The sequence below is a fragment of the Syntrophorhabdus sp. genome, assembly GCA_012719415.1.
Taxonomy (GTDB): domain Bacteria; phylum Desulfobacterota; class Syntrophorhabdia; order Syntrophorhabdales; family Syntrophorhabdaceae; genus Delta-02.
This window is the reverse complement of the sequence record JAAYAK010000284.1, coordinates 1-44,104: the sequence shown is the minus strand read 5'-3', so window position 1 is coordinate 44,104 and position 44,104 is coordinate 1. Positions and strand designations below refer to the sequence as shown.

Annotated in this window: 55 protein-coding genes and 1 tRNA gene; 8 read left to right on the top strand and 48 right to left on the bottom strand. The window is 55.9% G+C overall.

Annotated elements, in window-relative coordinates:
- From GXX82_16680 to GXX82_16670, 3 genes are all read left to right on the top strand, one after another.
- Positions 1-600 (top strand): lysine 2,3-aminomutase (locus tag GXX82_16680; GenBank protein ID NLT24680.1); only part of this gene is annotated, 600 nt, incomplete at its 5' end.
- A complete protein-coding gene (ablB, locus tag GXX82_16675; protein ID NLT24679.1) occupies positions 593-1,441 on the top strand; it encodes a putative beta-lysine N-acetyltransferase in 849 nt (282 codons plus the stop codon). The genes GXX82_16680 and ablB, both read left to right, overlap by 8 nt.
- Before the next feature lie 157 nt (positions 1,442-1,598).
- Positions 1,599-1,901 carry a rubrerythrin gene (locus GXX82_16670; GenBank protein ID NLT24678.1) on the top strand — a complete coding sequence of 101 codons (303 nt, stop codon included), beginning with the start codon at positions 1,599-1,601 and terminating at the stop codon, positions 1,899-1,901.
- A 129-nt stretch (positions 1,902-2,030) separates the two neighbouring features.
- Here the strand turns inward: GXX82_16670 and GXX82_16665 are convergent, their stop codons facing one another.
- From GXX82_16665 to GXX82_16620, 10 genes are all read right to left on the bottom strand, one after another.
- Positions 2,031-3,185, bottom strand: a complete 1,155-nt coding sequence (locus GXX82_16665) for a tyrosine-type recombinase/integrase (GenBank protein NLT24677.1) — start codon at positions 3,183-3,185, stop codon at positions 2,031-2,033.
- Positions 3,182-3,424: a helix-turn-helix domain-containing protein gene (locus GXX82_16660; protein ID NLT24676.1), complete on the bottom strand. Its 243-nt coding sequence runs from the start codon at positions 3,422-3,424 to the stop codon at positions 3,182-3,184. The genes GXX82_16665 and GXX82_16660 overlap by 4 nt, the downstream gene beginning before the upstream one ends.
- A 91-nt stretch (positions 3,425-3,515) precedes the next feature.
- Positions 3,516-3,698, bottom strand: coding sequence for a hypothetical protein (locus GXX82_16655; protein ID NLT24675.1), 183 nt, complete (start codon positions 3,696-3,698; stop codon positions 3,516-3,518).
- Complete coding sequence (locus GXX82_16650; protein ID NLT24674.1) at positions 3,691-3,870, bottom strand: hypothetical protein; 180 nt, start codon at positions 3,868-3,870, stop codon at positions 3,691-3,693. The genes GXX82_16655 and GXX82_16650 overlap by 8 nt, the downstream gene beginning before the upstream one ends.
- Complete coding sequence (locus tag GXX82_16645) at positions 3,863-4,432, bottom strand: hypothetical protein (GenBank protein ID NLT24673.1); 570 nt, start codon at positions 4,430-4,432, stop codon at positions 3,863-3,865. The genes GXX82_16650 and GXX82_16645 overlap by 8 nt, the downstream gene beginning before the upstream one ends.
- Before the next feature lie 241 nt (positions 4,433-4,673).
- On the bottom strand, positions 4,674-6,407 hold the full coding sequence (locus tag GXX82_16640; GenBank protein NLT24672.1) for a ParB/RepB/Spo0J family partition protein: 1,734 nt from the start codon (positions 6,405-6,407) through the stop codon (positions 4,674-4,676).
- Positions 6,398-6,676 (bottom strand): hypothetical protein, encoded by a 279-nt coding sequence (locus GXX82_16635; protein NLT24671.1) that lies wholly within the window; start codon positions 6,674-6,676, stop codon positions 6,398-6,400. Before GXX82_16635 ends, GXX82_16640 begins: the two co-directional genes overlap by 10 nt.
- Positions 6,673-7,821 (bottom strand): DNA polymerase III subunit beta, encoded by a 1,149-nt coding sequence (gene dnaN / locus GXX82_16630; GenBank protein ID NLT24670.1) that lies wholly within the window; start codon positions 7,819-7,821, stop codon positions 6,673-6,675. The genes GXX82_16635 and dnaN overlap by 4 nt, the downstream gene beginning before the upstream one ends.
- Positions 7,812-8,126 carry a hypothetical protein gene (locus GXX82_16625; GenBank protein ID NLT24669.1) on the bottom strand — a complete coding sequence of 105 codons (315 nt, stop codon included), beginning with the start codon at positions 8,124-8,126 and terminating at the stop codon, positions 7,812-7,814. Before GXX82_16625 ends, dnaN begins: the two co-directional genes overlap by 10 nt.
- Positions 8,123-8,584, bottom strand: coding sequence for a hypothetical protein (locus GXX82_16620; GenBank protein NLT24668.1), 462 nt, complete (start codon positions 8,582-8,584; stop codon positions 8,123-8,125). Before GXX82_16620 ends, GXX82_16625 begins: the two co-directional genes overlap by 4 nt.
- Before the next feature lie 697 nt (positions 8,585-9,281).
- Here GXX82_16620 and GXX82_16615 point away from each other — a divergent pair.
- Positions 9,282-9,500, top strand: coding sequence for a hypothetical protein (locus GXX82_16615; protein NLT24667.1), 219 nt, complete (start codon positions 9,282-9,284; stop codon positions 9,498-9,500).
- A gap of 330 nt (positions 9,501-9,830) precedes the next feature.
- Here the strand turns inward: GXX82_16615 and GXX82_16610 are convergent, their stop codons facing one another.
- A complete protein-coding gene (locus tag GXX82_16610) occupies positions 9,831-10,034 on the bottom strand; it encodes a hypothetical protein (protein NLT24666.1) in 204 nt (67 codons plus the stop codon).
- 134 nt (positions 10,035-10,168) lie between these two features.
- Between GXX82_16610 and GXX82_16605 the strand changes: the two genes are divergently transcribed.
- The 4 genes from GXX82_16605 (at position 10,169) to GXX82_16590 (ending at position 12,876) form a co-directional block, all read left to right on the top strand.
- Complete coding sequence (locus tag GXX82_16605; GenBank protein ID NLT24665.1) at positions 10,169-10,651, top strand: helix-turn-helix domain-containing protein; 483 nt, start codon at positions 10,169-10,171, stop codon at positions 10,649-10,651.
- Positions 10,652-10,864: 213 nt separating this feature from the next.
- On the top strand, positions 10,865-11,515 hold the full coding sequence (locus GXX82_16600; protein ID NLT24664.1) for an NAD-dependent DNA ligase: 651 nt from the start codon (positions 10,865-10,867) through the stop codon (positions 11,513-11,515).
- Positions 11,516-11,537: 22 nt separating this feature from the next.
- Positions 11,538-12,152 (top strand): hypothetical protein, encoded by a 615-nt coding sequence (locus tag GXX82_16595; protein ID NLT24663.1) that lies wholly within the window; start codon positions 11,538-11,540, stop codon positions 12,150-12,152.
- A 49-nt stretch (positions 12,153-12,201) separates the two neighbouring features.
- Positions 12,202-12,876 carry a hypothetical protein gene (locus tag GXX82_16590; protein ID NLT24662.1) on the top strand — a complete coding sequence of 225 codons (675 nt, stop codon included), beginning with the start codon at positions 12,202-12,204 and terminating at the stop codon, positions 12,874-12,876.
- A 52-nt stretch (positions 12,877-12,928) separates the two neighbouring features.
- Here GXX82_16590 and GXX82_16585 read toward each other — a convergent pair whose 3' ends face one another.
- The 37 genes from GXX82_16585 to GXX82_16405 form a co-directional block, all read right to left on the bottom strand.
- Positions 12,929-13,345: a hypothetical protein gene (locus GXX82_16585; protein NLT24661.1), complete on the bottom strand. Its 417-nt coding sequence runs from the start codon at positions 13,343-13,345 to the stop codon at positions 12,929-12,931.
- Positions 13,345-14,613 carry a hypothetical protein gene (locus tag GXX82_16580; protein NLT24660.1) on the bottom strand — a complete coding sequence of 423 codons (1,269 nt, stop codon included), beginning with the start codon at positions 14,611-14,613 and terminating at the stop codon, positions 13,345-13,347. Before GXX82_16580 ends, GXX82_16585 begins: the two co-directional genes overlap by 1 nt.
- A gap of 9 nt (positions 14,614-14,622) precedes the next feature.
- Positions 14,623-15,822, bottom strand: coding sequence for a hypothetical protein (locus GXX82_16575; GenBank protein ID NLT24659.1), 1,200 nt, complete (start codon positions 15,820-15,822; stop codon positions 14,623-14,625).
- Between the two features lie 10 nt (positions 15,823-15,832).
- Positions 15,833-19,501 (bottom strand): hypothetical protein, encoded by a 3,669-nt coding sequence (locus GXX82_16570; GenBank protein ID NLT24658.1) that lies wholly within the window; start codon positions 19,499-19,501, stop codon positions 15,833-15,835.
- Positions 19,483-19,905, bottom strand: a complete 423-nt coding sequence (locus GXX82_16565) for a C40 family peptidase (protein NLT24657.1) — start codon at positions 19,903-19,905, stop codon at positions 19,483-19,485. The genes GXX82_16570 and GXX82_16565 overlap by 19 nt, the downstream gene beginning before the upstream one ends.
- Positions 19,902-20,537 carry a hypothetical protein gene (locus tag GXX82_16560; GenBank protein NLT24656.1) on the bottom strand — a complete coding sequence of 212 codons (636 nt, stop codon included), beginning with the start codon at positions 20,535-20,537 and terminating at the stop codon, positions 19,902-19,904. The genes GXX82_16565 and GXX82_16560 overlap by 4 nt, the downstream gene beginning before the upstream one ends.
- The gene (locus tag GXX82_16555) at positions 20,537-20,881 is read right to left on the bottom strand and encodes a hypothetical protein (GenBank protein ID NLT24655.1); all 345 of its coding nucleotides are present in this window, start codon (positions 20,879-20,881) and stop codon (positions 20,537-20,539) included. Before GXX82_16555 ends, GXX82_16560 begins: the two co-directional genes overlap by 1 nt.
- A gap of 3 nt (positions 20,882-20,884) precedes the next feature.
- A complete protein-coding gene (locus GXX82_16550; GenBank protein NLT24654.1) occupies positions 20,885-23,677 on the bottom strand; it encodes a hypothetical protein in 2,793 nt (930 codons plus the stop codon).
- 191 nt (positions 23,678-23,868) lie between these two features.
- A complete protein-coding gene (locus GXX82_16545) occupies positions 23,869-24,312 on the bottom strand; it encodes a hypothetical protein (GenBank protein ID NLT24653.1) in 444 nt (147 codons plus the stop codon).
- 15 nt (positions 24,313-24,327) lie between these two features.
- Positions 24,328-25,593 (bottom strand): hypothetical protein, encoded by a 1,266-nt coding sequence (locus tag GXX82_16540; GenBank protein ID NLT24652.1) that lies wholly within the window; start codon positions 25,591-25,593, stop codon positions 24,328-24,330.
- A complete protein-coding gene (locus tag GXX82_16535) occupies positions 25,590-25,781 on the bottom strand; it encodes a hypothetical protein (GenBank protein NLT24651.1) in 192 nt (63 codons plus the stop codon). The genes GXX82_16540 and GXX82_16535 overlap by 4 nt, the downstream gene beginning before the upstream one ends.
- 11 nt (positions 25,782-25,792) lie before the next feature.
- On the bottom strand, positions 25,793-26,236 hold the full coding sequence (locus tag GXX82_16530) for a hypothetical protein (protein NLT24650.1): 444 nt from the start codon (positions 26,234-26,236) through the stop codon (positions 25,793-25,795).
- Positions 26,229-26,519 (bottom strand): hypothetical protein, encoded by a 291-nt coding sequence (locus GXX82_16525; protein NLT24649.1) that lies wholly within the window; start codon positions 26,517-26,519, stop codon positions 26,229-26,231. Before GXX82_16525 ends, GXX82_16530 begins: the two co-directional genes overlap by 8 nt.
- Before the next feature lie 10 nt (positions 26,520-26,529).
- The gene (locus tag GXX82_16520) at positions 26,530-27,102 is read right to left on the bottom strand and encodes a hypothetical protein (GenBank protein NLT24648.1); all 573 of its coding nucleotides are present in this window, start codon (positions 27,100-27,102) and stop codon (positions 26,530-26,532) included.
- Positions 27,099-27,674 (bottom strand): lytic transglycosylase domain-containing protein, encoded by a 576-nt coding sequence (locus GXX82_16515; GenBank protein NLT24647.1) that lies wholly within the window; start codon positions 27,672-27,674, stop codon positions 27,099-27,101. The genes GXX82_16520 and GXX82_16515 overlap by 4 nt, the downstream gene beginning before the upstream one ends.
- Complete coding sequence (locus GXX82_16510) at positions 27,625-28,134, bottom strand: hypothetical protein (GenBank protein ID NLT24646.1); 510 nt, start codon at positions 28,132-28,134, stop codon at positions 27,625-27,627. Before GXX82_16510 ends, GXX82_16515 begins: the two co-directional genes overlap by 50 nt.
- A gap of 10 nt (positions 28,135-28,144) precedes the next feature.
- Positions 28,145-28,369 carry a hypothetical protein gene (locus GXX82_16505; GenBank protein ID NLT24645.1) on the bottom strand — a complete coding sequence of 75 codons (225 nt, stop codon included), beginning with the start codon at positions 28,367-28,369 and terminating at the stop codon, positions 28,145-28,147.
- A gap of 137 nt (positions 28,370-28,506) precedes the next feature.
- Positions 28,507-28,833, bottom strand: coding sequence for a hypothetical protein (locus GXX82_16500; GenBank protein ID NLT24644.1), 327 nt, complete (start codon positions 28,831-28,833; stop codon positions 28,507-28,509).
- 51 nt (positions 28,834-28,884) lie between these two features.
- A complete protein-coding gene (locus GXX82_16495; GenBank protein NLT24643.1) occupies positions 28,885-29,889 on the bottom strand; it encodes a hypothetical protein in 1,005 nt (334 codons plus the stop codon).
- A gap of 43 nt (positions 29,890-29,932) precedes the next feature.
- The gene (locus GXX82_16490; protein NLT24642.1) at positions 29,933-30,922 is read right to left on the bottom strand and encodes a hypothetical protein; all 990 of its coding nucleotides are present in this window, start codon (positions 30,920-30,922) and stop codon (positions 29,933-29,935) included.
- Between the two features lie 42 nt (positions 30,923-30,964).
- The gene (locus tag GXX82_16485; GenBank protein ID NLT24641.1) at positions 30,965-32,371 is read right to left on the bottom strand and encodes a S49 family peptidase; all 1,407 of its coding nucleotides are present in this window, start codon (positions 32,369-32,371) and stop codon (positions 30,965-30,967) included.
- Positions 32,372-32,385: 14 nt separating this feature from the next.
- Complete coding sequence (locus GXX82_16480; protein ID NLT24640.1) at positions 32,386-34,065, bottom strand: phage portal protein; 1,680 nt, start codon at positions 34,063-34,065, stop codon at positions 32,386-32,388.
- Positions 34,065-34,280 (bottom strand): hypothetical protein, encoded by a 216-nt coding sequence (locus GXX82_16475; protein NLT24639.1) that lies wholly within the window; start codon positions 34,278-34,280, stop codon positions 34,065-34,067. The genes GXX82_16480 and GXX82_16475 overlap by 1 nt, the downstream gene beginning before the upstream one ends.
- Before the next feature lie 134 nt (positions 34,281-34,414).
- Entirely contained in the window at positions 34,415-35,239 is an 825-nt protein-coding gene (locus GXX82_16470; GenBank protein NLT24638.1) for a hypothetical protein, read from the bottom strand.
- A 173-nt stretch (positions 35,240-35,412) separates the two neighbouring features.
- Positions 35,413-35,652 carry a DUF2188 domain-containing protein gene (locus GXX82_16465; protein NLT24637.1) on the bottom strand — a complete coding sequence of 80 codons (240 nt, stop codon included), beginning with the start codon at positions 35,650-35,652 and terminating at the stop codon, positions 35,413-35,415.
- A 34-nt stretch (positions 35,653-35,686) separates the two neighbouring features.
- Complete coding sequence (locus GXX82_16460; GenBank protein NLT24636.1) at positions 35,687-36,169, bottom strand: hypothetical protein; 483 nt, start codon at positions 36,167-36,169, stop codon at positions 35,687-35,689.
- Positions 36,153-37,319 carry a HigA family addiction module antidote protein gene (locus GXX82_16455; protein NLT24635.1) on the bottom strand — a complete coding sequence of 389 codons (1,167 nt, stop codon included), beginning with the start codon at positions 37,317-37,319 and terminating at the stop codon, positions 36,153-36,155. The genes GXX82_16460 and GXX82_16455 overlap by 17 nt, the downstream gene beginning before the upstream one ends.
- Before the next feature lie 12 nt (positions 37,320-37,331).
- A complete protein-coding gene (locus GXX82_16450) occupies positions 37,332-37,628 on the bottom strand; it encodes a plasmid maintenance system killer protein (protein NLT24634.1) in 297 nt (98 codons plus the stop codon).
- A 108-nt stretch (positions 37,629-37,736) separates the two neighbouring features.
- Positions 37,737-38,015, bottom strand: coding sequence for a hypothetical protein (locus tag GXX82_16445; GenBank protein ID NLT24633.1), 279 nt, complete (start codon positions 38,013-38,015; stop codon positions 37,737-37,739).
- Positions 38,012-40,054, bottom strand: coding sequence for a hypothetical protein (locus GXX82_16440; GenBank protein ID NLT24632.1), 2,043 nt, complete (start codon positions 40,052-40,054; stop codon positions 38,012-38,014). The genes GXX82_16445 and GXX82_16440 overlap by 4 nt, the downstream gene beginning before the upstream one ends.
- 14 nt (positions 40,055-40,068) lie before the next feature.
- Positions 40,069-40,698 carry a hypothetical protein gene (locus GXX82_16435; protein ID NLT24631.1) on the bottom strand — a complete coding sequence of 210 codons (630 nt, stop codon included), beginning with the start codon at positions 40,696-40,698 and terminating at the stop codon, positions 40,069-40,071.
- A gap of 7 nt (positions 40,699-40,705) precedes the next feature.
- Entirely contained in the window at positions 40,706-41,107 is a 402-nt protein-coding gene (locus GXX82_16430) for an IS1 family transposase (GenBank protein NLT24630.1), read from the bottom strand.
- Positions 41,108-41,193: 86 nt separating this feature from the next.
- A complete protein-coding gene (locus tag GXX82_16425; protein ID NLT24629.1) occupies positions 41,194-41,814 on the bottom strand; it encodes a hypothetical protein in 621 nt (206 codons plus the stop codon).
- Between the two features lie 64 nt (positions 41,815-41,878).
- Positions 41,879-42,634, bottom strand: a complete 756-nt coding sequence (locus GXX82_16420) for an ATP-binding protein (GenBank protein ID NLT24628.1) — start codon at positions 42,632-42,634, stop codon at positions 41,879-41,881.
- Positions 42,570-43,346, bottom strand: a complete 777-nt coding sequence (locus GXX82_16415) for a phage replication protein (GenBank protein ID NLT24627.1) — start codon at positions 43,344-43,346, stop codon at positions 42,570-42,572. The genes GXX82_16420 and GXX82_16415 overlap by 65 nt, the downstream gene beginning before the upstream one ends.
- 224 nt (positions 43,347-43,570) lie before the next feature.
- Positions 43,571-43,852, bottom strand: coding sequence for a hypothetical protein (locus GXX82_16410; protein ID NLT24626.1), 282 nt, complete (start codon positions 43,850-43,852; stop codon positions 43,571-43,573).
- Positions 43,853-43,974: 122 nt separating this feature from the next.
- Positions 43,975-44,051, bottom strand: a tRNA-Lys gene (locus GXX82_16405).
- Between the last annotated feature and the right edge of the window lie 53 nt (positions 44,052-44,104).

Here is a 44,104-nt window from a genome sequence, read left to right as displayed (position 1 = left end):
TTCAACCATCCCCGGGAACTAACGTCCTCCTCCCGAAGGGCCCTGGCCAAGCTCGCCGACGCGGGCATACCCCTTGGCAACCAGTCCGTCCTTCTGGCGGGCATCAACGATTGTCCTCGCATCATGAAGTCGCTGGTCCATAAATTGGTGGCCAACCGGGTCAGGCCGTATTATCTCTACCAGTGTGATCTGTCCGAGGGGTTGAGCCATTTTCGTACACCCGTGGGCAAAGGCATAGAGATCGTGGAAAGCCTCATCGGACATACGAGCGGGTTCTGCGTGCCGACCTACGTGATCGACGCGCCGGCAGGCGGAGGGAAGATCCCCGTCATGCCCCACTATCTCATTTCCTGGTCAACGAACAAGGTGGTGCTGAGAAACTACGAAGGTGTTATCACCACATACAAGGAACCCGATTCATACGAACCCGTCTTCTGCGACCGGAATTGCGCCCAATGCGATCTGCAGCTCGAACTCGACGACAGCGTGGAACATACCAGCATAGGTATCGAGGGGCTTCTCGCCGACTATGACGACACGATCTCCCTGGTTCCCGCAGACAATGAGAGGCACAACAGACGGTCGAACGATGATGCTTGATAGACCCGTTGACACGCTGGAGCATTTTGAGGGCTGCCTCATCCAGCACGGTCCCTCGAACGACAGGGTCTACCTCATGAAGCTCGGACCTTTAGATCCCGAGAAGGTGGCCTTGGGCCTTATCGCGAAGGCAACGGAACAGGGGTATTCCAAGGTGTTCGCCAAGGTGCCCGATTCCGCGCAGGAAGCGTTCCTCCGTCACGGTTTCCAGGTGGAAGCCCGTATCCCCGGCTTTTACAACGGGTCTCAGGATGCGGCCTTTCTCGGGTTCTACCTGTCCTACGAGCGGACCCGTGAGGAAAACCGCTCCGTGCTCGACAGCCTGCTCGATCTTTACCTGAAGGATTCAGCGTCACCCCCGGCAGCGCTTCCCGATGGTTTCCTCCTGCGCGTGTGTTCCCCGGACGATACCCCCAGGATGGCTCAGATCTACTCAACGGTCTTTCCATCCTATCCCTTCCCTATCCACGACCCATCCTACCTTCTTGAAACCATGGAAACGCACGTTCGCTATTTCGGGATCGAAACAGTGGGAACCCTTGTCGCCCTGTCCTCGGCGGAAATGGACAAAGAGTGTGGAAGCGTGGAGATGACCGACTTCGCGACCCTCCCCGAGTGGAGGGGATGCCGCCTGTCCGTGCATCTTCTCCGGGCGATGGAAGAGGCGATGCGCGCCGAACGCATCATAACGGCGTACACCATAGCCAGATCATCCTCCCCGGGGATGAACCTCACCTTCGCCAGATGCGGCTACCGGTACGGTGGAAGAATGATCAACAACACCAACATATCGGGACAGATAGAGAGCATGAACGTCTGGTACAAACACCTGGGGGGCTGACAGCACCCCCCCTCTTCCACTGGCAGTCTTGACACCAGACAGAATGCAAACTAGAATTCGTACAAGTCGCAAAGAGCACACTTACGTTGTGGATATCAGACAGGCAACCAGCGCCGGGTGACGAGCTATACAGAAACAAGATCGAAGGAGGTTTACCATGCCGGAATTCGGATCACCTTTTTCAGGATTGGCAAACAACCGCAAGCTCACGGACCAGGAGCTCATTCGTGCGATCCGGTTCATGATCGCCGCCGAGTACGAGGCGATCCAGTTGTACATGCAGCTTGCCGAGTCGACGGACAACACGCTCGCTATAGAGGTCCTTCGCGACATCGCCGATGAGGAACGCGTCCACGCCGGCGAGTTCCTCCGCCTGCTCCGCGAACTGGCCCCCGATGAAGAGAAGTTCTATGCCGAGGGGGCCGAAGAGGTCGAGGAGGAGATCGGGAAGCTGAAGTAGGCTGAAGCCGGGAACGTCGCTCGGATGAAATAGCTGACTTGCGGAATCACTTCAGAATGTTTTGGTGGGCCGTCAAGGATTCGAACCTTGGACCAATTGATTAAGAGAGAACGGAGGTAAAATAAAAGGTTAATCATCTTCATCACTTACAACCTTCATTTGTTGCGTTTGTTTCGTGTATCCGTACGAGAGTTTCTCGACTTCCCTCTTGATATGCTCCCGTGATAGATGGCCATAGAACTTGATCGTCGTGTTGATGCTCTCGTGGCCCATGAGGATCTGGACGGTGGCCAGGCTCATGCCGGCCTCGAGGCACCGGCTTGCGTAGGTGTGGCGGAGGTCATGGAGGTTCACGTCGTGTATTCCGGCTACCCGGGCATACTCCAGGAACATGTGAGACACCGTTTGCGGGCGCCACCGGGGGAAGAGTCTCCGGCCCCGCTTCGGGATCCTGGCGAAGACCGCCCTGCCCTTCTCGTTCAGATCGATGACCCTGAACTTCCCGGTCTTGGTATTTCTGATGACGATGTGATCGGACCTTACGTCCTCCTTGCGGCTCAGATTGACGAGCTCGGCGCAACGGCAACCCGTGTACAGGTATGCTTCGACCATCATCAGGAACTCCGGATCCGGCGTGAATTTCTTCTCCTTGTTCGGCTGGAGGCTGAGGATCTTCGTTATCTCCCTGTCGCTCAACACCCGCGGCGGCTGCCATTGGACCCGGGATTGCTTCACCTTCGCGTACGGGTTCTTGGTCAGGTACTCGTGATCGACACCGTACTGGAATATGCTCTTGAGGTGGCGGATATACACATTCAGGGAAGTGTGGCTGCAAGCCTCGAGCTGCTTTTCATGAAATGACGCTATGATCAGCGAGAAACGCTTGATGCTATCCACCACGAGAGAACCTACCCTGATCGTGACAGCCGAGTCCGGTACCTGGTATTCGAAATCACACAGCTTGGTGAGGACCAGCTCATCGATCCTGATCGTCTCGTCTCTCTTCCATTGTTTGGCCAGCTTCAGGTAGAGCTTTTTGTATTCATCCAGGGTATAATCGCCCTTCTTCTTCGATATGAAAAGGACGTTCTCCTTCAGGTGGTCCAGGTATTGCTGTTTCTCGATGTTGAAGATCTTAAGGGCGGTGGCTTCGTCCCTGACACCCAGCGAGATCCTCTTCAGGCGGTTATAGTAGATGTAATAATACCCGTTTGGCTCCTTCTTCAGGACCGGATACTCATGTCTCATCGCTACATTTATATCCCTGGGTCTCTTATTTGTCAACGAACCGCCCTCCTCCGGTTGACAAGGTTCAACAGCTTGATCTTGTCTTCCTCGAGCCACGTGTCGATCGACGCCCGGTCTATCAGCCACTTCCCCCCTTTGCGGGTTCCATAGATCACGCCGGCGTTCACGTATTTCATGAGGGTCTTGTCTGAGAGGCTGACATATCGGGCGGCTTCGGCGAGCGAAAGCCACCTGCGCCCTTCTAACACCTGTCCCGATGCCATTCTTACGGTCACTTCCTTCCTCCAATGAACGAGATCATGCTCAGTGCGAAGCTCAGCAACATGATCCCTATGAAAACGCCGACAAAAAAGATCAGATATCCATTCATACCGTCACCGTTATGTTCAGCGCCGCGGCAAAGAACCAATAGAAGCCGCGTTTGACATCACCGTGAGCGAAGAAAGCCGCGGAAGCGAAAAGGGAGAGCGCTATGATCAGATAGGCAAAACAGGCTCCCTGGAAAAAGCTCATGCACCGTGCTCCTCTGCGCTTCCTGCGCTTAAACATGTATCCTCCTCCAGTAGTCTCTCCCGGGAAAGATCTCCCGTTCGGCAATGAGGAGATGCTTGCGTGTTCCGAATGGCTGCGCCGCGAAGAAGTTCAAAACCTTCCCCTTTTTCGAGGAGCGTTTCAGGATCCCCTTCTTGCGGTCGAAAACGGCGTACAGGACCTTAGGCACTTTTGGACCCCAGCACGTTCCTCAAACCGCAGACGTTGCGGTTGAAGGCATCGAGCCAGAGGGAGGCAACCCTCTCTTCGCTGTCAATGCAGACCGCGTCAATCCTCCCTGTGAGAGGCGCAGCGGCGCCGTCGAGCACCGGCATTTTGAGATACTGGTCTACTATGTACAGGATCTGAGCATCAATGTTCCGGAACTCCTTCTTCGCAAGAACCCTGAGGTCCTCCAGAAGCTGATCGCAGCCCGTGAACTTCACGATGACAGCGGTATCGCCCGGCTCGAGAGATGGGGGCGTAGCCTCTCCGTCCAGAACGCCAGCAGGAAAGCCGGCAGGAATCGCGGGCCGCCTTTTCCGTCCTTTGGTCTCGGGTTTTGGGGCTTTCGTTTCAGCCGGGGCCTTTCTCGTTTCAGGAGCGGGATCCTTCGTGGCGTGCTTTGTCCGGGGAGGATATTTCCTCTTCGGTACATACTCGCCGCGCATCTCGGTATAATGCCGGTGGCAGAGGCCATCGACCCAGGACTGTTTCTCACATCCTTCGACGCTGCACTTCTTCTTTCCCATATCAGCCTCCTTTGGCCTAACACTCTCTGCAAGCTGCAGCGGGCTTTGCCCCTCGCTGCAACAGGCTCCGGGCAGGATCTGACCGGTTACTGGCACGTCTCGCTTCGTAATCTCCTGTTCCTTGAACGGCCATCTCGGCTCGACTCCGTCTATAGCTACGTTGCCGCAATATCGGCAATGAATCTCGTTGCCTTCCCTCTGTCCCTCGGGGCGATCGCATTTTGTGCATATCAGAGGCATATCATTTTGTCTTCAGGATCTCCTTGGGCACCTTTCCCGTGAGATCTATGCCGGATTCGAGAATGAGCCTGATCAGGTCCTTCTTTCTGAGGGTGTCGTATTTCTCAGTCTTGAGCCGGAGCTTCGTTGCCGCGAACGTCTTGACCTCCGGGCCCTCGAGGAGCTTCAGGTCCTTACAGATGGCGAGGATCTCCGGGATCGTCTTGCGCTGCAGGTATTCCTTGTGAAGAATCCAGTCCCGAGCGAGATCAAGCCCGAAGTGCCTACCGATAGCATGCTTCATCGGCATATCGAAACCGGCCTGGACGTCTTCGAGGGTCAAATAGAGAGCCGTCTTCCGGATCCAGTGGATGAGATCATCACTGGAAAGTGCCTCCAGGGCAATCCATATCTTCTCCTTGTCTTCATACCAGCTGCCCTTGACGCCGAAGGCCTTTTTGAATTCCTCGGTGCTCTTGGAGCTCGCCGAGAGAAGGCTCCGGGCGATGAGGCGGAGGATATGCTCATCCTCGAACGGCATTCTGGCCGCCTCTACGGGGACCCGTTCCCGGTAAAACCTGTCCTGGAACTCGGGGCCGATGTTATTCACCCTGGTGTTCTTGCCATTGGCCCCGGATCCGGACTCATCTTTTCCGGATAAGACCGCCCGATAGCAGTCCTTGCTGCCCATGCACGCCCTGCCAAGACGGACGTGGCCGCTCAGTTCGAGGATCGACACAAGCTTCGAGCATTCCGTGCACGCGGATAGCTTGTCGGTATGGTGCGAGTAGAAAGGGCTATAGTCCGCGTAATTGATATCCTCAACCAACTCAAAACCATTGGTCTGAAACTCTGCCGCGGCCTCTGTCTCTTTCCAGTGTTCCGTGAGGTAGTTGACCTGCTTTTCCTTGAAGCATTTGGGATTGAGGCACAGGGCCTTTTCGGCGGTGAAGTCGGTCCCGAAGATACCTCCCTGGATGGACGTGTTCATGGTGCAAGTCTCGCAGTTTCCCGTGTCGAAGAGGGCGGTGCTGAGTTCAGGAGAGCGGTCGTCAATCTCCTCTCTTAGGTCGGCCACCGACCAAGGACTGTATTCGTCGGTTGCCTTCTTGTAGCATTCGAGTATATCTTCCTTGCGCGACAGTCTCATGAGCTGCTCGAGATGCCCCAGGGATACCTTGCCGTCACGCCACCCTGTCAAGATTTCCTCGGGCAACGTCAGGATCCGCACCCGCCGGCGGATGTACCGGGGATCGGATCCGATCTTGTTGGCGAGGTCCTCTACATCGCCGCCCTCTGTCGCGTAGGCCTCGAATGCCCGAGCCTCCTCGAGGGGATCGAGGTCCTCCCTCTGAAGGTTCTCGATGACCATGACGTCGAAGGCCTCCCGGTCGGTGAGCTCCCGGATGATCGCGGGGATTGTGACCATCCCTGCAGTGACCGACGCTCTCCACCTTCTCTCACCGGCTACGATCTCGTACTTCCTTCTGTCGCTCTCGGAGTCCACAAGCGGCCGGACGATGATGGGCTGCAGCACACCCTTTTCCTGGATCGACAAGACGAGCTCGGTGAAGGGTACATCATTGAAGGTCTTTCGCGGGTTCCTGGGGTTCGGCAGGATCTCATCCAGTGCAAGGTGTGAGATAACATGGGTCTTGGGGATATCCTCGCTAACCGGCCGGACCTTCTCCGGCTTCTTGGTTGGAGCTTTCTTCCTGGTTCCCGATGTCTTGGTTGCCTTCTTGGCTACGGGCACGACTGACCTCCGGTGTTGTTGGAGGCCCGGCCTCCGGATAGGAGAGCCGGGCCCCTGGGGGAAGTATGGGAAACGCTTGCCGTTGTTAGGGGACGCATCTTGCTGAGGGCCATATTGAAGAGGCCCACGTTGTGGTTTCGTACGAAGAAGCGGGACTTGAATGCATTCCCTTCGGCGTCTGTGAAACTCATCTCGAAAAGCAGCGAATCCTCCCGCTGTTCCAGGGGAAGAACACTCTTGACGAAGATCTCCCTTCCGATCTCACTCATCCTGACCTCCGCCGGCCTTGGCCTGCTGTTCGATCGGGGGTCCAGTCGCCGGTCGTCCGGATCGGCATGACACCGCAGACGTAGTCGACAGAATCCAGGACCACTACCCCGTAGGCCCCGGGGTAGCGTATGACGAGCTGGTCGCTGTCGATATGCTCCACGGCGTCGAGGAGATATTTCAGGTTGAAGGCGAAATCGAACTCGTCGGAGGACTTGAACTCGCAATCGATCGTTTCCTGGGCGTAGCCCTTTTCGGATTCCATCCGGACCGTCAGGCCTCCGGCCGAGGTTCTCGTGAGCTTGACGGGATCGTTCTTCGTGGCAAGCGCCGCCATCCTGGACAGGCATTCCAGGAACGGGATGCGCTTGGCGAAAGCTATATTGTGGGTGCCGGTGGCCGCAAGGATGCTCTCGTAATTCGGGTATGCGTCCTGCAGGGTGCGGAAGATGATGGTCGCCTGCGTCGTCATGAACTGGACTTTTGCCTCGTTGATGATCACTCCAACGGTCGCGTTCTCGTCCAGGATCTCCCTCAGGAGCCTGATGTTCCTCCCGGGTATGACAATCTGGGGAGAATCAGGTAGGTCGGGTACCTCCTTTTTCAGAAGGGCCATCCGGAAGCCGTCCGTCGCACACATCCTGAATTCTCCGCCCTTGGCCTGCATGAGGACGCCGGTAAGGATGAAGCGTTTGTCGTCCGCGGATACGGCATAAAGGACCTTTCCCAAACCGCGCAGGATGTCCTTGGCAGCTATCTGGAAGGCCTCCGTATCGTTCAGGACCTCAATGTCCGGAAACTCTTCAGGATCCATGAGGGCGAGGCCGATCTCCACCCGGCCCTGCTCAATCTTCAGGACATTTTCTCCGTCCCCGACGATCAGCGTGATCTCCTGGTCTCCGATGCTCGCGAGGATGTCCGACAGAGTGCCGGCGGGAACTACGATCTTGAGGCTCTCGTCACCGTTCGCACCAGCGAAACCCGTGATGGCGGACGTCTCGAGATCCGTCGCGGATATCTTGCCATGCTCTCCGTCGAGCTCGATGAGCACGGACCGGGTAACGGCGAGGAGGCTCTTGTGCTTCGTTACAGCTTTGACGATATCAACCTTGCTCTGCAGGTACTGGCGATCTATGGTTATTTCCATAAGGTCTCCTCATTGCGAGGGAGCCCGCGGTCATGGTGATGATCAGAAGGTGCGCGGGCCCCCTCAATAGCGTAGTATTCGTGGAGGCCAAGCTGCCGGCCGGGCCGGGCTGCCCCACTACGGTAATTCGGATTATTGCCTATCTCTGCGAGGATCATCCATACGACCACGAAGATGATGACGGCCACGAGGATCCCGTTAAGGATCTCCTCAAAAAGGTCCCCCTCACTTGTGGTCAAAAGTGATAAATCATTGTCCTCAGAAACGATGACACGAGCTTTTGAGCAAAAATTTTTTGAGGTCATCTTATCGCCTCCTTGACTACCTCCAGGAGTGCACCGATCGCCCTCAAGGCCTCCCGACCCTCCCGGATGATCTTCTTCGCCTCGATGTGCGAGATCCTGCTGTCCATGAGGCCCTCGGACGTGGCCTGGGCGAGGTCGGAGAATTCTTTAATCGTCTTGATGAGCTCATCGTTCACCGCGGTGCCGGCGCCGTGAGCGGGCAAGGGAAAACAAACCAGGTCAAAGCGATGGTTCAAATAGTAGATGGGAGAGAGAGCGTGTGGGCGTGGGATGCCCAGGCGAAGAGCCGTCTCGAGAACTGTGGCTATCCTATCGAGGGGATTGTAAGCGCCTGAGTCCGTGAAATCAACGTGCGGCTCCTGCCACTTCGCTACCAGGCTCACGGAAACACCTAGAGCCTTTGCATGGTCGACGGTCCTTCCTTGAATTGCCTCCTGCATGGCTTCATATGAGTGCATTACACCCTCCCCCTTGATGCATAATTGAAACCCTGCCATTTTGATGTGACTCTATACTCATGAAACTATTTGACATCAGCCCCCGCCCCGTGACAGAATCATCTTGTCGAAGGAAAAGACCGCCACGTGTACGGGCGGGGGAGGTTTTTGTTGACGGCGAAAAGGAGGTGCCGATGCCTATTTCGGTCGCAGTCTCTCTCAAGGGTGCCCGCGGCGCGCAATTAGAGCGTGTTGAGATTGGCATATATGAACACGACGTTGCGATAGGTGAGCAAAGCAGATCATGCTCGGTTAAGCTCACCGTAAAGAGAGAGGAGATTATGGGCCTGTCTTTCAGTGACATCGAGAGCCTCTGTGTGGATCGCACGGAAAGTTTTCTAGAGCTGATTTTAGGCAACCTACGTTCCGGTCGTATGCATCGAGAAAAAGAGCAATGAGTAGTCTTTGGATATACCCTCTGACGCGGCGAGGACACCAGGATAGAGGACCCTTATGAGGTTGCGGAGAGGAGATTTCCATCCTTGCTTTGATGCGTTCAGCCCTGGCCAGTTCGAGGCGGCTCTTAGCGAGGCGGATTTCTCTCACAAGCGGATCCGCTTCCAGCCCGGCCCGTTCATTCAGCACCCGGGCCTTCAATCTGTGGACCGTCTCCCGGGCACGGAAGGACTCGTTTCTGAGGGTTTGGAGGAGGTTATTCATGGCCGATGTCCTTGACGGCGTCGAGATCGAGCTTGTCTGCAAGAAATGCGGCCGCGTGGCGAAGAAATCTGTCAGATGGGTAAAGGGTAACGTGAAGTTCACCTGCGCGTGCGGAACCGTGATCCGTCTCGATACGAACCAGTTCAGACAAATCTTCGCCAAGCTCGATCGGGGTCTTGCTGATGTTCACAGCACGGCAAAGAAGTTTAATGATTAGAAGAATGGGCTTGGCATCGGGAACTATTTTAAGGGTCACGGTTTTAGAAGGGCTCATGAGAGACTCCTTTGGGGATACGCTTGATAAAGAAAGGCAAGGGGATACCTAGAAGGGTTATTTGACACGTCTTTCGACGTGACCCCCTTGCCCTGTGTGCAGGAGATGGAGATATGCCAAGGCAGAATCGTATGAGAATATGTCCCAGCTGCATGTATGGCGTGAACGCAGGGGACGTCAAATACTGCGAGGAGTGCGGCACGGAATTGATCGCCAAGTGTCCAAACCCTTCCTGCAATGAGAAGATCCGGACTGAAACGGCCAGATATTGTTTTAAGTGCGGTCATAGCCTGCGTCCTGGTGTAAACGGTCCTTCAGCCGCGGAGCAACAATGAGATTATTCTCAATGTCACCCTCAACAGAAGCAAGTATGTCCAGGGCAACGTCCTCTTCCAAGCCCACCAGCATGTTGAATATCGTCTCTACGAGTTGCTCTTCGTCTTTTTCGGACAGATCGCGGATGCCGACCTGCTTCATGGAGATGGCCTCCTTCAGGGTGCCTTTCTTTCTTTTTTCGGATTTTCCAGTGGTCCCTTCCATTGGAAACAATCATAATTGGCATACCAATAGTTGTCAAGCAAAAAATATCGGTATGCCTATACGAGCTTAAGATGATTGGCAAACGGATAGAAGAATACCGCTTACATAAAGGCTACAAAGTAGCCGAGTTAGCTCGTATTATTGGTATTGCTCAGGGGTCCCTTTCTGAAATAAAAAACGAACACTCAGAGCCCAGGGCAGATACGCTCGAAAAGATTGTTCGGAATACCGATGTTGACGCCCACTGGCTTCTCACGGGCGAAGGATCGATGATCAGGAGTACCCAGACCATCGAAGAGGGCGATACCCCATTGACTCGATTGCGTTCGGTGAAGCCGGGTACCCAAGCCCTGGTAAGCGACCTCATAGATATCCTCGAATCAGATGACGCTATCATGAAGACCGCCATCACTGAGAACATTAAGGCTTTCAAGATATCCGTCGATCGGAAGGCAAAGCTCGAGAAATCGGACGTCGAGTCAGACTTTAAGACTCGGGAATCACTCGGGGAGAGCAAGCATCGGAGAGACAAACATCGTGTGGGCGGGGAATAACGGTAATAAGGGGCGGGCTGGATGAGACGCTCGAAGACCATCAAGACAGGGATGCTGGAGTGTACAAGCACTGGAAAGGGCTCAAGGACCGCGGAGTGGTTGTCATCTACCTGGAACCGTTGAGATTGTTCTATTTGCATGATTTGCTATATTGGACGTGGCTTAACCGAGAAACAAGCAGTTGATTTAGCTTTCATTTTAAAGGGGGGCGTCGTGAAAAGATACATCATTCGACATAATCCCGAGAATTCAGCGAATACTCCATATTACCACAGGTTCAACATGAAGCGCCTAAGTGATCGAGTCATTGATGAGCTCATCGGTATCTGCAAGGGATGCATAGTGGATAAAAGTCTTACGGATGAGGAAATAAGGTTTCTCGAAGGATGGATAGCAGAAAACAGTGAATTCAAGGAATTGTACCCCGTGAACGTTTTCTACCAACGCATCAGAGAGATATTGCTCGATGGCATCATTGACGACGGCGAACGAAAGCAACTGTTATCTCTTCTGATGGAATTCACGGGAGCTGGTCAAGACAACAAAAGAGTGAAGGCATCGTCTTCGTTGCCCCTGGACCACCCATTGCCCAAAATAGTTATCCCGGCAAACAGCTTTTGCTTCACCGGCGTCTTTGCCTTCGGTACCCGAGAACGCTGCGAAACCGAGACAACTCTTCGACAGGGGCTAATCAGCAAGAACGTTACTCAAGGAACCGATTACCTTGTCGTTGGCACCATGAGCAGCGCTGATTGGATTCATTCTTCTTACGGAAGAAAGATAGAAAAGGCTATGGAACTAAAGCAAAAGAAGAAGAAGCCATGGATCGTATCCGAGGAACACTGGACACAGCACTTAGTTTGAGAATAGAGCAAGGAGAACGTTGATGAAACCCTTATTGTTCATCGCAGCAATCTCAGTTCTTCTCACGGCCTGCGCTACGCCCCCGCCACAGCTTACCCGCCAGGAGTGGTTGGATATGACCCAGCGTACATTCAAGGATACCACAGTTGACAAGGTTCTGGAGACCAGCGAAAAGGTACTCAGACTCGCGGATCCGAGCGACGTTCAAATACATCACCTTCCAAACAAGATGGTTGGCTCCCGCAAATACCTTATCTATGCTGTGTTGGCAGCTTCGTTTGGCAGCTACAACTTTGACGTAACAGCCGTTCAAAAGGACACTGATGTCATCACGCAACTATACGTCGGTTCCTCGGCTCAGAGCATTATCCCAACGGCAACGATGACCCCTGGAGTTCAAGGCGGTTGGGGTGGCGTTGGTGCCACAGCTTCAACCGGTCCCGTCAACGTCGGAGCTCCGTTTTCAGACAAGGAAGTCTATTCGCTTTTCTTCATGCGGATGGAGAGTCTTCTATATAACAAGCCATGGATAACCTGTGAACACGCCAAGAATGCCATCTTTAAGAATGCGCCAGGCCGTGTTTTTGAACCGTTATGCTTGCTAGCCGACGACAATGAGCCTCCTGCAACGCCTTAATGCTGACCATCCACTTCTTCTTGAGGTTCGAAAAGGATAGAATTCCGCCATGAAGCCCTTTAGGAAGTATTATAACAAGTACTGGGTAGGTCTGAACAAGGACACGTTGGTTCAGTCCCTCATTCTCGTAGCCTACTTACTAACCCTTGGCGTGCTGTACTGCAACCTTGGCAAGCTCGACGAACAAATCACGGAAACCCGCCGGCAAGCCGATGCTGCTTTCACCCAACTCCGACTGACTCAGTCGCAGACCTCTGCTGCTCTTGATCAGCTTAAATTGACTCAGCTTCTTAACGATCCCGCTTGCGCAATCAAAGAGTTGAGGGTCGAGAAAGTTCGTGAAAATGTAGTTCAAATTTCGCCCGTGTTAAAGAACTATGGGAAGAGTGTCGAAAAGAATGCTTCTTTCAAATGGAAAATAGAGATCGTGAAGAACTGGAAGGATAAGGCGAAAGCAACACGGCTTCTGGCCACATCGTGGACGGGGACAGATCATCTCAAAATATTGCCAGAGCAGGATGTAACTCCGATCAGAATTCAGTATCACAGGGATCGCTTCAACGACATGGCCAAAGGCTACGAGAGCGCTGTATTAGTCTCCATAACCGTCGGGTATCACGACCTGAAAAATCAGGCGCAGCGCTATACGTGCGTTTACTTGATCACCAGATTGGCAGACCTCAAGCAGGACATTTACGAGACAACCCTCCTTAGTGCTACGTAATGCAAGCTTGCCTTTGACCATTGTTCAACGGGGCAAATTTGAGAATACAGGTCTACCACCGACTCCCCTCATTGAAGAAGGCCTCTTCCTGTTCATCTGTGAACCCGAGCGCTGTCTTTATACTCTGGAAAAGCGTGTTATCTCGATCGACGGTTGTCGCATACTCCCACTGGATCTGCGCTACCTGACCTGCCTGGGCGATTGCAGCCTCGACCTGAGACAGAACACCCATGGCCAGCATCTGTAGACGCGCCTGGCGCATAGTGAGGGACGTGACACGGTTGGCAAGGGCCTCCTGGATGGCCAGGTAATCGGCTTCGAGGGTGGCGTAATTGGCAATAACGTCAGCGGCAGCCGCCAGCTCCCCGGCGGTCGGTTCAACCAGCCACTTGATTTCCGTTCCCCACACCTGAAACTTTGTCGGGTCAATCCTCTCAGCCAAGAGGGTACACACGATACTTGCATTCATCAGTCAGTCCTCCTGAACGATAACATGGTACATCCAATATAAGTGTCATTCCCGTGTACGCTCCTGTTCCCAGATGCTGAATAGACATTACTGCCGCCGTGAATGGTATCCCCATTATTAAGGTACACTTTCTTCTTGTACGTTGACATCGAGTCTGAGTTTCCGACGGCGATGCCGGCATCGTCTATGTTGCAGTGTCGATTTTGCGATTGTATCGTCGCAGATCCGTAGGTGGCTGATCCCGTTTTGATAATCACGTCACCGATGCAATATGCTCCAGCGCTGGAGGATGCGGAATGTCGATATGATATCTCATAGACACCCGCTTGCTTGACGACAGCAGAAACAACCGATTGACCTATATCTGATGCCTGAGTGATCGTGGTGGCAAGGCTGACGGATTTGCCGTAGTCGCTTTTCGGATTCCAGATGACCTGCGGCGCCAGTTCCGCGGACGTCGATGAATCATAGAACGTCCAATTGGGGGTATTCGCGGTGTTGTAATTGGCCCAGGCCTCACCGACACAAACACAGTGATGTGAGGCGCTTCGCGTGTACGTGCTTCCGTCTTCCAGAAGGACATAATCATCATCGCCTGGTGTCGTGGTAGCGGGAACATTATGAAAGCCAGCAAAGCGACTGAGGGCCCACACGATGCCGGTTCCGTCAAAGATGGCGTACTTGTGAACCTTTATCTTATCCGCTCCGCTCATGGCACCCCAGTAGGCCGTAGCGTCGGCAAGGATGAACTGTGATGTGCCTGACAGGTAGGCCCCGGATCTCTTGCGAAACGTGTAGCCGTTGCCGTCCGGGATGGCCACCGTTATGACGTTGTCCGAATCCGGGACGGCTCCTCCCGACTTCGTCAGGAGGTCGAGCTTGTTCACGCTCGCATTCACCACGGGTTTCAAATTCTTGACGAGTTCGGCATTGAGGGTTGAAGGGGCTAGGATCTTGTTGGTAATTGCTCCGGCAAGGACCTCCGAGGCCGTGGCGAAGGCGATTCCTTCCTCGGAGAAAGTCACGGTCCCCGTGCTGGTCTCGATGGTGAGGATTGTCACCCATTCATGCCCCTCTACGCCCGTGTAGGCCTTGAGGATCCACGTAGTCCCCTCATCGAACCACTGAAGCATGCCCACATACGGAGTCGCCGTGGCCTCTTCCCCGAGATTGTTTGAGACGAGGGCCTGCAGAGCAGCATTGACCGCCGCTCGATATGCTACACCGCCCTTGGCAATGACGTTCGTGATGTTGTAGCTATGTTGCATTTGTCCCTCCTAGAGCACCCATTCCACTACTACGACACCTTGCTGACCAATTCTGCCATTGGCATCGGTAGTATTGTAGCTCCCTCCTGCCCCATATGCAGGCCAACTGCCATAGACCGAGTTTCCGCCGATCAATCCTTCATTGTAGTTGCCGATGCCCTTGCCGTACCCGCCAGGGATATTGATGTGCCCGTTGCTCCCGCTGCCCCCGACACCATTATGATATCCGCCACCCCCTGATACGGTTGTAATGGGAGCACTGCCCGAGGAAATGTAGCTGGCTCCGCCGTGCGTCGCATAACCGCCACCTGCGCCAACGACGACGTTAATGTATTGACCTGCCGTGAAGCCCGACAGCCATACTATGGCCGTTGCGCCTGCGCCACCCCCGATGGAATAGTTACCCGTGCCCCAGTATGTGCCTGCGCCGCCGCCCGTAATCGTGAATTTGAACACCGTGCTGGCAGTCGTGCCCGCGGGGAATGTGAATGTCCCGGAACTGCCAAAGATTGCCCTCTGCAACTTCCCGGTATTCGCGGGCGTGATCCACCCGGCGTCGTAGTCCGCCCCGGTCGTCTTTGCCAAGACCTGCCCTGTTGTACCCCCTGTCGGCAGACTACTGGCTGATCCTCCTATGTCGTTGAAGGTCGTCCCGTCATTGGAATACTGCCATTTCGACCCCGCTGCCTGATACCTGAGCCTGGGTTTGTTGCCCGCATCGTTGTTGGCCACTATATCGATGTCCGCCGAGGCGCCATTCCCGATCCTCAGGGCGTTCACGTCTATCCGCGCCTGCACGGTCCACACGGGGGCGCTTTCGGTTCCTGTGTTCAGAACGATCTCCAGGTTCCCTCCGTCCGATCTGATCGCCCACTCCTCGCCCGATGCCCCTGTATCGTTCAGCCTGAGCAGAAGCGCATCTCCCTCGATCTGCTGGGACTCGGTGAAGCTATTCTCGTCGAAGGTCGCAGCCAGGCCCAGATAGATGTCGGACAGGGTACCCATCGTTATCCATGCTGTATTGGCTGGATTTCTACGCTTCAGAAGATTGTTCGTAAGGTCGGGCCAGAACATGTTCGGGAAGGTCGCTGCAGGCTCGTCGGCACCTTCGTTCAGGGTGGCCAGGGCTTTGAGGGCTGCGTTTATCGCCGCCCTGATCGTTGCTCCGGTATTTGCATCCGCGGTGGTGATGTCGTAGTCGTGTTGCATGACGCCTCCCTTAGTATCCTGCGGCCGTCCAGTCGACAAGCCGTTCAACTGGTGACGTGCCGTTCTTTATGACAAGACTGAAACCATCCGTTGTTATGAGACTCGGATCGAGGTACGGATAGTCCCCATTTTGCCATCCCTGTATGGTTACTCCAATTCGGGGTTTGCCCATGAACGGCGTTGTGAATGTCGGCGCGATACCACCGGTGCCGCAGTCCACATCCTGTCCGGACTCGCTCCTGTCCGGCATGTCGGCGTAGGAATGGATCGCCGATATGAGGATCCCGAGCGTGGCGTCCGGAGCTGTCATCACAACCCGGCGCTTTATGTAGCGCGCCGTAAAGTCACCGACAACGAAATCCATCCAGTCTGAGTATGACACTCCGTCGCGGCTCGTGGAGATCTGCGTCTTGATGGTCGCTCCGGCCGTGTCCCCATCGAAGTTCTCGATCGCATCAAAATCGCTAATGTCGTCGAATGACTGTGACCGGTCGAAGCCGGAGAACTCGACCAGCATGCTGCACCTGGCCGTCTGGATGCTCCCGAAGTCGAGTTCCTCGAGTTCGTAGGTCCCTTCTGTCACGTAGCCCGAGTCGAGGGAATCAAAATCCTCGAGAGCGTCCACCTCCTCGATGTCGTCAAGCCCCAGGATAGTGTCGAGATAGAGACAACCGTTGATGATCGTGAGGCCTGTCTTCGTCCCCGAAAAGGTAGGTTCTTCTATGTCTTCCCGGTATGCGTTCCAGTGCAACACCGTGGGCACGTCCGTGACGATGTAGGCGGCGTTCTCACTCTCGTTCTGAGGCTCATTGAGATCCACGGCTTTGACGGCGTACTTTCCGGACAGGGCAGCTGGGAGGGTCACGGAAGTGCCGTAAACCTTCGACATCTCCGTCATCTTGTTCCAGGTGTCGCTGGTATTCTGCGAGAATTTGAGCAGGTAATAGTCGATGTCCGGATCCGCCACCGCATCCCACGACAGTATCAAACCCCCCTGGGCCGGACTGGCGCGGAAGTTCTGAACATCCGAGGGTGCGCGTGTCTTGCCGTAGATGTAGACGCTCTTGACAATTCCGCTCTCTATGCTCTTGTCGGCCGTCACACAGAAATAGTACAGGGCCCCTTCCTTGAGCAGCGGATCGGTCTCGTATGACCGGTTTGTGGTGGATCCCAGTAGCGTCCACGGTCCCGCAGCGGAACTCGCCTGGTATATCCAGTATTGGAGGGCGTAGCCCCTCCAGGTCAAAGAAGCCACGGATTCGAACGTTCCAAGAGGGCTCTTCCGGAATATCTCCGTTACATTGAGGCCCGCCAGCACAGTAAGGCTCGATGCGTTTGAGATCGCCGGCACGGCAACCGAATCATTGTAGACATCCGCCACGTGCTCGACCGCGGTGATTCTCCTCTTCATATCCTGCGCCTTGGCGATCCTCGTGATCCTGAACAGCTTGCTGACTCTGCCTACCTCACCAAAGCTATAGTTTGACAAGGGGGGCGGGGTGTTCTCCCACGAGCTCGTAAGGATAAGCTCGCTCGTCGTCTTGGTGGCGGCGACAGCCTCGACAGTCAGTTCTTCCAGTACGTCTGTTTCGTAATGCTGCACCTGAATCCCGTAGGTGGTGTCCGGTTCCAGCGTGACCTCCCGGTCCAGCGTCACCGTGTTCGCCCGTGCCAACACAACGCGTCCCGAGTAGCCCCATTGAGGTACGTCGTGAGCCACCCGTACAATATCTCCCGGCAGGCAGTGGATCGCATCCACGTCGGCTTCCCACGAAGCCGTGAGCGTGATGTACCTGTTGCAGTTCAGCAGGAATTTGCCATGCTTTATCGCCATGGTCCGATCGGTGCAGCCAACCAGGTCCACCTGTCTCGGTGACACGTCGACCCCGAGATCATCGAAGCCATCCTGCTCGACAACAACTGGTTGCTTCTTGTAGTTCAATTCGGCATCGTAGTAGACCACCTCGATCTGGTTCGCCCGGTCGTCCATGGGCAGCCACTCCTCGCCAAAGGAGTTCCTGTTGATGTTCCCCATGCTGAAGAGGAAACTGTCCGCCGGCAAGACATCACCGTCGTAGATGCAGGTGAATTTCGACCCTATCTGCAGAACGTTGCCGCGGCCTAGCGTACATATCGTGTCGAGGGCCCGCCTCAGGTTCTTCATCGTGTCGAAATAGATGTTGCATGTGTAGCCCTTCTCGTCGCACCAGTCAGCCCACTCCAGGAACTTCTGGTAGATGATTCGGGAGTACGGGACCGCTCCACCGTATTCGTCGTTGTGGACGATATCGTAGGCGGCCCAGGCCGGATTCGTGGCCGGCTTGTTCTCATAGGCCGAGCCGGTCCAGACCGGCACGGTGAGACGGGATCCAAGGCACGTCACGCGGGGAGTGGAATTCGAGAGCTCATCCGTGGCGAGCGCGTTCACGGCCAGCAGGGCCACACCCGGATAGGTGAAATCGTCATAAATGATCTCTTCCAGATATTCCCAGTACGTGTCGTTCCTGTAGCGTGACCCGGTGGGCAGGGCTGATGTCAGGACAACCCGGAGATCGTATTGCCCGGGATCGAGATTATCGATCCTCCTGTATTCTCTTATCGCGCTGTTCTGCGCGGCCGTGACGGTGTAGGTCCCCCATATCGACCAATCGGGATCCTCAGACTTCTTGTACTCGACCTGGTAGGTTACCGACTGGGCCGTCAATCCCCCGTTGTCGTTCGCGTAGTACAAGCCATAGGGCAGGTATATGCCGACACCCAGCCCCTGAGCGGTGTTCCCCATCGTCTGACGTGTCACATGGGACGTTGAAAGCCTGGCGCCAACGGGCGTGTCGAGAATGGTGTCGTTGAAATACGGGATTACTGCCTGGTCGTTTGTCCCCAGGCGGGTCACGAGCTCGACGGAACTGTAGTAGGCGGCCGGGTTATCATTGATCTCGACGTCGCTTATGGAATCGATGCCGGTCTGTCCTCCTTCGCACACTGCATACAGGACATTGAGGTATTGGGAGTTACCGCTGGTCGAAACATATCGCCCGTTGATATGGGGCGTCACCCGGTGGGTCCCGTAAAGGACGCCGAGCATTCCTCCTTCCTGGTCGCCGTTAGGCGACGGATCCCAACCATAGGTGTTCGATTTGCTGTAGTCGGCGGAGGCATAGGACGCATCTACCGAGTCGACAGATGATGACACCGGGAGGATTGCGTTGACGAGAAGACCACCGGCGACCATGACCCCCATTCCTGCCATGGCACCCCAAAATGCTGCAGTGCCTGTTGCCGCGATCATGCCGCCGCCGATAAACGACCCCCCCATGAGGACCGATCCGACACCGGCCGTCACTATGGAAGCCGCCACCACAACTGCGAGCATCGCGACAGTCCGGACGATATCCTTGCCGCCTCCTCCACCCCCGTCCCCACCATGGGGCACGGCTGCGAATACGATCGAATCTCCGGCTGTCGGCAGTATTCTATCGATCTCCTCATCCGTCAGGATCCGTGATGGCATCGTCCTGGTGGTCAGCGACACAACAACGTCAAAACCGCTGTCCAGGGGAGCGGGAAAGAACTCCCGCACGGCGTCACGCATGGACGGAAGACGGTCCACCTCCATCACTATCCTGCTCTCGAGAGGCTTGAAGGGATTCTTGATACAGGTCAGGAGGATCTTTTCCACCGGTAGTATCCTTTGATCTTGTTCTTCCAGACTGGGTCGTACACATGGGAAACGATGGATCCGGCCTTCTTCAGCGTATGGATGAATTTCCCATAGCCCACGTAGATCCCGAAGTGGCAGACCATACCGGGAAAATGTGTATTCGCAGCCAGAGCCACTGCACAGGGAGTCTCAGGCTCCCGCAGCTCTTCCCACCTGCCGACTTCCTTCTCGAACTGTGCCCGGATCTCCTCGGTTGCGAAGCAGGAGATTGTATAATCCGGCAAGGTGATGCCATAGCATTCCTTGTAGATGGCCATGAAGAGACCATAGCAATCGTAGAGAGGCCTCCTGGTCTCGGGATCGATCTCGCCGCGGCCGTGGTTGCGGAAGGGACAGCCTATGAAGTCACGCAGATCCCTCATACGAACACCGGCGAATTACCGACCCCGGGGAATCCTCCGAACCGTGCGGAGTTATTCAGTTCCCGGCAGCGGGCAAGGGTCCTGTTGCAGGATGTGGCGGCACCCGTGTAGCCGCACCTCGTTCCCTTGAATTGCTTATATCTACAGCGGTTCCTGAGGAGCCTGTTAAGCGGAAACCGCTTGTTGAAGGGATTGTTCGCCCCCAGGGTGAACGTGGCCCATTTCGCGTTCGTCTTCGGCTGCTTCAGGTGAAAGACGTATTCCGTTTCCGGTTCCGTGAGATCGAGGTGGGCCGAGTGGACCACCGATATCGTAAGCTCTATCGGGCTGTAGCCGTTGACCTTCGTGTAGTAGTCGTAATCCTGGAGGTATCCCTCCATGGCCCGGGTGATGTTGGACACCTTGATGTCTACACGGGGGACCTCGCCGGTCGATGAATCGGAGATCTCATCGATCTCGAACGGGAAGGGCACATAGGTGTTCCCGTTCCAGACGGTCTCTTCGTTGTCGCTCGTGACCCTGATGTTATCCTCGAGGCCGGGCACGTCGATATCGAGGAGTATGATCCAGGTACCGCCTCCCTCCAGCTTGTTCTTTTCCTGGATCGCCTGGGATGATATGGGCAGCGGCATTACAGTTCCTCCAGGTAGACGTCGATCTTCCTCATGCCGTGAGACACCTCCTCGTATGGGATAGTGTCTTGCGCAAAGACAACGGTATATGTGGTACCGGTGACCTCGCTGGTCCAGGTGAAGGCTTCACCAATATGGCTGTCAAAGAACGTAATGATGCTCTGGTACTCTGCGATCGGGATCCGATCCCATGGCAGGTGGATGCTTCTCTCACGGGCCCTGCTGGCGGCGGACCGAACCTGGACGTAGTTTGCCTCCTTTTCGGTCCTGATCTGTGGCTTGTAATGCTCCCCCTTTGCCCCGTAGGTCCACGGTGTTGCGTATGCCTCATTGAAGCTGTCCATTCTCTATCCCCCCAGACCGCTCTTCAGGCCATAGGCGTTCCGGTTGTACGCATCGAGCCAGAGAGTGACGATCGTCTCCTGAGGGTTGACCTGAGTGGTCTCCTGCCTTGCTTTGACAGGTTGCCCCGTATTGTTGTTGACGATAAGTGAAACCTTCGGCTGTGTCCCCTCGGTTGTCTTCGCCATACGAGTCAGCCATTCGTTTTGCTCCCGTGTTATGTAGCGTTCACCCACGCGGTTGATTACCAGCCGCTCGTCGTCATTGAGGCCGCCCGCATGAAAGGTTGGAATGAATTTTCTGACCTCGCCCCCGCTGTGGTGCACGCCAGGGACGTAGTTGGCGCTGGAGGGAATGCCGACGGAGCCGGTTACAGTGGACGACAGCGTCCCGCTGGAGAAAATGCCCTGCACCAGGGACGTGAGACCTGTGGACACCTGCTGTCCCAGCGCGTTCGCCAGGGCCCGGTGAACAGACTTCAGAAATGAGTTGAGATAGTCCGCCAGTGATTGAAGCTTTCCCTGGAAGGCGTCGAAGAAAAAGTCGGAGAAGGCGGATTCCATCGCCTGGGCCGACTCCCGGGCCATCTCCACGCCCTGCTGGAACACGGATTTCATATCCCAGAGATAGTCTCGCAGGCCCTTGCCGAGACCTTCAGTAAATAATCCGTCCTGCTCTTTCAATGTGATGTTGAGATCGATGAGCTTGGACCGCGTCTCGTCTATTTTATCCGCCCAGAGGATCTTCGCCGTGGGATCGGTCTCGTTCTCCCAGTTCTGCTGATACGCGCTCAGGATGCTCTGGTAAACGGAGATGCGCTGCCGGGTGATATCTAATTTCGATCCGGAACGTTCCTTCTCCATCATGTCGAGCTGGGACAGATAGCGGCGGCTCTCCGCTTCCATCACCGTGTTAATGTAGTCAAGCTCGATCTTCTTCTTTTTCTCCGCCGCCGCGGCGGTTACCTGGACCATCTTTTCGGAGATCTCTTCATGGCTGAAGCCAGCCTTCTTGAGCTTCTCCTCCGATTCCCTCATGAATTTATCTTCGGCTGCCAGACGTCGTTCCAGCTCGGGAGCCGTGCGCTCGGTGACCTGCTGCTCCACGTCCGTCCAGGCTTTCAGTTTCTTCTCGGCGTCGGCGGATCGGGCTGCCTGTTCCATGGTCTTGCGCCACTCTTCAACCTTGGCGGTATCAAAACCCTTGCCATGCTCTTTCGCATACTTCCCGGCCTGAGCGATCAAATCTTCGTATTTGTTTCTGATGTCTTCAAGCTTGCGGGATAGGTCATCGTCCGGAAAGAGGGCCTTCCGTATATCGGTGTCAAGGTCCCTGAGCTTGGAGGCCCAGCTCTCGAGGGCGTTCTCGCCACCCTTGCCGCCGCCTTTTTTTGTGGACGTCTCGCCGGAACCATACGTCGGTTTTCCAAGACCACTAGGGATGTGCTGGGCATTTTCGTATTCCTTTTTGGCGCGCGCTTCAGCCACCTTGTTCCTTGCCGCCTGTTTTGCCGCATCCCTTGCCAAAAGGGAATCGGCCACGCTCTCAGGGAACCGCAATAGCATGGCGCTACCCTCGCTCGTTTTTTTCGCCAGATCTCCCGCGGCCGAACCGATCTCTCTGAGGGCCTGCTTGAGTCCTTGAAAATCCCCCGTAGCTATGGACGTCAAGACATTCGCGGCGCTCTTAAGGACCTGTACAAAGTCCCAGCCCATGCCAATGAGTTTGCCCATTATCTCCGTAACTGGCCGAATAGCCGCCAGGATATCGCCCCAGCCGTTGGCGGCCATGACGATGAGTTCGAGAAAGAGCTTAACGACGGGGCCGAACTCCTTGAGGACGTTCCAGATGTCCACGGCGAGGGTCTTGATGTCGTTGAGGGCCACCAGGACACCGTATTGAAGGTCGTCGGACATCTGCGAGAGGTCCCCCGATTCCTTGAGGGCGGAAAGTGACTTGTCCCACTCTTTGAGGCCGTCGACCACCTCAAAGATGACCGTCGTGAATGCACCGCTTCCTATCTCCCCGAGCTTGAGTCTCAGTTCCTCGGTGTACCTCTCCATGGATTTGAGCTGCTTGCCGGCGGTACCCATTGCCGCCTCGTAGGCACCCTGTATCTTCGTTCCCTGCTCCAGAACGGCATTCATGGCTATCTGTTGCTTTTCAGCCTGGGTGAGCTGGTCTGCGCTCTTGCCGACCGTATCGGCCGCTTTCTTGTATTCCTGTTCGAAATTGACCGTGATTCCAATGGTTCGGAGGACCTCCGGCTGCAAGGTCACAATCGCGTGAATCATCTGCTCGAGAGCCTGAGAGGAGTTGACGTTTCCGATAACTGCCGCGTCTTGGGCAACCCGTGCAAGCTGTCCGGCCTTGGAGAGGTCGAGTTGGGCCTGAACCATCCGTATTATGCTTTGCTGGGACGCCTCCGTTGTGATGCCCATGGCCTTGACCTGGCCGACATAGGCGGCCACCTCGGCTTTCGAAAGCTGGACGTTGCGCCCCATAACGCCGAGGACTGCGGAAAGGGTCTCCACACGGCTCGTCAGCATGATGGCATCTCTGGCGATATCGAAGAGTTTCCAAGCGGCAACAACACCCATTATCTGGGTCTTGATACGACCGAACTGGTTTTCTACGGCATTGAGGTGGCTCTTGCTCCTCGCAAAGGATTCTCCCACGCCGGTGCCTGCCTTGTCCGCCTCGTTTCGCAACGCTTTCAGTTGCTTCGTGATACCGTTGAAGACCTGCGTGGCCCTATCAATTCCTTCTATGATAAGCTGGACTCTGTCATCCGCCATGTACAGCCTCCCTAATTACTGTTTCCGTTTGTCGCAATTCTTGCAGGCCCACTCGAGGAACTCACCGAACTCGAATTTGCACCTCTCGCGTTGCCTGCCGTCGCATCGTTCTTCCTTGGCCAGAAAACCGATCACCGCTTCCCTGAAGAGTCTCCATCGAGACCGCTCCTTTACGTAGGGAAGACATTCCCTCAGGGTGAATCCCCAGAGAATTCTCGTTCGCTTTGTGATGTCTCCTCCGGAGAGGGCGATAACGATGTCTTCGATCCAATTTTCGCCTTCGTGATCCCCGCCATTATCCCCGTCAACCTCCCGAAAATGGAAGCTATCGGGTTCAAGGACAAAAAATGGTCTATCACCTCCATGGCGGTGCCGATGTCCATGAATTCCCGCATCTCCTCGGCGAGAACCTGTGGATCTTTGTCCTGCATCCTCGTGTGCTTCTCTGTGAGAACAATCGCCATCGCTACCGGCAACCGGTCGCCGAGGAGCTGCACGATCTGCTCGATACCCATGTCGCCCGTTATCTCGACACCCTTGAGGACATCGTTAATCTGACCTATCTGTCCCAGTACGAGCGGGCGTTGAACATAGCTTCTGCCGTTTATCTCGTAGATGTATTCCCTCTCATCCATCAGGTTTTCTCCTTACTACTGAGCGTACCCGCTCACCTTGTTGGCCACTTCGACCCGCACGGATCCGTAGGTATCGTCCTCGAGGACCTGTAAGTCCCCTTCCTCGCCGACAAAATTGCCGTTGACCTTAAGCGGCGCCGTAAGGACAACGCAACGCGGGAATACGACATCAACGTAGAAGTTCTTGCCCGTTTCGAACTCGGCCCCCGTGGCCTTCATCTGGACACCGAAGTACTCATTGTCGAGAATCTTCCGCTGCATGATGAAATCCCGGAACTGCCTGTCCAGTTTGAGGGTCTGGATCCTTCTCTGACGATATGCATAACTCGCATACGCCCCTGTGCCTCCCGGACGGAATTCCACGGCCATCTCGTTGCTGATGACATGTTCGATGGATTCAATCTCTTCGCTCATGCTGTGCCCTTCGAGGAACGTCGTCCCGTTCCACAGACCGCCTACCTTCACAACCAGGTCGGTGACCCTGAGCGGAGACTCATCGACTCGGGCCGGGAAACTGCACCAAGCTGGCTCGGTCGGCGCGTAAAGGATCTCGTAGCTAGTCGACGTCGCCTCTTCGCCCGGTGCCGTGATGGTAAGGACCGCCGGCGTGGCGGACGATGCCGCAGTGATCGCGACATCCTTGTATTCCCCGGTCGTCGGCACGAGGACACGAACGGCGTGGATGCTGTCCAGCCGTGCCGCCGCGGTCGCTCCCTGGACAGCGTTCGCCGCGAGGGTGAGCTCCATGGCATTGTATGCGGCTGTTACCGTTTCCTTCGTCACGTTGTCGGTGTACTTCCCGGTACCCTTGACGGAAAGACTCAGCTTCGCCCAGGAGTCTTTCGCGAATGTCGCGGTGAGTTGATCGACCAGGAAAGAAGCGAACCTTCTTTTCATCACCGTCTGACCGAGCCTGCCGGCTGCGGTGAAAGATGGATTGCACATCTCTTCTGTCGGCGTAATCACGTGTTTGTAGCCTGTTCCCCAAGCACTCGGCGAGCACGTTCCCAGCGCAAAGGCGTAGCCGAATGCAAAGTCCTGCGGCTTGGCTTTCGAGAATGTGAGTGTTGTCTCTGATAGGGCTCCCAGATTGTAAGCCCTATCCGGTTCTTCCTTCCCGGTCTGCTCGTCACGATTGTCCTCTCTTCGCGGTGAGAGCTGCAATATGGAATCGCGGTCGACCAGCAACGTCGTGTCGAGGGTCTGCTCGGTGTTCAGCGCCGTCTCTCGCAAATTCGCCGAAACGGCAATCAGGTTGTGTTCAGCTCTGAAACTTCTCATTCCTCACCTCCGAAATATTCTTCATCCTCCCGCGTGGGGGGCGTGTACTGGTCAACAGCTTCAAATCTCGCCGCCTCTTTCGGCGGAATCTCAGTGTATACCCTGCCCGCCACGAACTTCTTCCGCGCGAAGGGTCCATCGACAATCTCGATGTCCGGTTCGTTCGGTTTTAATCTGTACTGTGCCATGGTTTTCCTCCCTAGAATCTCCATTTTCCTGCTTCGTACTGCACCTGCACCTTAATTGTGATCCCGGATATTATCTTCCCGGCATGCTCCGTCTCAATCTCGTCAGACCCGGGAAGCGTGTCGAGTGCAAGCCCTCCCCAGGTGTCATCAACGGCTATTGCCCTGTAGACGTCTTCGATGATATCGTACGCAGTCTTGTAGGTGGTTTCTCCCGACGCGACCTTGATCTCGAGGGTGATGTCGACCATGTTATCGAACTGGGTCGACGTGGCGGGACCGATGTCGTTTCTTCCATCGACGACGTTGAGCGCCGGCAACTCTGTCACATCGTAATCGCTGCCCCGGAAATGGTGAACGCTGTTCCCCAGGTCGCTCTTATATCCGGAGGCCTTCTTGATTCCCTGGAAGCGGGTTATCATTGCGGCGATGATCTGCTCACGGATGGTGTCAGCCATGGGAGTCCCCCGAAAGGATCAGCTTCGTGGTGCCGGATCCCGTCGGCTGAATGCCGATGATGTTGTACGTGACGCCGCTGACAGTTATCGTGTCCCCGTGAGCCACGCCGGTCACATCGGTGTCCAGGCATTCTGCTATCGGCGCTGTGGTCTCCACACCGTTCACCACAACAAAGCCGTTCTGAAACAACACTCTGATGGTGTTTTCTTCGTAGACCGCATCCTGTCCCAGGTCCTCGTCGTCGAGAATGTCCGTCATCGCTTCGGCAAATACGTCCGTCATCCTGGTCTCCTCACCACCTGTAACTCAGATCGAACATGGCCTTGGCTTCAGCCCTGGTGTTCGCCTCGCCATATAAGGCGGCATGGGCACTACCCACACGGAGAAAGGTCCAGCGACCGTAGATGTCGCCCCGTGGCGTTGAACCATCCTTATCCACTGCGTACCCTCCTCTTGCGCCTATCTCTTTCTCGGACTCAAAGGCGATAAGGGGCAAAGGCTGCTGCCTGGTTATGATCTGGGTGCTCCCTTCCTTCGTGTCCATAACGGCGGCAATGCTGGTCTTCCCTTTGTAAGGGGGTACCTCTCCTGTCGCCAAGACCTGTTTGTTGGCGTCCTGGGCGACCGTATCCGGGAGCTTCAGCTTTTCCACGACCACGGGCTTCTCTATTGTCACGATCTGTTTTGGCCCTGGAACCATGATTCTCTTGACCTTGACGGTTTCCTTCACCTCCGGCGCAGGCATCCAGTTCTCGGTGTTCGTGACGGGCCTTGACCGGTACCAGTCGTATCCGGCTGAGCAAAGAGCAACCCCTACCACTCCGAAGATCGCGATCTCCATTGCCTTCAGCACTTTGAGGTTCATTTGTATTTCTCACCTTTCGTGAATATGAGCCGCGGGTATTCGCAGTTCACCGTGCACAGATCCAGGACGTGCCCGTTCTTCAATGTGATCTTCTTCCTCGCGCACTGCTCTTCGACAAGGGCGATGCTGCAGGATCCCGCCCGGGTGATCTCCTTGTTGAGATTGCCGGCGCCGCCGTTGTAGGCCCTGAACGCGAAGTACCAGCCGGGGCACGTCCCTGTTTCATAGAGCCGCTTGTCGTATAGGATCATGGCCCGAACGTTCCACCGTGGGTCATAAGGAAGGGGCTTTCTCCAGATCTTTTTCAGGGCAGGCTCCTGCTGGTGGATCCAGTCCGCCGTTGCCGGCATGAACTGCCCGAGACCCTGGCCTCCGTCGAAGGCGGTGGCCGATTCGTCACAGCGGGACTCCTGCTCGATCTGCCCAAGAAAGAGGTGCCAGGGCGCGCCCATGCCGATGTGGTACCGGGTCTCACGGATGACCAGGGCGCGGTACTTCAGGCACCGATTGACGGTCTGTCCGTCACAATCCCTGGGTAAGACCGACGATAACAGAACCAATAAGCAGACCACGAAAAACAAGTATCGCAATCCTGCCGACATCGGTAATCCTCCCTGCTTTTTCCTGCCTGTCGAAAGTCCGTTTGTATCCGACAAACCATATAAGCTCTGCAAGGGTATAGCCTGTCACGATGAGACAGCACTTGTAGAGCATCACTTCGATCGTATTGGGTTTGAGGAGCCAGATGAGGCCGATAAGCCCCGCCAGAGGCACGCCGAATCTCATAAGGTACTTCGTCAGGTCGCCGCCCGAGACAGGTGAGATCTGCACGCTGCCCGTCCTGCTCTTGATGTACGCTTCTGCCTCTTTCAGCTTCTCCTGGATCTCCTTCTCTGCCTCAGTCCTGCCCTTGATGTAGGCGTTGTCGATCGCCTCCATGTACCCGGGGTTCCTTTTTGCGAAGAGAACTCCGATGAAGAACCATAATGCCGACAGGGCCAGCAAACCTATAATTATGAATACCGTTACCATGTCTACCTCCTCAGAAAGCCTTCACCTTGAGGGTGATGAGTATGAGTATCATGAGGGCCCCCCCGGCGGCACTCCCGACAAACATCCACGCAAAATTAAGGAACCTTCGTTGCTCGAGCTTCTTAAGGCGCTCGTCCATACTCCGGAGCGTGTTGTACACGATCCAGTCCCGTCGTTCCGGCGGCGTCTTCTCCCAGTCTTTCTCGGTGAACGTCAGGAAACCGTCGTTACCCATTCTGTCCCTCCATCAGGATCCCTTCGCTTTTGAGCCACTCGATGAAAGCCTGCAGCTCGTAGTCATCGGCGTAGCGCATCGCGTAGATGAAGATGTTGTCATCCCCGAGGTCCTCGGTATGCCGGCGGCTCTCCCCATTATGGAGCCGCCTTAGACCTTTTGCCCTGCTTCCCTGCCACGGTGGTTTCCTTGACACTGCTACCGCCCTCGAGGGGACCGCCCGCGGCCTGTTGTGCCGTGCCTGGCATTCCGAACCACGGATCCTCGGGAGCGCTGGCGTCCGTCGTGCCCTGAGGCGAGCCGGGGCTTTCCTCGTCGGCGGGATCCTCGGGGACGAGTTCAGCCTCCTTGCCCATGCTCAGGAGCCTGGCCGCCTCTTCCTCCGTGATATCCTGGCCGACGATAAGTATCGACCCGGGCTTCTGGCTCATTCCCACGATGTAAGAATTGATCTTGACTCTCATGGCTACCTCACTGTATCGGGCCGGGGGTTGCCCGGCCCGTTTGGATTCGTGCTATTTCGTGGTGATGTTGCTGAACAGGTAGACACACTTGGCCGCGATATCGCTGACGACATTGCCGTCCGGATCGTAGGATCTCAGGAGACACTCATCGCTGTCGTGGCGGACGCGGAAGATGTCGCTCCTGCGGTTTTCTTCGCGGTACTGCTCGACGATCGGCTCTTCGGCCGAGTCCTGGGTCCAGACGAAGGTGCGGCCGACACAGGGCTCAATAAGATCGAGCCGGTCTGTGGCGACGCGAAGAAGCGCTGCATACTCGTTGTCCCAGATGTCCGTTATGTCCACCGAGAGGCCCTTGCCGGCCGAATCGTATATGGCTCCGCCAACGAGGATCCTCGGAACATTGAAGATCCTCGCGAGCTCGGCTGCCCCCACGCTGTTGATGTCGAGCCCCGGGAAGGTGTACTTGAGAAGGTCCACGATCTGCGCTACCCTTCTCAGCCTCTCGAAGGTCGTATAGCTGATAACCAGGGCGTTGGGGAGCATCCCGCACTGTTCGCGGAAGGCCAGCTTGCCAGTCGTCACATCGTCGATCGGCGTCGCGTTGGCTGCGTCGTCCCATTCGTTCGTCACGGCGTGGGCGGTAAAGTTCACGGCGTTGAAGATCTTGTTCGCGATCCGTCTTTCCTGGTTGCGGACGATGATCCCCATGGCCCTTCTGGTGGCGATGAAATCTCCCTGGCCCGGAGCACGGCGCTCAAAGAGCTTGCGCTCCCTGTCGTCTATCGGCTCTTCCCAGCCGTTCTCACGCGTCGCGTACTTCCCTTCCTCGTAAGCCCAGTCGCCCCTGTTGTAGGTGCCCCGCGGCGCCCGTGAGGTGTCCTCGACGGAAAGGAGCGCTTTCGCGGGGATGACCGGGAAGACGCCGGCGTGATCGTCGCAGGGAAAGGGCGGCATGATCTGCAGCCCTATGTTGGACATGGCCTCGCCCTCGAGATACTCCACGGCCACGACGCCCAGGTCGGGTCTGTATATGCTCGGTGTGTTCGATGATCTCATAATCTGTTACCTCCTTCTTTTTATGTGCCGGCGGGCGCCATCGTTACGCCGTCAGGCATTTCCTGGTGACTTCGAGCCAGGGCGTCAGCAGGACGAAGTCGTCTGTCTCGAGCTGGCCATCCTTGGGGTGGAGCACGCATGTGAGCACACAGGGCGCTGCAGGCGCGTTCGCCGCCGTGATGGTGAGCGTCTTCTCCTGGTAGGCGGCATCGGCGGTCGTCAGGAATTCCCCGGAATCTCCGCCGCAGTCGGTGTCAGCGGCAGGATCCGCGCCCACCTCCGAGAAGTAGGCCTCGACCGCGACGACGGGCGAGTCGGCCTCATCCGCTCCGGCCTTCACGATCGCACCCATAAGGTGGAGGATCACGTCGGCCTCGTCATTGAAATCCTGAGGCATGACGAACTGCATGATGATGTCATCGGGGGTTGCCTGGTTGTTCCAGCGGATCCCCAGGTCCTTGTTGGAGAGCTGGGCCCAGCCGACGCCTGAGGCGCCGTCGGCGAACTTCCCCAGTTCCGTGCCGTCCTCGAGGCGGATCTGACTGGGCACCACGGTGCACTGTGCGGTCTTGATGCCCTGCATGATCTCGGCGAGGGCCGCCTCAACGGTCACTCCCGTTATCAGCGAGCCGGAGTCGGCGACAGAGACGGTGGCTGCCGTGGTGGATTTCACGTTCCATGCCGCCACTTCGATATGCTGATTATCCGAGCCGGCCTCGAGTGCAATCCCTTGGGCGGTACCCGAGGCTGCGTCAGAGACCTTGCCATCGTCGGCGCCGTAGAGCACCGTGCCCCGGGCTATCTCGGAATCGACGACGCACTCGATCTCCAGGGTGCCCGGGAAGGTGTTGAGCCGGCAGGCGATAGGTTCGCCTGACTCGACGGCATATTCTGTGACACCGATGTAGTCTTCACCCGCATCGGCATATGCCACCTCGGGTGGGGTCGTCGTTGTCGCTGATTTTATCTTGACCCGCCGGCGGGCCTCCAGGTCCTCACCGGCCAAAAATGTTCTGATGCCTTCGTTGTACATATCCTGTACCTCCCTCTCGTTGGCGTTTTTGTTGTGCGCTCCCTACTTGCCCTGATTGGCGGCCTTGATATAGTCCCTGTGCTTCTCGGGATATTTCGCGGTGACCGCCGACATGGCCTCGGTCATGCTGCACTTGTGCTGTGCCCGGTGCTCATTGACCAGGGTCATATAGTCCTTCGTCTCCGCTGCAGCTCCGCCGGCGTCCGCTCCTACGCCAGGGGCCCCGGCCCCTTTGATCCCGGCGAGGAGCTCGTCGCGCTTTTTGTCCTCGGCGGACTGCGCTTGGGCCGATCCTTCCGAACCGCGTATGGCCGTCAGCTGCTCGACGGTCACTCCGGTGTTCACGATGCCGGCGAACTTCGCGCCTTCCTCGGTCCCGAAGTGGACACCGGCGAGGCCAAGGATCCGGTCCTTCTCGGCCGTTGTCGCCTTCCCAGCGGCCTCTCTTGTCGCCGCCTCCAGGTTGACGCTCTTCACTCCCTGCTCGCGTACCGCTGCCGTGAGGTCCGGGTAAGCGGCGGCGAGCTGCTCGATGGTTGTGATGACTGTTTCTCCCATGCCTTTCTCCTTCCCGGAGGCTGTGATCCCTCCAGATGATTTTATTCTGGTCTCCTGGACCAGGTTGATAACGCCGTCAAGCGTCGCTATGCCGTCGATAAGGCCGGCGTCCACCGCCTGCTGGCCGATGAAGAAGTCTTTTACCTCCGTCGACATCGTCGTGAGCACCGTATCGGCCGAGACACCCCGAAACCGGGCTATCTCGTTCACGAAGAGTGAGAAGTAATAATCGACCTTCTCCTGCATGTTCATCCGGCCTTCTGCCGTAAGCGGGCCGTCGCTGATGATGCGCTTGTACTTGCCCCGGTAGATCTCCGTGCTCACCACTCCGGATCTTGCGTCACGCTCGGAGGTGTCCTTGTGCACGGCAACGACACCGATCGACCCGACCGCCGCGGCGATGTCAGAGGCATAGACGGAGGACGCCGCCGCCCCGATAAGATAGGCGGCCGATGCCATTGTGCCGTAGGCAAGTGAGACGATCGGCTTCTGGCCGCGGGCGCTGTATATGAGGTCCGCCAGCTCGAAGACCCCGTCTATGGCCCCGCCCGGAGAATCAACGACGAGGACGATGCCCCTGACTACGGGATCCTCGATCGCGATCTTGATATCGGCGCTGACCTTCTCCACCGATATTCCCCCGGAGATCTCCATGAAGAGGTTCATCCGCTTGGCGATCACGCCGGCGACGGATATGACGGCAACCCCGTCGACAACCTCGTAGTCCCTCTGGTCGTTCTTGAGAGGCCTGCCGAGCTGTGCCTCGATCGCCGCAATGTCCGGGGTGCGGCCGGCCCTGTGGTCCTCATAGATCCGGTGGATCTCGGAAAGCATCTCCGGGGAGATCGCCCAGGGCGTCCCGTTTATCAGCTGAAAAACAAGATCAGACATCAGGTCCTCCACGGTCACATTCCTTCATTACCCGCTCCGTCCATGTCATCGACCGTCTCCTGATCGGAGCGCTTCTCGTCCCTGGCCCATTTGTCCGCTGTGTCAGGACTGACCCTCTCTTCATCGAGGCCTCTCTCGCGCATCATGTCCTGCTCTTCCTGGAGCTGGTCGAAGGTGCTCCGGAGATCTCCGCCGCGCTCCGCGATGGCCTCGGCCCGGGTCTTGATGTTGTTCTGAATCGCGAGCACATCGGCCTGCACCGCCTTGATGGGTTCAATGTCTCCCTTCGGGGATCCGCGCCAGTCGCAGTGAGTGATGGCATCGATATTGAGGTAGAAATTATCAGCCTCGAGCTCGCCGCGAAGGAAGCCTTCCTCCATGAGCATGGTGTAGATAGGCTGGCAGGTATCCTCGCCGAGCCAGGTGCGATGGATCATGAAGACACGCCAGGCATCGAGCATGGCGGACCGGAAGCCGGCAAAGTTCACGCTCTCCGGATCCTTGAATGCCACCGGATAGGGGATGTTGATGCCCATTGCGATCGCTTTCTTGATTATCTTCGTGAAGGGATCGAAGGTGGTTCCCGGACGGTCCGGGGAGAGAAGGTGGGGTTTTTCCCCGGTGTTGCCATACATGACCATTCCGGGCTCCATCTCCTGGTATCGGGTCTCGCTTTCGGTACCCGTCTGGCTGAGGCCTCTCTCCGTGAAGGTCGAGAGGTTGCGCCCGATATTGAGGGGATCGTTGCCGGGCTGGAGCTCGATGAAAAGCGATATGGCGGATGCAACGATATTGGAGACGAGCTCCGTGTCCAGGTAATCGTTCAGGTCCCTGAAGAATTTCATGGAGGGGGCCAGCAGCGGGATCCCGCGGACCTGCTCCGGTTCCCTTGTCACGAAACGGTGTATCACGTTGAGCCGGTGGCCAACGGACGCCGGGATCCTCCGGAAATTCTCCGACGTATCGGGAAGCGTCGCGGCGCTCGAGCTCTGTGAGCTGAGCTTGATCCAGTAGGCTACCGGTTCCCCGTACTCGCCTATCTCGACGCCATCCCGGATGCGTGGATCATTGATCTTATCGACGGGGGTCTTGAGGCGCTGGGGATTGATGATATGACAGGCTAAGCTATATGGCCGCGCCGGATTGTCGATCATGTACAGCAGCACGAGGTATTCGCCATGCGCGACAAGACTGCGGATGCAGAGATACTGAATACCTCCGAAGCTCATCCGGCCGGTCGCATCGGCCAGGCGATACCAGCGGCGGTAGATCGCGCGTTGCTGTCCCTGGAGCTTCCGGATCTGCTCCTTCTCGAGGCCGAGCATGCCGGCGTCGCTCGACGGTATGGGTTGGAGGCCGGATCCGGCAACGGTGGCCGCGAACATGTCCACCACGCCTGCAGCGTGGGGATCGTTGTTTGTGAGATCGATGCTCCTGGCAACGATCGCTTCTCGGTCGCGGGCTTCCTGCTGCGTCGAGTAGAGCCTCTGGGGAACCCAGTTCTTCAGGGATCCCTTCCGCTGGGCGGCCTGGCGCCGGAAAGAATAGTATGAGTCCGGGGAGAGGGCCTTGCCGTTCGGGCCGTACAGGAGCACAGGCTTGGGAGATCCGGCTGCAGCCCCGATCTGCATCGCCAGGGAATCCCTGGCCGCGGTGAAGATGTCGACCTTGCGCGCGGAGGCCTCGCGGGACATCAACTCCTCCCTTTCAGGCCGCGGTTGAAGACCGGGCCGCCCTGGCCGCTCTCAGCCCGATGCCGGGCCAGAAGCTTCTCTTCGCGCCTCTCCAGATCCGCCAGGTTCGCCCGGGTGATCTGTTTCCCGTCGATGGAAACGGACTGCCCGCTCATCACCTTCGAAATGGCCGCTTGGACCTCTTCCAGTTGTTCTAGGGTTGTCTTGATTGCCATGGGGGTAGTCTAACCCCCGTTTTTTGGCAAAACCGCAGGATGACCAACTTTTTACACTTGGGATACACAGGATGACCAACTTTTTACTTGACGGGTTTTAAGTGGTCTGACAAAGACAAGCTTTGAAGACTCTCTTACGTCGATGGAATCTTGGCTTTCAGATAGTTCACGAACGCAGAACAAGCTACCAGAAAGAACCTTGCATCCTCCGGACCGAGGCTCGGCTTCTCCAGCATGGCATGCCTGATACCGTCTCCGTCAGACGTGTACCCATAGAGTTTGATAAATGCTTTCTCTAGAGCTGGGTGAAGATTGGAGGATTCGCCAATAATCTTAAGGGCGTCACCCAAGGTGGCCTTTTCCTTCTTCGTAATTGCCTGGGCAATGCTCTCCACCGCGCAAATAGACTCCTTAATCGAATTACGATAGTCCGGATGTTGTCTGTTGCTAAACAAAGCAAGAGCAGACTTCAGATGAGCTTGGACGCCCGGAAATTCTGCGCTCGTCAACGCAAGTTCTACTGATCCGATTTCTTCTTCCGAAGTGAGCTCGGTGATATACCCATTGAGAAAACGATAACCAGCAAGTTCCACAGAGAGTATATCATTTATGGCTTTGTTCAAGGCCGTGTCTCTGAAATAATTCAGAGTAAACTCCAGGAAATCATACACCTCCCACCATACATACGCGAAAAAACGGCCCCTGATTTCCGCTAAAATGGCATTCCCTTTGCCGAGTCGTGATCTAGGTCGGCTATCCACCGGTTCCTTAAAGTGAATGAACCACAGACTCCTGCTAAATTCCTGCATACCCGTGGAGGAATCGGTTCGGAACGCCGGTGTACTCCATTCCTTGTAGTCAAGGACGTTCCATAGAGAGTTCCTTAATTCGGAAGTCATCTCTTCCTTCTGGATCCTTGTTGATAAAGTGCTATATCCTTTCCTTTGGCTGAACTTCATACTGACACCCCCAGGACAACATCATTTCAATGTTCGGCCCAGTGCTCCACTGTAACATAGCTATCGAGAAACGAAACCCCAGATTAGAGCTCTATGTTTTCGCGGGAACGCTGGCCAGGCAAGGCAAATCGAGGCACGGATGGGTGGACCCAGGAGAGCCCATTTTCTGATCGTTATCCCCGGGGAGGAAACGGATCGTTCCCCGGAGAAATGGTGTCCTTGTCTCTGATCAAACCGTCTCTACCCTTTATTGTGAGCTCTCCTCCCCCCTGATTCTGCAGCATCCCTCGAGCAGCGTCAATCGCCTCTCTCTGTGTCCTATGCGTACTCGATGGCCTCGTAGCGTCTTCACGTTTGTTCGCCCAGGAACCATCATCGCGTTGATACACCATTCTGTCACGTGGTTTTCCCATTGCTCCCCCTTAAGAGACTCGTTTTGCGTTGTGCCTATACAACAGACAGTTTTGAACGTCGAGCTCCCAGCTCAAGTTCTTCCAAGTCGTGTGTGAAGTTGAAGGACATCTGAATAGGACTCTCCTTATTGTAATTGTCATTGTAGCTGTCAAGATCGGTTTTTAGTTGCCGGCAGTCACCCACAACCTGTTGCCGGCGCTGCTGGAAAGCAACGCCCATATGCTCTCTTGAAGCCCAGCGCATGTCGTCCCAGAAGCCTACCTGCTTCCCATCTCGCTCCATCTTTATTGCATGTTTTGCGCGTACTTTCCGTCCCTGTGGGTCGGTGATATACTCTTCTCGCATCGCCTGTGCTATCCGGTCCGCACACTGATTGATTATCGCGGACGACTGAGGCTGCCATCTCTTGTTGTTAACAGCCCATTTGGCTATCTCGTGAGCCGAAGCCGGCCAAGCCTCGCCCGCATTGATATAGTCCTGAACAATCTTCTGCAACAACTTAGTTTGTGTAGGCATTTGGCATTTCCTTCTCTTTAAGGCTCGGGGGCAATTGCCCCCACCCATCAGTCAGCGACGATGGGACTATGACATGCCGCACTTTTTCCAGCATCGGTCTAAATGACGACCAAGGTATCTCATTCCTGTGCTGGAGCTGTCCGACAATAATGCCAGGATGGACCTTGATCCTCTCAGCAAAATTCATGATTTTCTGTTTCCCGTATAGCGGATGGACCCTGAGAATAAAATCATTAAGTTCTTCTTGATCCACCAAGAAATCGGTGGCGAAGCGATTTGCCAGCTCCTCCGCCTCTATTAGTTGTTCTTCAACCTGGTGTTCTTCCCGCACAAGATCCGTGTCGATTACCAGGCCGCCTTTTAGACCATCCCTCTGCTTTACATGACCCAGTTCGTGCGCCAGCGTATACCAAAAGGCGTCGATCCTGTCGAACCTCAATGACAACGCAATTACGGGAGACTTGTTAACCCACAATGTAACACCATCGATTCTCGTTTGAGGCAGATGTTCCAGCACCAAAAATCTGATTCCAGCATCAGCAAGGATTCTCGGCACATGTCTTATTTCCTGTGTGTGGACCAGCAGGTTCCTCAGCTGCACCAACCCATTCTTGAATGACTGTTCGGAAAAGGGTTTTGCATCAACCATACGAGCGAGCCGCCTCACTCTGTGAATCCATGCCCAATGCGACGCGGTAACACTCTGCGAGCTCTTCCTCGCTGCGTACGGTAGCGCGATAGAGCTCTCGAGATCGTTGATCTCGAAGAAATTCATGACCCGTTTCTCAAGGACCTCGATGTTCTCCGACGGTTCAATCCAGTGACGTCTCGTCAACTCCTTGATGGGAGCGATCTCGTATAATTTGGCGCGTCTTGCGATCACTTTGTCGGTATCTTTCTCCTTGCTCTTCCACAACTGATAGGCTGTCTCGAGATTCATCCATATCTGGGCGGTCGTGCCGAAGGCCTCTCCCAGGGCCTTCGCTGTTTCGGGCGTTATGGATCTCTTGCCCATGACTATCTCGTTCACCACGTTGGGCTGTCTTCCAATGATCTCGGATAAATCAATCTGGCTCCAACCACGTGCTTCCAACTCCTCCTTGATGAATTCACCAGGAGGAAAAACTTCGGCCATCTTTCTATCCGCCATGACACTCCTCCTCTAGTGATAATCTTCAATATCGATTACCACTACTACCTTCCCCTCGCCTTTTCCTCTAAATTCTAAAATCAATCTCCATTGATTATTCAATCTCATCGAGTATTGATGCTGTCTCTTGCCTTTCAACCTTTCAAAATTGAGTGACCTGAACGAGTAAAAGTCCCTCTCGTCCGTTGCCGCTCTGATCAATTGCATCCGTTTTCGATATGCTCTCACAACGTCGGCTGAGTAACCACTTTCAAAGCTTCCATCGGTCTCAAGCCTATCGAGATGCTTGTTGTCAAAGATAACTTCCATCGTCACGAAACAAGTATACTAAACCCGGTTCGTGATTGTCAAGTATAAATTATCGCGTAACGATAATGCGATACTTTCATTATGCAGGCTCGTTTAGTGGAGTAATCTTTAGCCTCGGTCGAACGACTCGGCGGCTTCGTCCTCTTCCATCTCGTCAGGAATATCCTTGACTGGCGAAAGCGTAATAACTTTGAAGAACTCGTCCAGATTGTCCGCATGGGCATACCACACCTTCTTGATCACAGTTGCCGGCAGACGAATTCTTCTACCATCGGGCAGTATTACCCCCTCCCGAACGAATTCGTAGAATGTTGGTTTGGAGATAGTTAAGTACCTGGCTATCGCCTTCGCTCCGATCAGCAGCTTCTTGCTCGCATTCTCGTTCATCTTCCCAACCTGTCCGACAACCTCTCGCGGATCCGGCTCAGATCCGGCCGGCGAGGATGGTTGATTTCTTCTCTCATCTGTGGAGACATGTCACGTTGTATCGCCCTGGTCTCAACAATCGCACGCCTCTTCTCTTTTTCCTGCTTGATGAACGTCGACATCAGTTTCAGTGATGGCTGCCAGGACCGATCAGCGCACGCGTGAGCGTAGACGGTGGCATCCAGGTAATGGTTCGCCGACCTGACCTTGACCCACTCTATTTTCCCGTTACGGCGGCGCCTGGCTTCTTCTGCGAGCAGTTCGCGGACGTACGGGTCATCTCTATCCATGGTATCGGCATCGAAGTAGAAACGCTGATTCTCGCCTTCCTGCCTTGACAGCCGCCAGTGGATCAGCGCCTTGAACTCGGCCGTATCGAGGATGTGCACCTCGAGGCCTCCCGGGATTGCCCTGTTCGAGTGGGGGAACTTGTCGATGATCGTCACCTTTGCCCGTGTCTCCTGGCGATGTGATGCGCCTTTCACGCCGTAAACCACGCCCGGAGGTAGCATGCTCAGCCACTGATAGATCTCCTCGGTCATCGTGGACTCGTCATCGTCGAGCTTGCCGCCGCCCGTATCGATCGCGGCGCGCCAGATCGCCATCGTCTCGCCCGATTTCTCGACCTGGAATCTCGTGTTGAATATCAGGTCCTCGACGCTCTTCAGGGTTCCCAGACGACCGTGCAGGATCTTATAGTTGGTGAGGTCTTCCATCCAGGCAAACACGGTGAAGACAAACCCCCATTTGTGGGAGTCAACCCCGCACGTGAGGGCGATCGCGCCGGCGGGGACCATCCCGGATGGTACAGAACATCTATTCTTCAGAATCTCAGATTCTTTCTTCTTCTCAACGGCGTCCTTGAATTCTTCAGCCCTGTGCTGGGTGACGAAGATCATTCTCTTCTTCGGGTCCTCATCACCACGGATCGCCGCGGCAGCCACGTCCGAGAGTGACATGAACTGTGAGTACCAGGACGGAAGATGAAATCCCACCGCCGTTGGCCGCACAATGGCTTCACCGCGGTGCCATTCTCCATCCGAGTCGAACGTACCCGGCACCCAGGACCCCTTCAGGACCGCCTGGTTGCGCATGTAGTCATCCCAGAAGATTGCGCACCGATCGCACGAATATCTCCCCAGTTTCTTCCGGACAATCACGCGGGGATCCTTCTCGCCATCCAGGGCCACGATGTGGTCCGCGTCCATGATCTGCCGGTGGCCGCATATCGGGCACGCAACCTCGAAGCGCCGGACCTCGTCCGCTTCGTACCTCAGGAGCTCGGTGATCAGGCACGGTGCGGCACCAGGCGAGGAGAGTCCCAAGATCTTCTTGGTATGAGGATAGGTGTTGGTACGCACCTTCCCCAGGTACCAGGGATGCGCCTCCTTCTTCTCGCCGGCGCCGGAGTAGCCCGGCCATTTTGCAATCTCGTCACCGATGAAATACCTCACGTCCTCCGAGGAGATCTCCGCGACCGACGTGGCCCACGCCATCATCAGGTCCATTCCGTTCACGAACCTGATCGAGAGCGTGGTGGTATTGTCCGACCTGGGAGAGAGGAGAGAAGCGAGCCGGGGCGTGGACCGGATCATCGGGAGGATACGCCGGCGGGCGATCCTCTTCGTCACCTTCTCGTCGGGCATGACGTACATGGCGGAGCCCGGGTCCTGGTCAATGGCGTAGCCCAAGCAGTTGAAGGCGATCTGCGTTTTTACGACCTGGGGAGCAAAGCACAGGTAGACTTCTCGGATATGAGGCGTCGACCAGCAATCCATGGGCTCGACGGCGAAGGGGGTCACACTGTTGCGCCAGCGGCCCGGCATGGCGCCGCCGACAACAATGCGGTAACGCTCGGCCCACTGGGAGACCGTCAGGGGCCTGCCTGTCCGCGAATCCCTCTCTCGGGCCCTGAACGCCCGCCTCTCCCCGTCTGTGAAACGGATGGATGAGGGAAGGGATGCGATGTCAGGATAGTAGCCCCGGACTGAGCTCGTCATCGTGGAGGACATCATCAATCGTCACTCTCCGGAAGATCCTCGTCTTCGTCCTTCCCGGCCTGCTCGAAGATGCGCTCGTAAGCGTCGGTATCGACCTTGAATTCATCCCGCTGCAGATATCGGGAGAGCCACTCCTCGAGGGCGTCAAGACAGAAGGCCACAAGGTCCGGAACCTTCGTCTCGTCGCCGGAGACTATGTTGGTCATGGCGGCTGCCTGGCCTCGGAAGAAGTTCTCGCCGTCGGCACGGAAGATCGCTGCCCTGGCGGCGAGCTCGCTCTCGAGCATTTCCCGGGGGACCAGCTTCCCCTCGAGTGCGCCCGCCTTGAGCTCGTGCAGCCGGGCCCGCGCATTTCTTTCGCGGAGCGAAGCATCGGCCTGTTCCTTCTGAAATGCATCCAGCAGCTGTTTGCCGGAGGGCGTCCCGTCGGAGAGCCTCAGATGCGCCTGGGCATACTTCTCCACGTCAACCAGAAGATAGTGCCCGTCCTTTGTCGGTCTGATCTTGCCGGCGGCCTGATGGTTATAGATCGAGGACTTCTTGATCTTGTAGCCCTGTTGCTCCAAGTACTGCACTACTACGTGCAGGCTCTTGAAGAAGGCCTCGCCGGTTTCGCCCGCTATCTCAGGCTGGATCACCTTCATGCTCTCGTCACTGTCCCCTTTCGAATTTCTTCCGCCAGATCCTCACCGTCTCCTCATCATAACCCAGTATGCTCGCGATGATCCGCGCCGACTGCCCGAGGCCCAGGAGAAACATGAGGAGCATCGCCTCTCCGTAGGTTGCGTGTGTTCCGGAGAATATTGTCCCGGTCCTCTCATTGAACCATCGACGGCAATTCTTGCAGGTCACCCTCTTGCCCAGGAAGAACAGGTCCTGCTGTTTCTTCGTGAGAACGCGACCGCAGGATGGACAAACAGTATGCGCCGGGTGAAGCTTCCTCATGAACCAGCCGCGGCAACGTCCTTCATCCAGGAGGACTGCGTCAAACTCCTTCACCACGTCCTCGAGTCGGAGCCCTGCGTTTCCTGCAATCCTTTCGGGCTCTTCCATTTTTCCATCATGGAATTTCTTCAAAAGTAGCGAATCCTCGCGTTCTTGGCAGTCGTGAGTACCTCGGTCCCGGGAAGGACCCGCGCTCATGATCTCTCTCCTCTATACCGATTGAGCCAGTAGGTGAAGCGCGGGCCAAACTTCTCATTTATGAGCTTCGTCACATTCCCCATAATCCTCTTTGAGCCGAAAAGAAGACCGACGCCAGGTCCAAAGAGCTCCTTCACCGGCAGTTTCTTCTCCCCCTGCCTCTGCATGACCGCCATATGACCGGACTTGAGACGCACGATGAAGGGCTTGGGCTCAGTGGCGACAACCTTGCGGCCACCTGCCTTCTTCACCTGGACCGTTACCTCTCCACCCCTTCTGAGATTTCCCTGGCGCTGCGCCCTGCGGGTGTACCGAAAACTCTTCTTGCTGGTAATCACACCTTCCTGTTTTGCCCCAAAGTATGACAGGGCAAGGCCCTTGCCGATACCCGTGATGACAGCCCAAGTCTTCGATCCCGCCGCCCGGGCTGTGACCTTGAGAAACCGGGCTATACGGTTTGGCTTGATGTTATATTCCATCGCTATCTGTCTCTTCGCCGCTGCTGTTCCTTGTTTGGCTATGTCGTTGACGGCCATAACCGACGCACGGCGGACGATCTGCCGGTCGAATTTTTTTAATGCCTTGTCGATGCCTTTCAGCTTTACGTTGACGTACACGTTTCCTCCTCCTGAGGGTCGAACATCTCGAAGGCTTCTTTCACACCTTTCAACTCGATGTCGATCATGTTTCGAACCTCCTGGCCCGGTAGTCTCCTGCCTTGATTTCGATGATCTTGCCACCGGTGAGTCTCGATGATATCCTCTGACCCAAGATGACAGGAATATCCTTCATTGACAGGTTGGTGGTGACAATCGTTGGCTTCATGTCCCTGTATCTTCGGTCGATGATGAGATATAGGGTGGAGATCGACCACTCGCTGGTCTTTTCTGCACCGAGGTCATCCAAGACGAGATACTTGAGATGCGAATACCTGTCCATGATGTCCCGTTCGTCCGGTCCCCCAGGCCTGTAGCAAGCGCGAATGTCAGCCAGAAGCTCGGGTACCGGAACAAAGCGGGCGTCGTCCGCGCCGCGGATGTGTCCGTTCCTCACCAGCTCGCGCAGAACACCTACCGCCAGATGCGTTTTCCCCGTTCCCGTGTCACCCGTGAGGACCAGATCGAACGGATCCGCTCCACAAGATCTGCACGCTGCAACGATTTGTGGTTTGCCCTCATAGCTATCAAACGAGCAGGTAACGTACCTGCGTCCTACGCCTATCGAGCGCAAAATCGGTTCCGGGTTTCTCCTGGGCTGTTCCGGAAATTCCTTCCCAGCCGCTTCAGCATCGGGAGTCGCCCCGTGTTCAGCCTCAGCCTTAAGATCCTCCGTGTTTACACGCTTCAGGATCCCGTCGAGCTCATCCAGGATGTTATTCGGACAGGTCGACGGGGCGTTGATGGCTTGCTGCTGCACTCTCGGCATTCCCATTGCCATTTCCACTTGATCCTCCTTGCGGGTATTCGTCTTCCCATCCCTTGCGGTTCAGCCAGGTAGCCGGATGCGGGACATATCTCCCGTCCTCCCTGGTCCAGTCTTTCGAGGTCTTGGCCCGCTGTACGGCTGATAGAATCTGCTCTATCAGGAGCTCGCTCGGATTGATTCTGGCCCAGGCTTTCTCGGCGTCGCCTTTTGCCTTCTTTTTCGGATAGGCATCCCAGAACTCCCCAAATCTCCTCAGTGTGCCCTGCGCCCTCGCCCGCTTGGGCGCGTTAGGGGGAAGGGGGTTATCAGGAAAGAGGAAGGGGGAAGGGGGAAGGGGGGAAACTAGCACCATACAAGTATCATGCTCGCACGGTGCCGGTATGGTGCTCGCACCTTCCTTCACGTTAGGGCTTTGTTCTTGTGCAAATCCCGGAATTTCCAAGAATATTTCATCACCATACTTGTACACTACTATGAAGCCTCGCGTGTTCAACTGGTCCAGGAGCTTACAGATGTCGATATCATCATAGGGTAATGCTTCGGCCTTGATGCGTCTCGGACGATATTCAAGGCGCCCTTCCCGGTCGGCTAGGCACCATAAGCCCGTGAGGAGTATCCTGGCTAGAGGTTCACATTCTGCCAGAAGATCATCTTTGTAAAACCCTGGCTTGACGTTCCGCGCCCTCAATTCGCTTTGCCTCCAGTCAACGATAGTTGATTCCATTCCCGCCCGTCGATGAGGCGGCCGTTATTTAACATTGAGAGTCTCCATTTCCTTGATAGCGTCGCCTATCGTGGCCTGCAGATGACACTGGCGAGCAGACGAGCATCCCGGGGGTTCGCTACACTCAGGCCGATACTCGCCTTCACAGTGGCACCGCGTGGTCCAATATGCATTCATGGCTTCTTGGTGCAGGAGTTTTATGAGTTCGAGTAATTCAGGCGCTATCACGCGGATCTCCTCGTTGCTTCCTGCTTCTGTCTAAGCGCAAGCTCCTCGCTGATAACGTGATAGATCTTGCCGGATTGCCGCCCTTCCTTCTCTAGGCGCTCCAGAATGTAGCGGAGTCCATAGATATTGATGTCGGCGATGTTGCGCCATGCTCCCGACTTGGTACGGTAATACCACCTGGTTCCGTCGGCATTGAACGCAAATGCGAGCTTGTGCTCTCCGCGGGGTTGGTTGTGAAAACCGTTCTTATCCTTCCGAGCCAGAGGGGCCTTTCTCACGGCACACCTCCGGTGCGATTTGTTGCGTTCAAACGCAACGAACGCAACAAATTTGGCGCAGTTTTCCCCGTTTTTCTGAACGGGGATAAGACTGTAAGTGCTGGAATTACTTCAAGATGTTTTGGTGGGCCGTCAAGGATTCGAACCTTGGACCAATTGATTAAGAGTCAACTGCTCTACCGGACTGAGCTAACGGCCCACGGGTTTTTTTTATAGCACAGGAACGCCCCGCAATCAATACAAAAGTTGACG

Coding starts and splice junctions, on each gene's coding strand:
- ablB (NLT24679.1), top strand. CDS start 593: ATGCTTGATAGACCCGTTGACACGCTGGAGCATTTTGAGGGCTGCCTC.
- GXX82_16670 (NLT24678.1), top strand. CDS start 1,599: ATGCCGGAATTCGGATCACCTTTTTCAGGATTGGCAAACAACCGCAAG.
- GXX82_16655 (NLT24675.1), bottom strand. CDS start 3,698: ATGTTTAAGCGCAGGAAGCGCAGAGGAGCACGGTGCATGAGCTTTTTC.
- GXX82_16645 (NLT24673.1), bottom strand. CDS start 4,432: ATGGGAAAGAAGAAGTGCAGCGTCGAAGGATGTGAGAAACAGTCCTGG.
- GXX82_16635 (NLT24671.1), bottom strand. CDS start 6,676: ATGAGTGAGATCGGAAGGGAGATCTTCGTCAAGAGTGTTCTTCCCCTG.
- dnaN (NLT24670.1), bottom strand. CDS start 7,821: ATGGAAATAACCATAGATCGCCAGTACCTGCAGAGCAAGGTTGATATC.
- GXX82_16625 (NLT24669.1), bottom strand. CDS start 8,126: ATGACCTCAAAAAATTTTTGCTCAAAAGCTCGTGTCATCGTTTCTGAG.
- GXX82_16620 (NLT24668.1), bottom strand. CDS start 8,584: ATGCACTCATATGAAGCCATGCAGGAGGCAATTCAAGGAAGGACCGTC.
- GXX82_16615 (NLT24667.1), top strand. CDS start 9,282: ATGGCCGATGTCCTTGACGGCGTCGAGATCGAGCTTGTCTGCAAGAAA.
- GXX82_16610 (NLT24666.1), bottom strand. CDS start 10,034: ATGAAGCAGGTCGGCATCCGCGATCTGTCCGAAAAAGACGAAGAGCAA.
- GXX82_16605 (NLT24665.1), top strand. CDS start 10,169: ATGATTGGCAAACGGATAGAAGAATACCGCTTACATAAAGGCTACAAA.
- GXX82_16595 (NLT24663.1), top strand. CDS start 11,538: ATGAAACCCTTATTGTTCATCGCAGCAATCTCAGTTCTTCTCACGGCC.
- GXX82_16590 (NLT24662.1), top strand. CDS start 12,202: ATGAAGCCCTTTAGGAAGTATTATAACAAGTACTGGGTAGGTCTGAAC.
- GXX82_16585 (NLT24661.1), bottom strand. CDS start 13,345: ATGAATGCAAGTATCGTGTGTACCCTCTTGGCTGAGAGGATTGACCCG.
- GXX82_16580 (NLT24660.1), bottom strand. CDS start 14,613: ATGCAACATAGCTACAACATCACGAACGTCATTGCCAAGGGCGGTGTA.
- GXX82_16575 (NLT24659.1), bottom strand. CDS start 15,822: ATGCAACACGACTACGACATCACCACCGCGGATGCAAATACCGGAGCA.
- GXX82_16565 (NLT24657.1), bottom strand. CDS start 19,905: ATGAGGGATCTGCGTGACTTCATAGGCTGTCCCTTCCGCAACCACGGC.
- GXX82_16560 (NLT24656.1), bottom strand. CDS start 20,537: ATGCCGCTGCCCATATCATCCCAGGCGATCCAGGAAAAGAACAAGCTG.
- GXX82_16555 (NLT24655.1), bottom strand. CDS start 20,881: ATGGACAGCTTCAATGAGGCATACGCAACACCGTGGACCTACGGGGCA.
- GXX82_16550 (NLT24654.1), bottom strand. CDS start 23,677: ATGGCGGATGACAGAGTCCAGCTTATCATAGAAGGAATTGATAGGGCC.
- GXX82_16545 (NLT24653.1), bottom strand. CDS start 24,312: ATGGATGAGAGGGAATACATCTACGAGATAAACGGCAGAAGCTATGTT.
- GXX82_16540 (NLT24652.1), bottom strand. CDS start 25,593: ATGAGAAGTTTCAGAGCTGAACACAACCTGATTGCCGTTTCGGCGAAT.
- GXX82_16535 (NLT24651.1), bottom strand. CDS start 25,781: ATGGCACAGTACAGATTAAAACCGAACGAACCGGACATCGAGATTGTC.
- GXX82_16530 (NLT24650.1), bottom strand. CDS start 26,236: ATGGCTGACACCATCCGTGAGCAGATCATCGCCGCAATGATAACCCGC.
- GXX82_16525 (NLT24649.1), bottom strand. CDS start 26,519: ATGACGGACGTATTTGCCGAAGCGATGACGGACATTCTCGACGACGAG.
- GXX82_16520 (NLT24648.1), bottom strand. CDS start 27,102: ATGAACCTCAAAGTGCTGAAGGCAATGGAGATCGCGATCTTCGGAGTG.
- GXX82_16510 (NLT24646.1), bottom strand. CDS start 28,134: ATGGTAACGGTATTCATAATTATAGGTTTGCTGGCCCTGTCGGCATTA.
- GXX82_16505 (NLT24645.1), bottom strand. CDS start 28,369: ATGGGTAACGACGGTTTCCTGACGTTCACCGAGAAAGACTGGGAGAAG.
- GXX82_16500 (NLT24644.1), bottom strand. CDS start 28,833: ATGAGAGTCAAGATCAATTCTTACATCGTGGGAATGAGCCAGAAGCCC.
- GXX82_16495 (NLT24643.1), bottom strand. CDS start 29,889: ATGAGATCATCGAACACACCGAGCATATACAGACCCGACCTGGGCGTC.
- GXX82_16490 (NLT24642.1), bottom strand. CDS start 30,922: ATGTACAACGAAGGCATCAGAACATTTTTGGCCGGTGAGGACCTGGAG.
- GXX82_16485 (NLT24641.1), bottom strand. CDS start 32,371: ATGTCTGATCTTGTTTTTCAGCTGATAAACGGGACGCCCTGGGCGATC.
- GXX82_16480 (NLT24640.1), bottom strand. CDS start 34,065: ATGTCCCGCGAGGCCTCCGCGCGCAAGGTCGACATCTTCACCGCGGCC.
- GXX82_16475 (NLT24639.1), bottom strand. CDS start 34,280: ATGGCAATCAAGACAACCCTAGAACAACTGGAAGAGGTCCAAGCGGCC.
- GXX82_16470 (NLT24638.1), bottom strand. CDS start 35,239: ATGAAGTTCAGCCAAAGGAAAGGATATAGCACTTTATCAACAAGGATC.
- GXX82_16465 (NLT24637.1), bottom strand. CDS start 35,652: ATGGGAAAACCACGTGACAGAATGGTGTATCAACGCGATGATGGTTCC.
- GXX82_16460 (NLT24636.1), bottom strand. CDS start 36,169: ATGCCTACACAAACTAAGTTGTTGCAGAAGATTGTTCAGGACTATATC.
- GXX82_16455 (NLT24635.1), bottom strand. CDS start 37,319: ATGGCGGATAGAAAGATGGCCGAAGTTTTTCCTCCTGGTGAATTCATC.
- GXX82_16450 (NLT24634.1), bottom strand. CDS start 37,628: ATGGAAGTTATCTTTGACAACAAGCATCTCGATAGGCTTGAGACCGAT.
- GXX82_16445 (NLT24633.1), bottom strand. CDS start 38,015: ATGAACGAGAATGCGAGCAAGAAGCTGCTGATCGGAGCGAAGGCGATA.
- GXX82_16440 (NLT24632.1), bottom strand. CDS start 40,054: ATGACGAGCTCAGTCCGGGGCTACTATCCTGACATCGCATCCCTTCCC.
- GXX82_16435 (NLT24631.1), bottom strand. CDS start 40,698: ATGAAGGTGATCCAGCCTGAGATAGCGGGCGAAACCGGCGAGGCCTTC.
- GXX82_16430 (NLT24630.1), bottom strand. CDS start 41,107: ATGGAAGAGCCCGAAAGGATTGCAGGAAACGCAGGGCTCCGACTCGAG.
- GXX82_16420 (NLT24628.1), bottom strand. CDS start 42,634: ATGGCAATGGGAATGCCGAGAGTGCAGCAGCAAGCCATCAACGCCCCG.
- GXX82_16415 (NLT24627.1), bottom strand. CDS start 43,346: ATGGAATCAACTATCGTTGACTGGAGGCAAAGCGAATTGAGGGCGCGG.